The sequence below is a fragment of the Comamonas sediminis genome, from assembly GCF_041107495.1.
Taxonomy (GTDB): Bacteria; Pseudomonadota; Gammaproteobacteria; order Burkholderiales; family Burkholderiaceae_C; genus Comamonas; species Comamonas sediminis.
In genome coordinates, this window is the sequence record NZ_JBGBDC010000010.1 from 113,088 (window position 1) to 169,480 (window position 56,393).

The 56,393-nt window shown below is 64.9% G+C and carries 48 protein-coding genes (2 of these 48 cut by a window edge); 22 read left to right on the forward strand and 26 right to left on the reverse strand.

Going from position 1 to position 56,393, the window contains the following annotated elements; translation table 11 throughout:
* Together AB7A72_RS20890 and AB7A72_RS20895 are read left to right on the forward strand one after the other, a co-directional pair.
* Positions 1-1,309, forward strand: the end of a protein-coding gene (locus AB7A72_RS20890) for a putative bifunctional diguanylate cyclase/phosphodiesterase (protein ID WP_312835419.1). It extends 1,589 nt beyond the left edge of the window; the window shows 1,309 of its 2,898 coding nt (coding positions 1,590-2,898); its start codon lies off the left edge, out of view; its stop codon occupies positions 1,307-1,309.
* Between the two features lie 88 nt (positions 1,310-1,397).
* Entirely contained in the window at positions 1,398-2,606 is a 1,209-nt protein-coding gene (locus tag AB7A72_RS20895) for an FAD-dependent monooxygenase (RefSeq protein ID WP_369461046.1), read from the forward strand.
* 11 nt (positions 2,607-2,617) lie between these two features.
* On the opposite strand, the gene AB7A72_RS20900 is transcribed toward AB7A72_RS20895, so the two are convergent.
* On the reverse strand, positions 2,618-3,889 hold the full coding sequence (locus AB7A72_RS20900; protein WP_312413440.1) for an MFS transporter: 1,272 nt from the start codon (positions 3,887-3,889) through the stop codon (positions 2,618-2,620).
* A gap of 188 nt (positions 3,890-4,077) precedes the next feature.
* Positions 4,078-4,938 (reverse strand): tryptophan 2,3-dioxygenase, encoded by an 861-nt coding sequence (gene kynA, locus AB7A72_RS20905; RefSeq protein WP_239809056.1) that lies wholly within the window; start codon positions 4,936-4,938, stop codon positions 4,078-4,080.
* Between the two features lie 107 nt (positions 4,939-5,045).
* Here kynA and ada point away from each other — a divergent pair, with 107 nt between their 5' ends.
* From ada to AB7A72_RS20920, 3 genes are all read left to right on the forward strand, one after another.
* The gene (gene ada / locus AB7A72_RS20910) at positions 5,046-6,215 is read left to right on the forward strand and encodes a bifunctional DNA-binding transcriptional regulator/O6-methylguanine-DNA methyltransferase Ada (protein ID WP_369461047.1); all 1,170 of its coding nucleotides are present in this window, start codon (positions 5,046-5,048) and stop codon (positions 6,213-6,215) included.
* Positions 6,208-7,029, forward strand: coding sequence for a 2OG-Fe(II) oxygenase (locus AB7A72_RS20915; protein ID WP_369461048.1), 822 nt, complete (start codon positions 6,208-6,210; stop codon positions 7,027-7,029). The genes ada and AB7A72_RS20915 overlap by 8 nt, the downstream gene beginning before the upstream one ends.
* Positions 7,030-7,123: 94 nt before the next feature.
* Positions 7,124-8,053: a DNA-3-methyladenine glycosylase 2 gene (locus AB7A72_RS20920; protein WP_239809053.1), complete on the forward strand. Its 930-nt coding sequence runs from the start codon at positions 7,124-7,126 to the stop codon at positions 8,051-8,053.
* Here the strand turns inward: AB7A72_RS20920 and AB7A72_RS20925 are convergent.
* Positions 8,047-9,585 carry an MFS transporter gene (locus tag AB7A72_RS20925; protein ID WP_369461049.1) on the reverse strand — a complete coding sequence of 513 codons (1,539 nt, stop codon included), beginning with the start codon at positions 9,583-9,585 and terminating at the stop codon, positions 8,047-8,049. The two genes, AB7A72_RS20920 and AB7A72_RS20925, sit on opposite strands and share 7 nt — an antisense overlap.
* 106 nt (positions 9,586-9,691) lie before the next feature.
* On the opposite strand from AB7A72_RS20925, the gene AB7A72_RS20930 reads away from it, so the two are divergent.
* Positions 9,692-10,597 (forward strand): LysR substrate-binding domain-containing protein, encoded by a 906-nt coding sequence (locus AB7A72_RS20930; protein ID WP_369461050.1) that lies wholly within the window; start codon positions 9,692-9,694, stop codon positions 10,595-10,597.
* A 21-nt stretch (positions 10,598-10,618) separates the two neighbouring features.
* On the opposite strand, the gene AB7A72_RS20935 is transcribed toward AB7A72_RS20930, so the two are convergent.
* Positions 10,619-11,200: a helix-turn-helix domain-containing protein gene (locus AB7A72_RS20935; protein ID WP_369461051.1), complete on the reverse strand. Its 582-nt coding sequence runs from the start codon at positions 11,198-11,200 to the stop codon at positions 10,619-10,621.
* A 78-nt stretch (positions 11,201-11,278) separates the two neighbouring features.
* Here AB7A72_RS20935 and AB7A72_RS20940 point away from each other — a divergent pair, with 78 nt between their 5' ends.
* Positions 11,279-12,700 carry an L-lactate permease gene (locus tag AB7A72_RS20940; RefSeq protein ID WP_369461052.1) on the forward strand — a complete coding sequence of 474 codons (1,422 nt, stop codon included), beginning with the start codon at positions 11,279-11,281 and terminating at the stop codon, positions 12,698-12,700.
* Here AB7A72_RS20940 and AB7A72_RS20945 read toward each other — a convergent pair.
* The 5 genes from AB7A72_RS20945 to rtcR all read right to left on the reverse strand — a co-directional run bounded on the left by AB7A72_RS20945 (position 12,675) and on the right by rtcR (position 19,865).
* Positions 12,675-13,376, reverse strand: a complete 702-nt coding sequence (locus tag AB7A72_RS20945) for a 3'-5' exonuclease (RefSeq protein WP_369461053.1) — start codon at positions 13,374-13,376, stop codon at positions 12,675-12,677. The genes AB7A72_RS20940 and AB7A72_RS20945 overlap by 26 nt on opposite strands.
* Before the next feature lie 30 nt (positions 13,377-13,406).
* Complete coding sequence (gene kynU, locus AB7A72_RS20950; RefSeq protein WP_312461457.1) at positions 13,407-14,723, reverse strand: kynureninase; 1,317 nt, start codon at positions 14,721-14,723, stop codon at positions 13,407-13,409.
* Positions 14,724-14,796: 73 nt separating this feature from the next.
* The gene (gene kynB / locus AB7A72_RS20955) at positions 14,797-15,474 is read right to left on the reverse strand and encodes an arylformamidase (protein ID WP_369461054.1); all 678 of its coding nucleotides are present in this window, start codon (positions 15,472-15,474) and stop codon (positions 14,797-14,799) included.
* A gap of 14 nt (positions 15,475-15,488) precedes the next feature.
* On the reverse strand, positions 15,489-16,856 hold the full coding sequence (locus AB7A72_RS20960; RefSeq protein ID WP_312413467.1) for an amino acid permease: 1,368 nt from the start codon (positions 16,854-16,856) through the stop codon (positions 15,489-15,491).
* A 1,392-nt stretch (positions 16,857-18,248) separates the two neighbouring features.
* Positions 18,249-19,865, reverse strand: coding sequence for an RNA repair transcriptional activator RtcR (gene rtcR, locus AB7A72_RS20965; RefSeq protein WP_369461055.1), 1,617 nt, complete (start codon positions 19,863-19,865; stop codon positions 18,249-18,251).
* 297 nt (positions 19,866-20,162) lie between these two features.
* Here rtcR and AB7A72_RS20970 point away from each other — a divergent pair, with 297 nt between their 5' ends.
* Positions 20,163-21,380 (forward strand): RtcB family protein, encoded by a 1,218-nt coding sequence (locus AB7A72_RS20970; protein ID WP_369461056.1) that lies wholly within the window; start codon positions 20,163-20,165, stop codon positions 21,378-21,380.
* Between the two features lie 91 nt (positions 21,381-21,471).
* On the forward strand, positions 21,472-22,542 hold the full coding sequence (rtcA, locus tag AB7A72_RS20975; RefSeq protein ID WP_369461057.1) for an RNA 3'-terminal phosphate cyclase: 1,071 nt from the start codon (positions 21,472-21,474) through the stop codon (positions 22,540-22,542).
* Positions 22,543-22,571: 29 nt separating this feature from the next.
* On the opposite strand, the gene AB7A72_RS20980 is transcribed toward rtcA, so the two are convergent.
* From AB7A72_RS20980 to proV, 5 genes are all read right to left on the reverse strand, one after another.
* Positions 22,572-22,892 (reverse strand): YkgJ family cysteine cluster protein, encoded by a 321-nt coding sequence (locus AB7A72_RS20980; RefSeq protein ID WP_239809040.1) that lies wholly within the window; start codon positions 22,890-22,892, stop codon positions 22,572-22,574.
* A gap of 111 nt (positions 22,893-23,003) precedes the next feature.
* On the reverse strand, positions 23,004-24,017 hold the full coding sequence (proX, locus tag AB7A72_RS20985; protein WP_239809039.1) for a glycine betaine/L-proline ABC transporter substrate-binding protein ProX: 1,014 nt from the start codon (positions 24,015-24,017) through the stop codon (positions 23,004-23,006).
* A gap of 233 nt (positions 24,018-24,250) precedes the next feature.
* The gene (gene proX, locus AB7A72_RS20990) at positions 24,251-25,258 is read right to left on the reverse strand and encodes a glycine betaine/L-proline ABC transporter substrate-binding protein ProX (RefSeq protein WP_312530811.1); all 1,008 of its coding nucleotides are present in this window, start codon (positions 25,256-25,258) and stop codon (positions 24,251-24,253) included.
* A gap of 161 nt (positions 25,259-25,419) precedes the next feature.
* Positions 25,420-26,694 (reverse strand): glycine betaine/L-proline ABC transporter permease ProW, encoded by a 1,275-nt coding sequence (gene proW, locus AB7A72_RS20995; protein ID WP_312835442.1) that lies wholly within the window; start codon positions 26,692-26,694, stop codon positions 25,420-25,422.
* Positions 26,691-27,995: a glycine betaine/L-proline ABC transporter ATP-binding protein ProV gene (proV, locus tag AB7A72_RS21000; RefSeq protein ID WP_239809037.1), complete on the reverse strand. Its 1,305-nt coding sequence runs from the start codon at positions 27,993-27,995 to the stop codon at positions 26,691-26,693. The genes proW and proV overlap by 4 nt, the downstream gene beginning before the upstream one ends.
* 417 nt (positions 27,996-28,412) lie before the next feature.
* Between proV and AB7A72_RS21005 the strand changes: the two genes are divergently transcribed.
* Positions 28,413-28,694: a hypothetical protein gene (locus AB7A72_RS21005; protein ID WP_239809036.1), complete on the forward strand. Its 282-nt coding sequence runs from the start codon at positions 28,413-28,415 to the stop codon at positions 28,692-28,694.
* 147 nt (positions 28,695-28,841) lie between these two features.
* Here the strand turns inward: AB7A72_RS21005 and AB7A72_RS21010 are convergent, their stop codons facing one another.
* Both AB7A72_RS21010 and AB7A72_RS21015 read right to left on the reverse strand, forming a co-directional pair.
* The gene (locus AB7A72_RS21010) at positions 28,842-29,444 is read right to left on the reverse strand and encodes a TIGR00645 family protein (RefSeq protein WP_133857855.1); all 603 of its coding nucleotides are present in this window, start codon (positions 29,442-29,444) and stop codon (positions 28,842-28,844) included.
* A 108-nt stretch (positions 29,445-29,552) separates the two neighbouring features.
* Entirely contained in the window at positions 29,553-29,753 is a 201-nt protein-coding gene (locus AB7A72_RS21015; protein WP_369461058.1) for a hypothetical protein, read from the reverse strand.
* A 30-nt stretch (positions 29,754-29,783) separates the two neighbouring features.
* Here AB7A72_RS21015 and acs point away from each other — a divergent pair, with 30 nt between their 5' ends.
* The gene (gene acs / locus AB7A72_RS21020) at positions 29,784-31,784 is read left to right on the forward strand and encodes an acetate--CoA ligase (RefSeq protein WP_369461059.1); all 2,001 of its coding nucleotides are present in this window, start codon (positions 29,784-29,786) and stop codon (positions 31,782-31,784) included.
* Between the two features lie 160 nt (positions 31,785-31,944).
* The gene (locus AB7A72_RS21025; RefSeq protein WP_239809033.1) at positions 31,945-32,409 is read left to right on the forward strand and encodes a LapA family protein; all 465 of its coding nucleotides are present in this window, start codon (positions 31,945-31,947) and stop codon (positions 32,407-32,409) included.
* A gap of 89 nt (positions 32,410-32,498) precedes the next feature.
* Here the strand turns inward: AB7A72_RS21025 and AB7A72_RS21030 are convergent, their stop codons facing one another.
* Complete coding sequence (locus AB7A72_RS21030; protein WP_021027702.1) at positions 32,499-32,804, reverse strand: c-type cytochrome; 306 nt, start codon at positions 32,802-32,804, stop codon at positions 32,499-32,501.
* A gap of 144 nt (positions 32,805-32,948) precedes the next feature.
* Between AB7A72_RS21030 and AB7A72_RS21035 the strand changes: the two genes are divergently transcribed.
* Together AB7A72_RS21035 and ilvD are read left to right on the forward strand one after the other, a co-directional pair.
* Positions 32,949-33,191 (forward strand): TIGR04438 family Trp-rich protein, encoded by a 243-nt coding sequence (locus tag AB7A72_RS21035; protein WP_239809032.1) that lies wholly within the window; start codon positions 32,949-32,951, stop codon positions 33,189-33,191.
* Between the two features lie 269 nt (positions 33,192-33,460).
* Positions 33,461-35,326, forward strand: coding sequence for a dihydroxy-acid dehydratase (gene ilvD / locus AB7A72_RS21040; protein ID WP_312461843.1), 1,866 nt, complete (start codon positions 33,461-33,463; stop codon positions 35,324-35,326).
* 100 nt (positions 35,327-35,426) lie between these two features.
* Here ilvD and AB7A72_RS21045 read toward each other — a convergent pair whose 3' ends face one another.
* Positions 35,427-36,434 (reverse strand): zinc-dependent alcohol dehydrogenase family protein, encoded by a 1,008-nt coding sequence (locus AB7A72_RS21045; protein WP_369461060.1) that lies wholly within the window; start codon positions 36,432-36,434, stop codon positions 35,427-35,429.
* A gap of 188 nt (positions 36,435-36,622) precedes the next feature.
* Between AB7A72_RS21045 and AB7A72_RS21050 the strand changes: the two genes are divergently transcribed.
* The 4 genes from AB7A72_RS21050 (at position 36,623) to AB7A72_RS21065 (ending at position 42,230) form a co-directional block, all read left to right on the forward strand.
* Positions 36,623-36,991 carry a winged helix-turn-helix transcriptional regulator gene (locus tag AB7A72_RS21050; RefSeq protein ID WP_239809029.1) on the forward strand — a complete coding sequence of 123 codons (369 nt, stop codon included), beginning with the start codon at positions 36,623-36,625 and terminating at the stop codon, positions 36,989-36,991.
* A 58-nt stretch (positions 36,992-37,049) separates the two neighbouring features.
* The gene (locus AB7A72_RS21055) at positions 37,050-38,063 is read left to right on the forward strand and encodes a Bug family tripartite tricarboxylate transporter substrate binding protein (protein ID WP_369461061.1); all 1,014 of its coding nucleotides are present in this window, start codon (positions 37,050-37,052) and stop codon (positions 38,061-38,063) included.
* 662 nt (positions 38,064-38,725) lie between these two features.
* Positions 38,726-41,473 carry a magnesium-translocating P-type ATPase gene (gene mgtA, locus AB7A72_RS21060; RefSeq protein ID WP_369461062.1) on the forward strand — a complete coding sequence of 916 codons (2,748 nt, stop codon included), beginning with the start codon at positions 38,726-38,728 and terminating at the stop codon, positions 41,471-41,473.
* Positions 41,474-41,510: 37 nt separating this feature from the next.
* Positions 41,511-42,230, forward strand: a complete 720-nt coding sequence (locus tag AB7A72_RS21065) for an MgtC/SapB family protein (RefSeq protein WP_239809026.1) — start codon at positions 41,511-41,513, stop codon at positions 42,228-42,230.
* A 9-nt stretch (positions 42,231-42,239) separates the two neighbouring features.
* On the opposite strand, the gene AB7A72_RS21070 is transcribed toward AB7A72_RS21065, so the two are convergent.
* The 6 genes from AB7A72_RS21070 to AB7A72_RS21095 form a co-directional block, all read right to left on the reverse strand.
* Positions 42,240-42,935, reverse strand: coding sequence for a response regulator (locus AB7A72_RS21070; RefSeq protein WP_369461063.1), 696 nt, complete (start codon positions 42,933-42,935; stop codon positions 42,240-42,242).
* The gene (locus AB7A72_RS21075; RefSeq protein ID WP_313332296.1) at positions 42,932-44,470 is read right to left on the reverse strand and encodes an ATP-binding protein; all 1,539 of its coding nucleotides are present in this window, start codon (positions 44,468-44,470) and stop codon (positions 42,932-42,934) included. The genes AB7A72_RS21070 and AB7A72_RS21075 overlap by 4 nt, the downstream gene beginning before the upstream one ends.
* Positions 44,471-44,604: 134 nt before the next feature.
* Positions 44,605-44,862 carry a hypothetical protein gene (locus tag AB7A72_RS21080; protein ID WP_239809023.1) on the reverse strand — a complete coding sequence of 86 codons (258 nt, stop codon included), beginning with the start codon at positions 44,860-44,862 and terminating at the stop codon, positions 44,605-44,607.
* Between the two features lie 258 nt (positions 44,863-45,120).
* Complete coding sequence (locus AB7A72_RS21085) at positions 45,121-45,678, reverse strand: class I SAM-dependent methyltransferase (protein WP_369461064.1); 558 nt, start codon at positions 45,676-45,678, stop codon at positions 45,121-45,123.
* A gap of 58 nt (positions 45,679-45,736) precedes the next feature.
* Positions 45,737-45,910, reverse strand: a complete 174-nt coding sequence (locus AB7A72_RS21090) for a hypothetical protein (RefSeq protein ID WP_369461105.1) — start codon at positions 45,908-45,910, stop codon at positions 45,737-45,739.
* 13 nt (positions 45,911-45,923) lie between these two features.
* Positions 45,924-47,147, reverse strand: coding sequence for an MFS transporter (locus AB7A72_RS21095; RefSeq protein ID WP_312530776.1), 1,224 nt, complete (start codon positions 47,145-47,147; stop codon positions 45,924-45,926).
* 187 nt (positions 47,148-47,334) lie between these two features.
* On the opposite strand from AB7A72_RS21095, the gene AB7A72_RS21100 reads away from it, so the two are divergent.
* Together AB7A72_RS21100 and parC are read left to right on the forward strand one after the other, a co-directional pair.
* Positions 47,335-49,311: a DNA topoisomerase IV subunit B gene (locus tag AB7A72_RS21100; protein ID WP_369461065.1), complete on the forward strand. Its 1,977-nt coding sequence runs from the start codon at positions 47,335-47,337 to the stop codon at positions 49,309-49,311.
* A gap of 183 nt (positions 49,312-49,494) precedes the next feature.
* The gene (parC, locus tag AB7A72_RS21105; protein ID WP_369461066.1) at positions 49,495-51,855 is read left to right on the forward strand and encodes a DNA topoisomerase IV subunit A; all 2,361 of its coding nucleotides are present in this window, start codon (positions 49,495-49,497) and stop codon (positions 51,853-51,855) included.
* Positions 51,856-51,948: 93 nt separating this feature from the next.
* Here the strand turns inward: parC and AB7A72_RS21110 are convergent, their stop codons facing one another.
* A complete protein-coding gene (locus AB7A72_RS21110) occupies positions 51,949-52,863 on the reverse strand; it encodes a LysR family transcriptional regulator (protein ID WP_369461067.1) in 915 nt (304 codons plus the stop codon).
* A 107-nt stretch (positions 52,864-52,970) separates the two neighbouring features.
* On the opposite strand from AB7A72_RS21110, the gene AB7A72_RS21115 reads away from it, so the two are divergent.
* Together AB7A72_RS21115 and AB7A72_RS21120 are read left to right on the forward strand one after the other, a co-directional pair.
* Positions 52,971-54,431, forward strand: a complete 1,461-nt coding sequence (locus AB7A72_RS21115) for an amidase (protein WP_369461068.1) — start codon at positions 52,971-52,973, stop codon at positions 54,429-54,431.
* A 136-nt stretch (positions 54,432-54,567) separates the two neighbouring features.
* Complete coding sequence (locus tag AB7A72_RS21120; RefSeq protein ID WP_369461069.1) at positions 54,568-55,548, forward strand: Bug family tripartite tricarboxylate transporter substrate binding protein; 981 nt, start codon at positions 54,568-54,570, stop codon at positions 55,546-55,548.
* Positions 55,549-55,585: 37 nt separating this feature from the next.
* Here AB7A72_RS21120 and AB7A72_RS21125 read toward each other — a convergent pair whose 3' ends face one another.
* Positions 55,586-56,393, reverse strand: partial view of an MBL fold metallo-hydrolase gene (locus AB7A72_RS21125; protein WP_369461070.1) — the 3' portion only. It continues 341 nt past the right edge of the window; 808 of the gene's 1,149 nt are visible here — the last part of the coding sequence; its start codon lies beyond the right edge, outside the window; its stop codon occupies positions 55,586-55,588.

Below are 56,393 nucleotides of genomic sequence, written 5' to 3' on the forward strand. Positions count from 1 at the left end.
CTTCGACGTGCTCACGGGTCTGCCCAACCGCCGTATGCTGATGGACCGGCTGGAATGGTCCATCATTGCCTGCCAGCAGCGCGGCACCTATGCAGCGCTGCTGTTCATCGATCTGGACAATTTCAAGGACCTCAACGATTCGCTGGGCCACCAAAAGGGTGACCGGCTGCTGTGCGAGGTGGGCAAGCGCCTGATTGCCAGCGTGCGCAGCGGCGATGTGGTCGCGCGCTTTGGTGGCGACGAGTTCGTGGTGCTGGTCGAGAACCTGGGCGCCGAGCGCGCGCAGGCCGAGGCCCATGTGCGCGCTGTGGTCGAACATGTGATCACCCGCTTCAAACAGCCGTTTGCGCTGGATGGCCAGTCCCACCACAGCACGCCCAGCATTGGCGTGACCGTGTTTGGCGACCATGAATCGCTGACGGTGCAGGAATTGCTCAAGCGCGCCGACCTCGCCATGTACGAGGCCAAGTCGGCCGGCCGCAACACCCAGCGTTTCTTTGACCCGCAGATGCAGGCCATTGTCAATGCGCGTGCCAATCTGGAAAATGACCTGCGCCAGGCCATCCATGACGGCGAACTGCAGGTGTACTACCAACCAGTGATGAACGGCAGCGGCAGCCTGGTGGGCGCCGAAGCCCTCGTGCGCTGGCGCCACCCGGCGCGTGGTCTGGTCATGCCGATCGAGTTCATCGACCTGGCCGAGCAGACCGGCCTGATCGTCGAGCTCGGCAACTTCGTGATGCGCACCGCCTGCCAGCAGCTGGCGCTGTGGGCCGCGAGTGCCTCCACGCAGGGGCTGACGATGTCGGTCAATGTGAGTCCCCGGCAGTTCCACAACCAGGGTTTTGTCGACGAGGTGCTGGGCATCGTGGCGCAGACGGGGGCCAACGCCCGGCGGCTGAAGCTGGAGCTGACCGAGAACCTGCTGCTCGGCGACGTCAATGAAACGGTGAACCGCATGCGCCAGCTCAAGGAGCACGGCGTGGGCTTCTCGCTCGATGACTTTGGCGTGGGTTACTCATCTTTGGCCTACCTCAAGCGCCTGCCGCTGGACCAGCTGAAGATCGACCGCAGCTTTGTCAGCGATGTGCTGAGCGACGTCAGCGATGCGGTGATCGTGCGTACCATTCTGGCGCTGGCCCAGAGCCTGGAGCTCGAAGTGGTGGCCGAAGGCGTCGAGAACTCCGAGCAGGTGGATTTCCTCGTCAGCAATGGCTGCAAGCGCTTCCAGGGCTTTCACTTTGGCCGCCCGGTGCCGATTGGTGAGTTCGAGCGCCTGCACAGCTTCCCCAGCTGCCGTCCGGCTTGAGCCACACCACCGCCGGGTGCTGCAGCCACGCAGTGGGCTGTTGCGCTAGCGCACAAGCTGGCCCCTGCAATCTGGGCACAATGGCGGTATGCATGAACAGATTTTGATCGCCGGCGGCGGCATTGGCGGCATGGCCGCTGCGCTGGCCGCTGTCCGCGCGGGCACCGAGGTGCGGATGTTTGAGCGCGCTGCGCAGTTCAGCGAAGTGGGTGCCGGCGTGCAGCTGGGTCCCAATGTGGTGCGGCGCCTGCAGGCCTGGGGCCTGCAACGGCCCCTGCAAGCGGTGGCGGCGTTTCCGCAGGCCTTGGTCTCGCGCAATGCGATCAGTGGGCAGGAGCTGGCCCGGCTGGATCTGGGCGCGCAGGCAGTGGCGCGCTATGGCGCAGCCTATGCCACCGTTCACCGGGCTGATCTGCACCAGCTGCTGCTCGATGCGGTGCAGCCCCATGCAGATCTGCACCTCAACCTGGACCATGCAGTGGACTACCATGAGGACAATGGCCGGGTCGTCACCATCACCACCAAGCAGGGCAAGCAGATCGAAGGCGATGCGCTGGTGGGTGCCGACGGCATCTGGAGCCGCACGCGGCTGCGCCTGCTCCATGATGCGCCACCGCGCGTGACCGGCCACCTGGCCTACCGGGCACTGGTGCGCCAGGCAGACCTGCCGGCGGCCTTGCGCACCGAGGTAGTCACCGCCTGGATGGGGCCGCGCTTCCATGCGGTGCAGTACCCCGTGCGCGGTGGCGAGCTGCAGAACCTGGTCTTCATTGTCGAAGGCCCGGCACCCGATGACCTGGAGCACTGGGACCATGCCGCCAATGGCGCCGATCTGCAGCGCGGTCTGGCCGGTGCCCACCGCCAGCTGCTCAATCTGGTGGAGGCCGTGCATGCCGCAGGCGCTGCCTGGCGGCTATGGCCGCTGGCTGACCGGGCACCGGTCACCGGCCCCCATGAGATGGCGCAGGGCCTGGTCGCATTGCTGGGCGACGCCGCCCACCCGATGCGGCCCTACCTGGCCCAGGGTGCCGGCATGGCGATTGAAGATGCCGCCGAGCTGCAGCGCGCGTTGACCATGCACGACCTGGAGATGCCGCTGCGCCTGCGCCGCTATGCGCTCAACCGCTGGCAGCGCAATGCCCGGGTGCAGGCGCGTGCGATCCGCAATGGCGAGATTTTCCACGCGCGGGGCCTTGTCGCATTGGGGCGCGATACAGCACTGCGCGCGCTGGGTGCCAAGCTGATGGATGTGCCCTGGCTGTACCGGGGCGATGGGTCCTCGGCCTCGGTGCTGTAGCCATTGGCTGGTTAAGGGCTGGCGGGGCTCTTTGGGGCCAGCAGCGGCGACTGGGGCAGAAAACGGAAGGCCAGGCAGCCGATCAGCAGCATGCCCGCGACAAACAGCATCACATACTGGTAGATCTCGCCGCCATGCCGCTGCGCATAAGACGCGACGATGCCCGAGAGCCACTGCATCAGCGCGACGCCCAGGAACATCGCCATCGTGTAGACCGACAGCGCGCGGCCGGTGGTTTCCCGGGGATAGGAGGAGCGCACATCGGCATACTGCAGCACCGAGTAGCCCGAGGCCAGCCCCATGAACATGATCAGCGCGACGGTGGCTGCGGGATGGTGGACAAAGGCCAGCGCGCAGAAAGTACTGGCCATCACTGCGGCACCGGCGATGATGCGGCGCCGGCGGCGGGCCGGGCCCGGATCGAGCCGGCCAAAGACCGACGGCGTGAACAGCGAGATCATCGAGACGACCAGGGCCACATTGCCGGTCGCCACCAGCGAGAAACCATAGCGGTCGATCAGCATCGGGCTGAGCCAGAGGCCCCGCACCGTCAGAAATGAGGCGTAGCCGACCATGCCCATGATGGCGATGGCCCAGGTGTGCGGCACCAGCAGCAGGCCGCCAAACCCCTTGACGGCCGTGAGCCAGCTGGGCTTGGGCAGGTCATCGCTGGGCAGGTGCGGCTCATGCACGCGCACAAAGATGGCGATCCAGGACAGCGCGCAGAGCACCGCCAGCAGGCCAAAGCCCCAGCGCCAGCCATAGTGCTGCACCAGCCAGGCCAGCGGCGTGCCGGTAAAGAGCAGGCCCAGACCGCCGACGCCCATGCCGACGCCGGACATGAAGGCAAAGCGGTCGCTGGGGAAATGGCGCGCGATGAACATGGTGCAGGCCAGAAAGGCTGGCGAACAGCCGATGCCGATCAGCAACTGGCCCAGCATCAGGCCGTGGTAACTGGGGGCCAGCGCCGAGATCAGCGAGCCGGCAATCGCCAGCGGAAAGGCCGTCAGCACGGTCTTGCGCAGGCCATACAGGTCCATGCCCACGCCCATGAACAGCTGCGTCACCCCGAAGGACAAACCAAACAGCCCGGCAAACGCGCCCAGCGACTCGGCAGACAGCCCGAAATCGGTGCGCAGCCCGTCGGCAATGATGGAGGTGACGGTGCGGAAGGCCTGGCTCAGCGAGAAGGCCGACAGCAAGGTCAGCAGCATGGCCCAGAGCAACGTGGACGAGGACGCCGCAGGGCGCCCGGTGGGGGAGGGTGTAGGTGGGACCGGCATGGCTGAGAGTGCGGGCAACAAGCCGGGGCCAGAGGGGGCCGGCCCATGGTGTATGCGCGATCGGCCTGCAGGGGCGGGCGCGGCTTGTTACATGCGCTTGCCACTATAGAGGACTCTGGCCCCCTCTGCACGGCGCGCTGTCACTTGGAGCAACCCCTTGGCAGGTTGCTGTGGCTTAGAACAGGTGCTTAGAGGTTGGTGCGCAGGGTCCAGATCTCGGGGAAGAGCACCACATCGAGCATTTTCTTGAGGTAGCTGACGCCACCGGTGCCGCCGGTGCCGCGCTTGAAGCCGATCACGCGCTCGACCGTGGTCAGGTGGCGGAAGCGCCAGAGGCGGAAGGCATCCTCGATGTCGGCCAGCTTCTCGCCGAGCTGGTACAGGTCCCAGTACTGGTGCGGATCGCGGTAGACGGTGATCCAGGCCTGTTTGACGCCTTCGCTCTCCACATAGGGCTGGGTCCAGTCGCGCTGCAGCGCCTCGGCCGGCACGGCAATGCCTTCGCGCGCCAGCAGCTGCAACGCAATGTCATACAGCGACGGCGATTCGTAAGCCGCCTGCACCTGGGCCAGCAGGTCGGCCCGGTGCGCATGGGGCTTGAGCATGGCGGCATTCTTGTTGCCCAGCGAGAACTCGATGCAGCGGTACTGCGCGCTCTGAAAGCCGCTGGAGTTGGCCAGGTAGGGCCGCATCGCCGAGTACTCGGGCGGCGTCATCGTCGACAGCACGGTCCAGGCATTGACCAGCTGCTCCATGATGCGCGAGACGCGCGCGAGCATCTTGAAGGCCTCGGGCTTGGTGTTGGCCTCGGGGTTGGCAATCGCCTGCATGGCCGCGCGCAGCTCATGCAGCATCAGCTTCATCCACAGCTCGCTGGTCTGGTGCTGCACGATGAACAGCATCTCGTCGTGCGCGGGCGACAGCGGGTGCTGGGCGTTCAGGATCTCGTCCAGGTGCAGGTAGTCGCCATAGCTCATGTCTTTGCTGAAGTCGAGCTGGGCGCGCTCTTCATGCACAATGGATTCGGGCTTGCTGTTGGTGTCTCGCATGGTATGTGGGGCAGTGGAAGCGGCTTCAATTGCAGCGCAAGAATGGCACTGCGCCACGGGGCCGCAAGGCCTAAAGTGGCTGCATCGATTGTACTGAGGTGATCCGCATGAAACAGTCTGCCCCATCCACACCACGCTCCACGTCGGCTGCCAGCACGTCCAACGCCGCTGCGCTGGCCGCCACCCGCGCACAGCAAACCCTGGCCGATCCGCGCTGGGCCGATGTGCAAGGCCGCCACGCCGCTGCCGACGGCCGCTTTGTCTATGCGGTGCGCAGCACCGGCATTTTTTGCCGGCCGTCCTGCAGCTCGCGCCTGGCCAAGCCCGAGAACGTCCGCTTTTTCGACACCGCAGCGCAGGCCCAGGCCGCTGGCTACCGCGCTTGCAAGCGCTGCCAGCCCGATAACCCCGCCAAGCCCAGCCATGCCGCGCTGGTGGCCCAGCTGTGCGGCTGGATCGCCACCGCCGAAGAAGAGCCCAGCCTGGCTGAACTGGCCGAGCGCGCCGGCATGAGCCCCTTCCATCTGCAGCGTGTCTTCAAGGCGGCGGTCGGCGTATCGCCCAAGGCCTATGCCAAGGCCCAGCGCCGCCAGCGCCTGCAAAACGCGCTGGGCGATGCGCAGGAGGCGCCCCGCGTCATCGATGCGATCTTTGATGCCGGCTTTGCCAGCACCGCGCAACTGTACCGCGACAGCCAGGCGGTGCTGGGCATGACCCCGCGCCAATACCGCACCGGCGGCGTGGCGCAGCAGATTCGTTTTGGCGTCGCCGAATGCAGCCTGGGCCCGATTCTGGTGGCTGCCACTGCGCAGGGCATTTGCGCCATCTTGCTGGGCGACGATGCCGATGCGCTGGTGCAGGACCTGCAGCAGCGTTTTCCCAAGGCCCAGCTGGCTGGTGGCGATGCCGACTTTGAGCGCTGGATGGCGCAGGTCATCGGCTTTGTCGACGAGCCCACGCGCGGCCTGGCACTGCCGCTGGATGTGCGCGGCACTGCCTTCCAGCAGCAGGTCTGGCAGGCGCTGCGGCTGATTCCGGTGGGCAGCACCGTCAGCTACAGCGAGCTGGCGCGCAAGCTGGGCATGCCCCAGGCCAGCCGCGCCGTTGCTGGCGCCTGCGCGGCCAATGCGCTGGCCGTTGCCATCCCCTGCCACCGGGTGGTGCGCAACGATGGCGGCATCTCCGGCTACCGCTGGGGCGTGGAGCGCAAGCGCGCGCTGCTGCAGCACGAGGCCGAGCTGGCGCCCCAGGCCCCCCGGGTGGCCCGCCATGGTTAAGCGCCTGGCCAGCGCCGCGCAGGCCGCGTTGCCGCTGGATGATGCAGCCCCTGCGCCGCTGTTGCAGGCCGGCTCGGCACCAGCCGGTGCCGGTGGCGCAGATGTGCAGGCCGAGGCAGCCCTGCAGCGCTATGACTGGACTGCGGTGGGCCGCCAGCTGGACCGCCAAGGCTGGGGCCTGCTGCCCGGTTTGCTGGATGCGGCGCAGTGCCAGCAGATGGCCGCGATGTACGACGAGGCGGCGCATTTTCGCAGCCGCATCCAGATGCAGCGCCATGCCTTTGGCAGAGGTGAGTACCAGTACTTTGCCTACCCGCTGCCAGCGCTGCTGCAGGCCTTGCGCACGGCGCTCTACGCGCGGCTGCAGCCCGTGGCGGAGCACTGGCGCCAGCAGCTCGCATCGGCCACGACGCCCTGGCCAGCGCAGCATGCGGCCTTGCTCGCCCAGTGCCATGCAGCAGGCCAATGTCGGCCCACACCGCTGCTGCTGCGTTATGGCGCCGAGGATTACAACTGCCTGCACCAGGACCTGTATGGCGCGCTGGTGTTTCCGCTGCAGGTGATCGTGCTGCTGTCGCAGCCGGGCGAGGATTTTGACGGTGGCGAGCTGGTGCTGACCGAGCAACGCCCGCGCATGCAGTCGCGCGCGCAGGTGCTGCCGCTGCAGCTTGGCGATGCGGCCATCATCGCGGTGCGCGAGCGGCCGGTGCAGGGCACGCGCGGCAGCTACCGGGTGCAGCACCGGCACGGGGTGTCCACAGTGCTGCGCGGGCAGCGCCACACGCTGGGCATCGTGTTCCACGACGCGGAATAGCCGTAGCGCATGGAAACAGCTGTGACTGCATCGCCCGCCCTCCATCCCCTATAGTGGGGAACCGCGCCCGCCGCCGCCTTCCGCACGCCCTCCCATGCCCCTGGTCCTGAGCACCCAAGTCGCCCTGCCTGCCAACTACCGCCCGCAGGACATGCTGGCCCTGCATGCCCGGGATGCCCTGCAGGCTTCCGAGAAGGTCGAGGGGCTGCGGGTCAGCAAGGGCTTGACCTGGCAAGGCCGGCCTGCGCTGCTGGAGCTGGAGCTGGTGGAGGGCGCCACCCAGGCCGTAGCCAGTTTGGCGGTCGATGGGCCGGCCGACACCGGCGCTACCGGAGACGGCCCAGCCGCACTGGATGCGATGGTGGCGCGCATGCTGGGTCTGGGCGAGGGGGCGGACCAGCTGGCGCTGCAGCATGGCAAGCACCCGGTGCTGGGCCCGTTGCTGCTGAGCCAGATGGGTCTGCGTGTGCCCGCCAGCAGCAGCCCGTTCGAGGCCCTGGTATGGGCGATCACCGGCCAGCAGATCAGCGTGGCGGCAGCCATTGCACTGCGCCGGCGGCTGATTGCGGCCACGGCGCTGCAGCACAGCAGCGGCATGCTCTGCCACCCTGATGCCGCTGCGTTGGCGGCATTGACGCCCGAGCAACTGCGCGCCGCAGGCTTTTCGGTCAGCAAGATCGCCACGCTGGAGCGCGTTTGCGCTGCCGTGCTGGACGGCAGCCTGCCGCTCGATGCCTGGGCCACGCAGCCCTTGCAGGCGCAAGACGCCCAGGCGATTGAGGATGCGCTGCTGGCCATCAAGGGCATTGGCCCCTGGACGGTGCACTACGCACTGCTGCGCGGCTTTGGCTGGCTGGACGGCAGCCTGCATGGCGATGTGGCGGTGCGCAATGCGCTGGCCCGCTTGCTCGATGTGCCCAGCGTCTCGCAGCGCGAGGCCGAGCAGTGGTTGGGCGCGTTTGCGCCCTGGCGGGCGCTGGTGGCGGCCCACCTCTGGGCCAGCCTCTCCGCCAAAAGCTATTGAGGGCTAGCCGCAGGGGCCTGCAGCGCATCGCCACTGGCCGGGCGCAGCAGGCCCAGCACCACAAGCGCAGAGACGGTCGCAATCGCCGCCAGTACATACAGCAGCTGTGCAAAGGCCTGGCCATAGGCTTTTTGCAAATCAAGGGCAGCTGCCGCATCGGGCTGGGCAGGCAGCAAGGCCAGCGCCTGGCGCAGTTCGCCCATCGCCAGTTGCTGGGCCGCAGTCTGCAGGCTGGCCACCTCCAGGGATGCCGGCAGGTGCGGGGTGATAAAGCCGGCCAGCAGCGCGGTCACCATTGCCAGCGCAATGCCTTCACCGGCCACCCGCACGGTGCTGAAAATACCGGTGGCCATGCCCGCGCGTTCCTTGGGCACCATGCTGACCGACAGCCCATCCATCAGGCCCCAGGGCAGGCCCGCGCCGCTGCCGATCAGCAACAGCGGCAGCACACGCGCCATGCCACCGGCCTCCACGGGGATCTGCGCCAGCCACAGCAGGCCGGCGGCCGCGAGCAGCAGGCCCGCTGCCGAAATGGGACCGGGGCCGGACCAGCGCGTCAGCCAGGCTGCGGCCAGTGGTACCACCAGCATCGGCGCGGACAGCGCCAGCATCCACCAGCCGGCCGCCACCTCGCTGTAGCCGCCAATGCCGATCAGCTGCAGCGGCAGCAGCACCAGCAGCACCACGTAGCAGTAGCAGGTGGCGATCGGCAGCACCTGCACACCGACGAAGCGCGGGTAGCGGAACAGGCTCAGGTCCAGCATCGGGCGGGCCACCCGCCGCTCCACGGCGACGAAGAGCAGCAGCGCGGCAGCGGATGCCAGCAGCAATGCGATGACAAGCGGGCTGTGCCAGCCCCGTGCAGCCGCCTCCACCATCGTCAAGGTCAGCAAGGCCAGCGCGCAGGTGAACAGCAGCGCACCGGGCCAGTCCAGGCCCTGGGCCTGCGGATCGCGCGACTCGCGCATCGCGGCGATGCCCACCAGCAAGGCCAGCAGCCCCAGGCCGGTGCAGAGTGCAAAACCGGCCTGCCAGCCGGCGCGCTCCATCAACCAGCCGGTCAGCAGCGGGCCAAAGGCCAGGCCGGTGCCAAAGGTGGTGCCCAGCAGGCTGAAGGCCTGGGCGCGCTGCGCCGCTGCAAACTCCTGCGCCAGCGCGGCTGTACCACCGGCCAGGGTAGCGGCAGCGGCCACGCCTTGCAGCGCGCGCAGCAGGTCAATCTGCCACACGCTGCGCGCCAGCACCAGCCCCAGGCCCGCGAGGCAAAAGGTCGACAGACCCAGCAAAAACAGCCGCTTGCGCCCCCACTGGTCAGCCAGCGCGCCGGCGGCCATCAGGCAGCTGCCAAAGCCCAGCATGAAGGCATTGGTGATCCAGCCCAGGCTAGTGGCGCTGCCGCCCAGTGCGCGGCCAATCGCAGGCGTGGCCACGGCCCCGCCAGAAAAACTCAGCGGCAGCACCAGCGCTGCCAGACAAACGGATGCCAGAACCATCCAGGGCCCGCGCCAGGCGGCGGGTAAAACTTGACGCATAGCCAACTCCTGCAAAAACACGCTGTGGAGCTTAATGAGGAATGGATGGCTAATAAACGGGCCAGTCGTTGTTTGATTAACAACCAAATTTCCGTAATATGCGCGGATGGACAACCTGAACCACATCGCCGCCTTTGTGCAGGCGGCCGAGCGCCGCAGTTTTGTGGCCGCTGCCCGCGCCCTGGGCATCTCGGCATCGGCCGTCGGCAAAAGCGTGGCCAAGCTGGAGGCACAACTGGGCACGCAGCTGCTGGTGCGCACCACGCGGCGGGTGTCGCTGTCGCATGAGGGTGAGCTGATGTACACGCACTGGCGCCGCATTCTGGATGACCTGCAGGATGCGCAGGCGCTGCTGTCGAGCACGCAGAGCAGTCCCCGGGGCCTGTTGCGCATTGGCCTGCCCACCATTGGCTACCGCTTCTTGCTGCCGGTGATTCCGGCCTTCCGCGCGCGCTACCCGGATATTGAGCTGGACCTGGACTTCAACGACCGGCTGGTCGATGTGGTGGAGGCGCGCCTGGATGCGGTGATCCGCAGCGGCGTGCTGGCCGATTCCAGCCTCAGCGCCCGGCGCCTGGGCCTGTTCCGCTTTGTGCTCTGCGCATCCCCGGCCTATCTGGCGCAGCGCGGCCGGCCCCTGCGGCCCGAAGACCTGGCAGCGCATGACTGCCTGCGTTTTCGCTTTCCCACCTCGGGCAAGCTGCAGCCCTGGCAGATGGGGGGCGATAGCGCCGACGCCGCGCAGGATGCCGCCGCCCACCCGCCAGCGCTGACCTGCAACAACATGGAGGCCTTGCGCGGCGCGGCGATCGGGGGCCTGGGCATTGCCTATATGCCCGATTTTCTGGCCCGCGACGCGCTGGCCGATGGCAGCTTGCAGACGGTGCTGGACGACTGTCTGACCTATGCCGGCCAGTTCAGCATCCTCTGGCCCTCGGGCCGGTTGATGTCACCGCGCCTGCGTGTGTTTGTGGACTTTGTGGCCGAGCGGCTGTTCCAGCCATCTTCGTGATGACGGCACTGCAAGGGGCCATCAGCCCCCATGCATGGGCGCGGCCACCAGCAGGATGAAATGCGCCACGCCACGGCCCTCGTTGGCAAAGTGGTGCTCGGTGTCCATCGCCAGCTGGGCGCTGTCGCCGGCTTGCAGCAGCACGGAATCGGCCCCGGTGAAGACGCGCAGACTGCCGCTTTCGACATAGAACACCTCGCGCGTGCCCGGCCGGTGCGGCGCGAAGTGGCTAGAGGCCTGGCCCGGCGGCACGGTGTAGTGCAGCAACTCCAGCCCCGGCAGCGGGCGGGCCAAGGCCAGGCGCACGATGCCGGTGTCCTCATGGACAAAGCGCGCATGCGCGCCGGCCCGCGTGATCTGTGCGGGCGCAGGGCTTTGCACCAGGTCGCTCAGCTCGCAGCCCAGGCCGCGGGCAATCGCCATGGCATTGCGCAGACTCACGCTGAGCAGGCCCCGTTCCACCCTGGACAGCGCCCCGGACGTGACGCCGCTGGCCTGGGCCAATTGGTCCAGGGTGATGGCCAGCTGCGCGCGGCGGGCGCGCACGGCCAGGCCGAACTGCAGGTCGGAATCGGTGCTGGGTGGGGAATTTTCAGTCGACATGGATTGACTATATTTCGTTTAGGAAATATTATTTGCCTATATGCAATTTCAACAAGCGCTCTCCCAATGTACCTGTTCTTGAGTGCGTCCCCGGTCCTGGCCGTCATCGCGGGGCTGTTGCTGGGGCTGCGTTCGCTGTATGCGGCGCTGACCGGTGTGGTGCTGGCACTGGCCGGCTGCCTGCTGGCTTTTCCGCTCAGCGCAGCTGCGGCGCAGCAGGCGCTGGCCAGCTGGATGCCGGTCCTCGTGGAGGTGCTGCTGATCGTGGGCGGCGGCCTGCTGCTGTCCGAAGTGCTGCGCGCTGCCGGAGCGCAAAAGGCGCTGGCGCAGTGGGTGATGGGCCGCACCGGCGAAGGCGTGGGCGCTGTGCTGCTGGTGGTGCACGGGGTCACGCCCTTTGCCGAATCACTGACCGGCTTTGGCATTGGCATCACCATCGGCATTCCGCTGCTGGCGCACAGCGGTTTGCCGGCGCGCAAGATGGCGCTGATTGGCTTGCTGGGCCTCTGCGCCGTGCCCTGGGGCTCCATGGGCCCGGGCACCTTGATTGCGGCCACGATGGCCGGGATCGGCTTTGATGCGCTGGGTGTGGCGTCGGCAGCGGTGAGTGTGATTCCGATGGTGGTGGCCGGTGTGGCCGCAGCGGGGCTGGCCAGTGCGCCGGGCCGGCGTGCAGCGGCCATGCTGCAGGGTGCGTTGTCGGGCCTGGTGCTGGCGCTGGCCATTGGGCTGAGCAATGCGGTGGCCGGCACCTCGGCCGCTGGCGCGCTGGGCGCCTTGCTGATGACGGTGCTCTGGCTGTGGCTGGGCCGGCGGGGCACAGGCGTTGTTGCGAGTGAGGCCGCTGCGCCGCTGGGCCCCTTGGGCTGGCGCGCGCTGGCCGCCTATGGCTTGCTGCTGCTGGGTGTGCTGGTGGCGGGCGCTGTGCTGCGCGCCTTGCAGGGCGCGGGTGCCTGGCATTTGCTGGCATCACCTGCGCTGTGGCTGTTTGTGGCGGCGGCCTGGTTTGTGCGCGGCCTGCCCGCAGCCAGCAGCCTGCAGCAGGTCTGGCAGTCCTGGCGCCAGGTGGCGCCGGTCACGGGGCTGTTCATCGTGCTGGGCGTGGTGATGGCGGTCTCGGGCATGGCTGCGCAGCTGGCCCATGCGTTGGCACAGGGCGGCAGTGCCTATGTGTTTGCTGCGCCTTTTGTGGGGGCCCTCGGAGGTTTTGTGACCGGCTCCAACACCGGCGCCAATGCGATGTTTGCGGCCACCCAGGCCGAGATCGCGCAGGCCCTGGGCGTGGCAGTGCTGCCGTTTATGGCGGTCCACAATGTCAGCGCGGCTCTGCTGCTGATGGCCTCCCCCGGCAAGGTGGAGATGGCCTGCCAGCTGGTCACCGGTGCTGCGCAGGCCGAGCGCGCCTGGGTACAGTCCAGGGTGCTGCTGGTGACCGGGCTGGCCGTGCTGCTGATGGCGGCGCTGAATGTGCTGCTCAGCGTGTTGCTGGCGCAGCCGTAGGCATCAACGTGTTGGCCAGCTCAGGCAGCTGCGGCTGGGTCTGGCGCGCGGAGGTGCTGCTGAGCCAGCGGCCCAGGTGCTTGCGCTGGCAGACCTGCAATTCGCTCAGCAGCGCATGGCTGGGTTCGGGGATGTGCCAGCGGCTGCGCAGATCGGCCTGCATGCGCAGCAGCAGGTGGGCGGTCATCTCGGCATCGGCCAGTGCCCGGTGGGCCTTGTCGGCCGGCGGCAGTTGCAGGTGGCGCACGATCTTGCCCAGCGAGTGGCTGGGTGCCTCGGGGTAGAGGCGGCGCGACAGCAACACGGTGCAGGCAAACAGCTTGCCGGCAGGCGCTGCGGCCGGGCTGGCCGCACAGCCTGCGCGTTCCAGCTCATCCAGCCAGAACTTGCTGTCAAACGATGCGTTGTGTGCCACCAGCGGCGCCGTGCCGACAAATGCTGCCGCCTCGCGCATCACCTGCTCTGCAGGCGCCGCCGCCTGCAGCATCGCGGTGGTGATGCCGGTGAGCTGGGTGATGAAGCCGGGCATGCGCTGGCCGGCATTCATCAGGTTCTGGTAGCGGTCCACGATGCGGCCGTTCTCGACCATGACGATGCCCACCTCGGCCGCCCGCGCGCCATGCGCCGGGCTCATGCCGGTGGTTTCAAAGTCGAGAATGGCGATGCGTTCGGACATGGCGTAGCGGGTGCTGGACGGGCTGTGCAATCAGGTCACCGCATTGATGCGGTTGAACTCGGGCTTCTGCCATTCGCCCGATTCCAGTACCTGGCGCAGGTGCTCGACCGCGTTCCACACGTCCTCAAAACGGGTGTAGAGGGGGGTGAAGCCAAAACGCAGAATATCCTTGTGCGGGCCCTTGCCGCCATCGCCCTTGCGGAAGTCGCCAATCACGCCCCGGGCGATCAGCGCCTGCACGATGGCATAGGCGCCGCTGCCCTGGCCGTCTACGCCCGCGCCGTCGTCGCGGGTCAGGCAGACCTGGGAGCCGCGCGCAAAGATATCGCGCGGCGTGGCCAGGCCCAGGCCGTAGCCGGCGCAGCGGGTCTCGACCAGCTCGATGAACAGGTCGGTCAGCGCGATGGACTTGCGGCGCAGTGCCGCCATGCCGCCGTACTTTTCGGCTTCGCTGAAGATGTCCAGCCCGCACTGCAGGGCCGACAGCGCAATCATCGGCTGGGTGCCGCACATGTAGCGGCGGATGCCGGGCGCAGGCTGGTAGTCGCTGTTGAAGGCAAACTGCTCGGCATGGCCGAACCAGCCCGACAGCGGCTGCCAGAACTTGTCGGTATGGCGCGCATGCACCCAGACAAAGGCCGGGGCGCCAGGGCCGCCGTTGAGGTACTTGTAGCTGCAGCCCACCGCGTAGTCGGCGTTGGCGGCATTCAGGTCCACCGGCACGGCGCCGGCGGCATGGGCCAGGTCCCAGACGGTCAACACGCCCTGCGCATGCGCGTCGCGCGTGACCTGGGTCATGTCGTGCATGTGGCCGGTGCGGTAGTTCACGTGGCTGAGCAGCAGCACGGCCACATCGGTGGTCAGGCAGGCGGGCAGCTCTTCGGGCTCGATCAGCACCAGCTCCAGGTTGTGCTGCTTGCACAGCGATTCGGCGATGTACAGATCGGTAGGGAAATTGCTGCGCTCGCTGATGACCTTGGTGCGCGGTGCCGGGTCGGAGAACTCTTGCTGCGACAGGCGGATGGCTGCGCTCAGCACCTTGTAGAGATTGACCGAGGTGGTGTCGGTGAACACGACCTCGCCGGGCTTGGCGCCGATCCAGGGCGCAAACTGGTCGCCCAGGCGCTGGGGCAGGTCGATCCAGCCGGCATCGTTCCAGCTGCGGATGAGGCCCTGGCCCCATTCACGCTGCACCACATCGGCGACGCGCGCCGCCGTGGCCTTGGGCAGCGGGCCCAGCGAGTTGCCGTCCAGGTAGATCACGCCTTCGGGCAGGTCGAACAGGTGGCGCAGCGGTGCCAGCGGCTCATGCTGGTCAACGTCGCGGCAGGCTTCCAAGGTGGTCATGGCTAGGTCTCTTTGTCAATGGTGGCGGGCAGGCGCTGGTGGGCCAGGCGCCTGCCGCAAGGGAGGAGGGGGCTCAGGCCGTGGCCTGATTGTAGGTGCCGGGCAGCGCGCGCAGCACGGCACGCACCGGCGATGCATCGGCCTGCACAAGCTTGAGCGGCAGCGCGATCAGCTCGTAGTCGCCCTCGGGCACGGCGTCCAGCACCAGGTTCTCCAGCACGCGCATGTCGTGGCGGCGAATGGTCTGGTGGCTGGGCAGGGCCTTGCTGTCAGCCGGGTCGATGCTGGCGGTATCGATGCCGATCAGGCGCACGCCCAGCGCGGCCAGGCGCTCGACGGTCTCGGCCGCGTAGCCGGTCAGGCCGGCATCCCACTGGGTCTGCGGCATCTGCTGGTAGGTGCGCACCAGCACGCGCTCGGGCAGGTCGTCGCTCATCGCATGTTCGATGTGCTGCCATTCGATCAGCGGGGCGCAGCCGATGGCATGGACCACGCGGCAGCGGCCCAGGTAGGGCGCCAGATCGACCTGGCCGATGGTGGCGCCATCGGGCGCATAGTGCAGCGGCGCATCGGCATGGGCGCCGGCATGCGGTGTGCTGGTGATGCTGGCCACATTGACCGGGCAACCCGGCCCGATGCTGGCCACCCATTGCTGCTGGTAGGGCGTGTCGCCGGGGAACACCGGCATGCCCACATAGATGGGTGGCGAGATGTCCCAGAGGCTTGGCGCAGAGTGAGGCGTGTTTGGCATAGCTATGCAATGTATCAGCGCTTGCGGTACCAGATCAGGTAGACGGCGGTCATCACCAGCAGCATGGGCACGCCGATCAGGGTGGTCATGTGGAACACATCGGTGAAATAGGTGGTGATGATGACGGCCAGCATCAGCACGGCGCCCAGCAGGGTCAGCACCGGAAAGCCCCACATGCGGAACTGCAGGCGCTCGCCCGGATGCTCGCGCTGCCAGCGGCGGCGGAAGAAGAGGTGGGTGACAAAGACCATGAACCAGGCAAACATGGCGCCGAACATCGAGATCGACATCATCAGGGTGAGCGATTCCTCGGGCTTGAGCACGTTGAGCACCATGGCCACGGCCATCCCCAGGCAGGAGATGGCAATCGCACCCATCGGCACGCCCCGGCTGTTGACCTTGCCCAGCGCTGCTGGCGCATAGCCGCCACGCGAGAGGCTGAACATCATGCGCGAGGTGACATAGAGCTGCGCATTCATCGCCGACAGGCTGGCGACCAGCACCACAAAATTGAGCACACTGGCCGCGCCGGGAATGCCGACGATCTCCATCACCTTGACGAAGGGGCTCTTGTCGGTGCTGGCATGGCTCCAGGGCACGATGGCCAGCATCAAGGCCAGCGACAGCAGGTAGAACAGCACCAGGCGCAACACCGTGGTCTTGAACGCCGAGGTGACCGCCTGGCGCGGGTTCTGCGCCTCACCGGCGGCAATCGCGATCGACTCCAGGCTGAGGTAGCTGAAGATGGCCACGATCACCCCCACCCAGGTGCCCCACCAGCCGTTGGGGAAAAAGCCCCGGTCGGCGGTGTAGTTGGAAAAGCCCACGCCCTCGGGCCGCGAGCCGAACACCACATAGGCGCCAATCAGGATAAAGGCGACGATGGCCACGACCTTGACCATGGAGAACACATACTCCATCTGCCCAAAGGCCTTGACGCTGGTGGCATTGACGGCAGCCAGAATGACCGAGAACAGCGCCACCCAGACCCACTGCTCCACCTCGGGGAACCAGTACTTCATGTACTTGCCCACCGCGGTGACTTCCATCCCCACCGCCAGCACCACGGCTGCCCAGTAGGCGTAGCGCACCACAAAGCCGGCGAGCGGGCTGAGGTAGTGCTCGGCATAGGCGCCAAACGATCCGCTGGTGGGGTGCGCGACCGTCATCTCGGCCAGGCAGCCCATCAGCAGCAGGCCGATAAGTGCCCCGATGGCGTAGCTGATGAGCACGCTGGGCCCGGCAAAGCCGATGGCAAATGCGCTGCCCATGAAGAGGCCGGTGCCGATGGCGCCGCCAATGGCGATCATCGTCATTTGGGCTGCAGTAAGTTGCTGCAGCAGCCCGCGTTCGCGGCGGGCAATCGATTCAAAAGGGGACACGGGTTTTTTGCCTGTTATGCCTGGGGTGGCGCTGGGGTGGCTTTTGTTGCTGCCTCTGCGCGCTGGAAGGTGGGGATTTTAGGATTTGTGGGAAATCCATGTTGTTTGTTTTTCTTGTTTTGCTTTTATCTTCTTGTTTGCTTGCTTTCTTGTTTGCTTGTTTGTTTGCTTAGCTAGCAGCTGCTGGCCGGGTCTCGCCCCGGCGGGCGAGGTACTTTTCTTGCGCGGCCAAGAAAAGTACCCAAAAGAAGGCCGCCCCGCTGACTGCGTCCCTCCGCTGCGCTGCGGGCAACCTGTGGTGCTCGGGTATGGGCTGCACCGCGAAACTCACTACGCGCCAGGGGCGCTCCGTTCAAACAGACGCGGTGAGTCAGTTCACGATGCAGTTGCACTCTGCGGTGCAACTGCCCAGCCCATACCCTGTGCTCCTCGGCGCATTCAGAAGGGGTGGTGCGCAGGCCCGGGCCATCGCTGCGCTCGGCACCTGAAGTTCTTGCTTTTGCGTATGTCTGCGGCGCTGCTTGGTTTTGTTGGCCGGGTCTCGCCCCGGCGGGCGAGGTACTTTTCTTGCGCGGCCAAGAAAAGTACCCAAAAGAAGGCCGCCCCGCTGACTGCGTCCCTCCGCTGCGCTGCGGGCAACCTGTGGTGCTCGGGTATGGGCTGCACCGCGAAACTCACTACGCGCCAGGGGCGCTCCGTTCAAACAGACGCGGTGAGTCAGTTCACGATGCAGTTGCACTCTGCGGTGCAACTGCCCAGCCCATACCCTGTGCTCCTCGGCGCATTCAGAAGGGGTTGAGCAGATATGGGCCATCGCTGCGCTCGGCACCCAAAACTGGCCGAGCGTAGCGATGGCCTATTGGTATTTGGCTGTTGGGTTGTTTGCATTCCCCTTTTGCATGCGCCTGGGGCGTGGTGTTTGTGGGGTGGCGCTGGCACCGCAGAGTGCCAGCGCTTCGTGAACTAGCTTGCCGCGTCTGTTCGAACGGAGCGCCTTTGGCGCGTAGTGAGTTTCGCGGCACACCCCACAAACGCCACGACACAGGTTGCCCTTCGCAACGCGAAGGGTCGCAGGCAGCAGGGGCGACTTTCTTTTGGGTACTTTTCTTGGTCGCCAAGAAAAGTACCTCGCCCGCCGGGCGAAATCCGGCCAACAAAACCAAGCAGCGCCGCAGGCATGTGCACAAGCAAGAGCTGCACTTGGCCGGTGTAGTGCAGAGTGCAGATATCGCCCGCCATACGAAATCCGGCCAGCAAAAGACAAAAGCGCCGCAGGCATACGAATAAGCAAGAGCTGCACTCGGCCAGTTGTGGGGCCGAACGCAGAAATCGCCCACCCGGCGCAATCCGGCCGACAGCAGAAGCTAAAAACAGCATCAGACCTTATAAGGCTCAACGAGCAGAACAAACCACATCCCAACTCAACCCAAACTTCTGCAAATACTTGCGCAACCGATCCGCATCATTCAACACCGTCCGCTGCGCCCGCGAAGCCTGAAACAACTGCCTCCCCGCCTCCGACAAACTGCTAGACGCACGACACACCCGCACCACCGACGCCAACTGCATCCGGTCAAACAAATCCATCGCCTCAATAGCCTCACCAGGCAACAAGGCCTCCAGCGCCACGTCGGCAGAAGCATCGGCAGACGAAGCCACCGCCTCCGGCCGCTGCCACAACCACTGCAAACGCCCAATCTCCGCCTCCACCTGATCCTCGGTAATGCGACCACTGGTCGACAAGGTCGCCAGCCGCGTCACACTGGCATGCAGATCGCGGAAATTGCCGCTCCACAGGGCTTGTGGGCTCTGGGCGAACTGCAGGTAGCGCTTGCGCGCCTCGGCGTTGAAGCGCTCGGTGCGGTGGGTTTGCTGGGCGTGCTGCACCAGCAGGTGGTCGATGTTGGGCTCGATGTCTTCGCTGCGCTGGGCCAGGCCGGGGAGGTTGTAGGTCCAGAGGTTGATGCGGGCGAACAGGTCTTCGCGAAAGCGGCCGGCTGCTACCTCCAGGCGCAGGTCGCGGTTGGTGCCGGCTATCAGCTGGAAGTCGCTGCTCACCTCCTTGTCCGAGCCCATCGGGTAGAAGCGCTTTTCCTCGATCGCCATCAGCAGCATGGCCTGTTCGTCGGCCCCCAGTTCGCCGATTTCGTCGAGGAAGAGCAGGCCCTGGTCTGCGGTGCGCAGCAGGCCGGCGCGCTCGGTGGCGGCGCCGGTGAACGCCCCTTTCTTGTGGCCGAACAAGGTGCTGGCGGCGCTGTCGCCGCGCAAGGTGGCGCAGTTCACCTCGACAAAGGCGCCGCTAATCTGGTGGCGGGCCTTTTTCAGCTCGTACATGCGGCGCGCCAGAAAGGACTTGCCCGCGCCCGTCGGGCCCACCAGCAGCATAGGGGCCTGCGAGCGGCCTGCCACCTGCTCGATCTCGGCAATCAGCTGGTTGAAGCGGGGGTTGCGGGTGGGGATATGGCTTTTGAGAAAGGCCACCGCATCCTGCTGGGCCTGGGCATGGCGCGTGGCCAGCGCGTCGTAGCGCGACAGGTCCAGATCGATCAGCGCATAGTTGCCCGCCGCGCCATCGATCTGCCGCTTGGGCGGTGAGGCCTGCAGGATCACGCCGGGTATCGCGCGCGATTCCGCCAGCAGGAACAGGCAGATCTGCGCCACATGGGTGCCCGTGGTGATGTTGAGCCAGTACTGGGCCTGGTCGCTGTCGAAGGGGTAGCTGCTGGTCCAGTCGTAGAGCGCGCCGTAGACCTCTTCAAAGTCCCAGGGGTCGCGGATCGGCAGCTCCACCAGGTTCACTTCGGTCTCGGGGCTGACGGCGGCAATGTCCTTTTGCACCAGCCGGGCCAGGTCCACATGCGAGCGCGTGTAGAGCAGCTCCATGCGGGCCACCACCATGTCTTCATGCTGGGTGATGGCGACCGAGGGCCGCCATTTGCTCCAGCGGCCTGCGCCGCGCCCGCTGTCGAGCTGGGTGCCGAGAAAGCCGATGACGGTGATGGGTTTCATAGGATCGGTTGGAATGAACTAGCTTTAATTCTAATATCTCTAGCTATGTAGCTATTTTTCTAAAAATAGTTTTTGTAGGTTGAGAGCGCATATCTTAAAAAATTCCATTTAATTCAATGGCTTGATGAAAAATTTTAGCAATGGAACAGAGTTGGCACGCTTCTGGCAAATAAGATGGCAAGCGCCACGTGGCGTGAGTCGGGGAAAGCAGGGCGAGGATCCTGCTTTCCCACCGGACGGGGCCAGGACGCAACTGCGCAAGCCCACACATACACAGAAGAAAGAACAGGGAACAACATGACCTACGAACAACGACAAGTACCCAATGGCGTGCCGATCAAGATGTGGACCAATGGCGTGCCGGTCGAGGCCGAAGCGCAGAACCAGCTGGCCAATATCTCGCGCCTGCCGGTGGTGTTCAAGCATGTGGCGGTGATGCCTGATGTGCACTTGGGGATTGGTGCCACCATCGGCTCGGTGGTGCCTACGCTTAAGGCCATCATTCCGGCCGCGGTGGGGGTGGACCTGGGTTGCGGAATGATGGCCTGCAAGACCACGTTGACGGCCAGCGATCTGCCCGACAACCTGGCGCCGATCCGCGCTGCGATCGAGCGGGCTGTGCCGGTGGGCATGACGCCCAAGCGCTATGGCCGCGACAAGGGGAGCTGGGAGACGCCGCCTGAGGAAACCGATGCCGCCTGGACAGGGCTGGTGAAGGAGTTCGAGGAGATCTGCGAAGCGCACCCACGCATCAAGAACACCAACAACTACAAGCACCTGGGAACCCTGGGAACCGGTAACCACTTCATCGAAGTCTGCCTGGACGAAAACCAGGCGGTGTGGATCATGCTGCACTCGGGCTCGCGCGGGGTGGGGAACGCCATTGGCACCCACTTCATCGAGCTGGCCAAGAAGGATGCCGAGCTGCACCAACGCAACCTGCCCGATAAGGACCTGGCCTATTTTGAAGAAGGCGCTGCCTACTTCGGGGACTATGTCAAAGCGGTGGGTTGGGCGCAGAAGTTTGCACGTGCCAACCGCGAGGTGATGATGGTCCGAGTGATCCAAGCGCTGAAAAAGGTGATCACCAAACCGTTCGAGACGCACCTGGAGGCGGTGAACTGCCACCACAACTATGTGCAACGCGAAACGCACTTTGGCCAGGAGGTGTTTGTGACCCGCAAGGGCGCGGTGAGCGCACGCCAGGGCGAGCTGGGGATCATCCCGGGAAGCATGGGGGCCAAGAGCTTTATCGTGCGCGGTAAGGGCAACCCCGAGAGCTTCAACAGCTGCAGCCACGGTGCCGGTCGCACGATGAGCCGCACCAAGGCCAAGAAGCTGTTCACCGTCGAGGACCAAATGCGCGCCACCGAAGGGGTGGAATGCCGAAAGGACGCCGAGGTGATTGATGAGATCCCCATGGCTTACAAAGACATCGACGCGGTGATGGCGGCGCAGAGCGACCTGGTGGAGGTGGTGTACACGCTCAAGCAGGTGGTGTGTGTGAAGGGGTAGAGTGCGACCCGGGAGCCGCAGCATTGGTTGGATGCTGGGCTTCCCGGGCCTTGAGCCGCCCTATAAGAACAAGGGAGAGGGACTTATTCCAATGCAATTTTCAACCCATTTAATAGAAAAGGGCCTGGTCGAGATCGACGGCTCGCAAGGCGAGGGCGGCGGCCAGATTCTGCGCACGGCGCTGGCGCTGTCGGTCATCACGCAAAGGCCGCTGGCGATGCACAGCATCCGGGCCAAGCGCTCCAAGCCAGGGCTGATGCGCCAGCATCTGGCCTGTGTGCAGGCGGCGCAGACCATCAGCGATGCCCAGCTGTCGCCCATCGGCGCAGGGGTGACGGCGCTGCAGTTTGCGCCGGCGGCGCTCAAGGCCGGGGACTACCGCTTCCCGATCTCGGGCGCGGGCAGTGCGATGCTGGTGTTGCAGACGGTGCTGCCAGCGTTGCTGATGGCCGATGCTGCCAGCACGGTGCAGTTGTCGGGTGGCACGCACAACCCGCTGGCGCCCAACTTCCACTTCATCGATCGCGCCTATGCGCCCTTGGTGGCACGCATGGGTGCGGGGCTGGACCTGCGGCTGCGCCGCTATGGCTTTTACCCGGCGGGCGGTGGCGAGGCGCTCGCCTGCATCAGCCCGGCAGCGCAGGGACTGCAGCCTTTTGATCTGCTGGCACGCGGCATGCTGCAGCATGTGTCGGTGGAAGCGGTCTGCGCGGCCGTGCCGCGTGGCGTGGCCATGCGCGAGTTCGACGAGCTGGCGCGGCTGACGGGCTGGGACCGGCGTGCGATGGAACTGCTGCCGGTGAGCCAGGAGGAGGGCCCGGGCAATCTGCTGCAGGCCACGTTGCGCTATGACCATGTCACCGAGCTGTTCTGGGGCCTGGGCGCGCACGGGGTGTCGTCCGAAGCGGTGGCGCGCAAGCTCTGCCAGGACCTGCGCGATTACCAGAAGAAGCCCGATGCCGCTGTCTGCGCCTACCTGGCCGACCAGCTGTTGCTGCTGCAGGCGCTGGCCGTATGGCAAAGCGGCCAGCCGGCATCCTTCAGCTGCAGCGAGGCGACCGAGCACCTGCACAGCAATATGGCGGTGATTGCGCAGTTCTTGCCGCTGCGCATGTCGATCGAAACGGCCAGTGCGCCGGTGGTGCGCGTCGCGCCGCTGTAGCGCCGTGCATGGGGGCGTTGGCGGGTGGGCTAGTACAGCCCGCCTTCCAGCGCCTGCATGCCATGGCGTACGCGCGCCTTGTTGCAGGCCTCGCTGCCTGCTGCAAACTCCCGGCAGGGGGAGGGGCGCCATTCATAAATGCCGCAGGCGGCTTGCTGGCCAATGGTGCCGGTCAAGGCCGCACAGCGCGGGCGCGCATAGTCGGTGCCGCGCATGCGGCAGGTGCTCTCGTTCACCTCTTCAGCCAGCCCCGATGGCACGCGGCCGCCGTTGCTGTCGCATTCATGGACTGAAAAATCAACGCGAAAGCTGGCGCAGCAGGCGCCGCAACTGAGGCAGGGGTGGGTCATCGGGCGTGGGCGCTGGGCGTTGTTTGGCCGGTATTGTAGTTTTGCGCCGCCGAGCGCCACAAAAAAAGCCCGCTGGTCAGCGGGCTCGGGGGGGTGCGGCAGGCGCCAGGCTTACTTGGCGGCCAGCGCTTCCTTGATCCAGCCGTCAAACTTGGCCTGGTGGTTCTTGATCCAGGCGTCGGCATGGCGCTGGATGTCGGCAGTCTTGTTTTCGCCGTTGCGCATCAGCAGGTTCTGCGCGGTGATGTCCTCAATGGGCACCTGCATCAGCGCAAACAGCTTGGCGGCGGCCGGGTTGGCATCCGTCCATTTCTTGTTCGCGAGGATGTACTGGTTGTTCACCTTGAAGCCATAGTTCTTGCCATTGGGCAGGCGGGTGTCTTCATCGCCCTTGGCATTGGGAACATTGGGCACCTGCAGCCAGACAACATCCTGGCCGGGCTTGAGCACGCCATTGACCCAGTAGGGGGTCCAGACATAGTAGAGCACCGGCTTGCCGGATTGGTAGCGCGCGATGGTGTCGGCAATCAGCGCCGCATAGTTGCCCTGGCGGTGGGTCACGCTGCCTTCCAGACCCAGGCCCTTGAGGTGCTTGTTGATCGCCAGCTCGCAGCCCCAGCCAGGGTTGCAACCGGTCAGATCGGCCTTGCCGTCGCCATCGGTGTCAAACAGCTTGGCGATCTTGGGATCCTTGAGCTGCATGATGTCGGTGATCTTGTACTTCTCGGCCGTTTTCTTGTCGATCAGGTAGCCCTGGGCGGCATTGGTCGAGAACATGCCTTCGCGGTAGAAGACCTTGGCGCCGCCATTGCGCTCATAAAACTCCTGGTGCAGCGGAATCCAGTGGTTGGCCATGAAGGTGGCATCGCCCTGGCCGACGACAACGTGCTCGGTGCCGTTCTCCAGTCCCTTGGGGTCCTTCACGGTGTAGCCGAGCTTTTCCAGCGCGCGCGACACGATCAGGGTCTGGAACAGCTCTTCATCGACGGTGCCCAGCAGGGGCAGCACATCCTTGCCCTTGCCGGGCAGGTCTTGCGCCTGGGCGGCGGGGCCCCAGGCCATCAACGCGATGGCGGCGGCGCAGGCCAGGTGGATCGGGCGATTGAGGCGGTTTTTATCAGTCATGGTCTTCTCCTTGGATTGAAACGCGATGCGCAAGGCGCGCACCGAGAGGGAACATGGGCAGCCCTGGGGCAAGACGGCGCCAGGCCCGGCCGGTGGTGGCGGGTGGTCCAGATGCAGCTTGCGGGGGGCTTGGAGGCTGGGCAGCGCTGGCGCTGCACCGGTGGGCATGGCGACATGCCCCGAGGGGAGGCACCGGCCCGGCCAGAAGCTGCCGGGCGATCGGTGCTGCAGACTTACTGGGCCTTGGCGGCGTCCAGCGCCGTCTTGATCCAGCCGTCAAATTCGGCCTGGTGGGCCTTGATCCAGCCATCGGCATGGCGCTCGATGTCGGCAGGCTTGTTCTGGCCTTCCTTCATCGCCAGGTTCTGGGCGTTGATGTCGGAGACCGGCAGTTTCATGATCGCAAACAGCTTGGCAGCCGCAGGATTGGCTTCGGCAAATTGCTTGTTGGCGACGATCTTCTGGGTGTTCAGCGGGAAGCCGTAGTTCTTGCCGTTGGGCAGCGCGGTCTTCAGATCGGCCTGGTTGCCCGGCAGTGCGGTAAACGGCACCTGCAGCCAGACGACATCACGCCCGGGGCGCAGCTCGGCGCTGACCCAGTAGGGTGTCCAGGTGTAGTACAGGATGGGCTTGCCGGACTTGTAGCGGGCGATGGTGTCGGCCATCAGTGCGGCATAGGTGCCTTGCACATGGGTGACGGTATCGCGCAGCTGGTAGGCGGTCAGCTGGTGCTCGATCGCGCCTTCGCAGCCCCAGCCGGGGGTACAGCCAGTCAGGTCGGCCTTGCCGTCGCCGTCGGTGTCAAACAGCTTGGCGATCTTCGGGTCCTTGAGCTGCTCGATATTGGTGATCTTGTGCTCGTCGGCCGTTTTCTTGTCGATCAGATAGCCTTGCACGGCACTGGTCGAATACTCGCCTTCGCGGTAGAGCTTGCCGGCGCCGCCGGCGTTCTTGTAGAAGTCGGCCTGCAGCGGATCCCAATGGTCGGCCATGTAGGTGGCGTCGCCGTTGCCGATGGCAACGTGGGCGGTGGCGTATTCCACCTCGCGGATGGGCAGCACCTCATAGCCGAGCTTTTCCATGGCCTTGTTGACCAGCAGCGTCTGGAAGGTTTCTTCGGCGATCGAGCTTTGCAGTGGCTGGACCTTGATGCCCTTGCCGGGCAGATCCTGGGCCATCGCATGGCCGGCGGCAGCCAGGCCAGCGGCCAGCAGGCTGGTGGCCAGCAGGCTTTTGACCATGCGGGTCGGGGCTGCGAAGGCCTGCCAGGAATGGGTGGTGAATGTCATGGATGCTCCTTGTTATGGGTTCGGCGCTGGCGCAGTGCGCGCCGCCGATCAATGCGCAAATGCGGCCAGCGGGCGGGCAGGGCAGCCAGCGGTGGCGGCTGCCCTGGCTGGGCTTAGGCGGCAGGCACGGCGTCCTGGCCGGGCTGCGTCTGCGCCTGCTTTTGGGCCGCTGGCTGAGGCAGGGGCTTGGGTGCAGGGCTGGCTTCTGGCTTGTGCAGGGCGCGGGCGATGATGCCGGCCGGGCCGGTTTGCCACCAGTGGCGCACGCCACGGCGGGGTTGGCCCATCGCCTGGGTGATGCGGTCCAGCAGAATGGCCAGCAGCACAATGCCCAGGCCGCCGACGGTGGCCAGGCCCATGTCCAGGCGGCCGATACCGCGCAGCACCATCTGGCCCAGACCGCCCACGGCGATCATCGAGGCAATCACCACCATCGACAGCGACAGCATCAGCGACTGGTTGATGCCGGCCATGATCGAGGGCATCGACAGCGGCAGCTGCACCTTCCACAGCAGTTGCAGCGGCGAGGCGCCATAGGCACGGCTGGCTTCAATAAGGTCAGGGCGCACCTGTCGGATACCCAGGTTGGTCAGGCGCACCAGCGGTGGCAGCGCAAACACAATGGTCACCACCACGCCAGGCACATTGCCAATGCCGAACAGCATCACCACCGGCACCAGGTAGACGAAGGCCGGGGTGGTCTGCATGGCATCGAGCACCGGTCGGAAGAACTTCTGCGCCCGGTCGCTGCTGGCCAGCAAAATGCCCAGCGGCAGGCCGATGATGATGCAGAACGCCAGCGAGGTCAGCACCAGCGACAGGGTGACCATGGCCTCGTGCCAGATACCCAGCATGCCGATGACCAGCAGCGACACCACGGCCCCAATGGCCAGGGCGCCACCGGCAAATTGCCAAGCGATCAGTGCCAGAATGGCCACCATCGCGAGCATGGGGATGGCGGTCAGAAAATGCTCCACGCCCGTGAGCGTGCCGTCAATCGGCGCGCGCACGGTCTGGAAGAAGGGGCGGAAATTGGCCACGACCCAGGTCAGGCCGGTGTTGATCCAGTCCTGAACCGGCAGGCTGCCGTCCCAGAGCTGGCTCAGATGAAAACCGCTGTCGTGTGCGACTTGCGCATGCTGCGCGGCAGCCTGGGCGGCATCGGCGGTTTGGCCCACGGCGTCAGGGCCGCCCAGCCAGTCGGTATTGCCCGAGACATTGCCAACCGCCTGCCAGGGGTCATCGCTCACGGCAGCGGGTGCGGGGGTGCTGGCGGCGTCGCTGCCCGTCCAGGCGGTGGCCGCGCTCGAGCTGGCCGATGCGGTATCGGCCCAAGGGTCGGCGGCAGCAGTGTTCTGGGCGATGGTCATCGTGTTGTCGGTACTCATGCGGCACTCCTGTTGTCGTTGTTGTCGGTATTGGCGGCTTCAGCGGCAGCGGCCTCGGTGGCCGCCTGCATGGCGATCACGGCGGGGTCCGTGGGCGGCACAGGGGGCGTGTCGCGGTCCAGGAAGCGCAGCAGGGTGTTCTTGCTGATCGCGCCGACAAAGCGGCCATCGGCACGCAGCACCGGCAGCGGGCAGGGCGCCTGCGCAACCTGGCCAAACAGATCAGCCACCAGCGCGTCTTCGGCAATCGGCTCGACCTTGTCCAGGTAGGCATGCTGCAGACCCAATGGGCCCACATGGCCCTTCAAGGCATTGCGCAAGGACTCGGTCGAGACCGTGCCCAGGTACTGCTTGCGGGGCGAGACCACATAGGCAAAATCCCGGTCCTCGTCCTGCAGCAGTTGCATCGCGGCACGGGCGCCGCGCTGGTCGCTTTCCTTGACGATGGTGATACCTCGGCGGGCGATATCGGCGGCCTTGAACACCGCTGCCGCATCCACGCCCTGGATAAAGGCGCGCACATACTCGTTGGCCGGGTTGCGCAGAATGTCGTCGGGGGTGCCGACCTGCTGGACCATGCCGTCCTTCATGATGGCGATGCGGTCACCAATGCGCATGGCCTCGTCCAGATCGTGCGAGATGAAGACGATGGTGCGGCGCTTGATTTCCTGCAGGCGCATCAGCTCGGACTGCATTTCGGTGCGGATGATGGGGTCGAGTGCCGAGAAGGCCTCGTCCATCAGCAGGATCGAAGGATCGGATGCCAGCGCACGGGCCAGGCCCACACGCTGCTGCATGCCGCCAGACAGCTCATCGGGGTAGCTTGCACCCCAACCGGCCAGGCCCACCTGCTCCAGCGCCTGCTCAGCCGCAGCAAGGCGTTCTTCACGCTTGACGCCGGCCAGCTCCAGGCCAAACGCAGTGTTCTCGACCACGGTCAGGTGGGGCATCAGCGCAAAGGACTGGAACACCATCGAGATGTCCTTGCGGCGCAGCGCGCGCAGCTTGCTGTCCGACAACTGGTTGATGTCCTGGCCATCGACGACGATGGCGCCGCTGGTGGGCTCGATCAGGCGATTGAGCATGCGCACCAGGGTGGATTTGCCCGAGCCCGACAGGCCCATGACGACAAAGATCTCACCGGCTTCAATGGTGAAGTTGGCGTCAAACACACCGATGGAGTTGCCGGTCTTCTCCATGACTTCTTGCTTGGTGGCGCCTTTGCGCACCAGCTCCAGTGCGGCTTTGGGGGAATCTCCGAACACCTTGAAGACGTTCTCGATACGGATTTGTTTGGCCATGCGTGGCTCCTCCCTAAGTTGTAGTGGCTACAACGCTGAAAACGCCCACAAAGGGGCGTCGTCCAGCACGGGACCGTCAATCTCTCAACCCTGATGCCGATAGCTGCGCCTGGCAGTCAAAGCGACCGCCATGGCAAGCCCTCGTGGGCAGGACACACAATGTGACCAACAATTTCTGCCTGTACCGGGCATGCATGCCAGGAGCGAAGGGCTCCAGGGTCGAGCCAGGTACAGGGTCTCTCGTGCGCATTGAAACCCGATCGTTTCAATCACGCGAGCGCGGCGGACACTGTAAAAAGGCCACCACGCCGGGGCATCAGGGCCGGGAATATTCCGGCCTGTTGACGGACTTTGGCGTGGCGCCAAAGACCCGACGGAGACGATCCGCACCTGTCAGAAAGGCACGGATTACCTGCGTTGCAGGTTGTAAAACATTCCTTAAGTATACGTATTGGAAATATAGAAGTCAAAAAAAGCGGGTTTCATCCGGGCGAATTGGGCATTGCCAAGCGCCTATTTGCAGCATCTGATTTCTGCGATGCTCCTTTTTTAATAGCAGCAAAAAACCAAATATGGTCGGATCAAGCGGTCGGGGTTTCGACGATGCAAAACACATTTAGTTTCAATTTTATGCAAGATCTGTCTGTGAAAGACCCTGATTCTGGCAATTGCGTACCGATCACGTTGCTTGTGCTGTGAATGCTGTCTTTTAAGGGTAAATAACTACCGATATCCGAAACCATGCGGCTGCTGTGTAGGAATATTTCGCCAATCCGGATCTCCCAGGCGCCCATGAAAAAGCCCCGCAGGGGCGGGGCTGGAGGGATGCGTGCAGCGGCTGCTGGATCAGTGGCTATCCTTGTGACCAGGGCCAGCGGGGTGCAGGATGCGGTCAGTCCAGGCAATGGCCAGGGCGGACAGCAGGAACACCACGTGGATGATGGTCTGCCACATCAGCACCTTCTCGCTGTAATTGGGCGCATTGATAAAGGTTTTGAGCAGGTGAATGGAGCTGATGCCGATGATGGACAGGCCCAGCTTGACCTTGAGCACCGAGGCATTCACATGGCCCAGCCACTCGGGCTGGTCCGGATGGCGGTTGAGGTGCATGCGGCTGACAAAGGTCTCGTAGCCGCCGACGATCACCATGATCAGCAGGTTGGAGATCATCACCACATCGATGAGGCCGAGCACCACCAGCATGATGATGGTCTCGTTGAGGGCGGTGATCTGGACATCGGGCGAATAGCCCACCGAGGTGACGAGGATGCGCAGCGCGGTATCGCTGCCAAAGGCAGCTTCAACCAGGTGCAGCAACTCGACCAGGAAATGCCAGACATACACCAGCTGGGCAACGATCAGCCCCAGGTAAAGCGGCAGCTGCAGCCAGCGGCTGGCAAAAATCAGCGCCGGCAAGGGGCGCAAAGGAGCATTTTGAGGCAGAGACATGATGGAGGAGGAAGTGGAGATGGCGCTGCTGGACTGCGGTGCGTTGGAATGCGTTGTTGGATCTTCCATCGGTGAAACGGATACCAGCCTGTCTACCTGCGTGCTGGCTCACCGATGGCGCAGATGCAGCCAAAAGAGCGACGCGGATTGTAGCGAGCCGCCTGGGTCTTGCGCAGCGCGATTGGCAAAATTCGTCAATTCGATAGGCTGATTGATTTTGACTATGAATTGCTCTGCGACGACGCCGGGCGCGCAGGCTGCTGTCAGACGCATGTAAGTGCGCCGGTCCACAGTAGCAACGATTTTCATACCTACAATGTTTGCAAAGGAGACCCACCCATGACAGCCCCAGCCCAAGGAACGATTGAATCCGTTCTGGTCGAGAACCGTGTTTTCCCCCCACCTGCCAGCCTGTCTGCCACGGCCCGCGTCGGCAGCATGGAGGCCTACCAGGCGCTGTGCGCCGAGGCCGAGGCCGACTTCGAAGGCTTCTGGGCCCAACGCGCCCGCGCGCATGTGCAGTGGACCAAGCCTTTCACCGAAGTGCTGGACCAGAGCACGCCGCCATTCTTCAAGTGGTTCCAGGATGGCGAGCTGAACGTCAGCGCCAACTGCCTGGACAAGCACATCGGCACGCCGGTGGAGAACAAGACGGCCATCATCTTTGAAGCCGACGATGGCCAGGTGACCAAGATCACCTACCGCGAACTGCTGGACAAGGTCAGCACCTTTGCCAATGCGCTCAAGGCCCAGGGCGTTCAAAAGGGCGACCGGGTCCTGATCTACATGCCGATGACCGTCGAGGGCATTGTGGCGATGCAGGCCTGCGCACGCATTGGTGCCACCCATTCGGTGGTGTTCGGCGGTTTCTCGGCCAAGGCGGTCAATGAGCGCGTCATCGATGCCGGTGCAGTGCTGATCATTACGGCCAACTACCAGATGCGCGGCGGCAAGGAGCTGCCGCTCAAGGCGATTGTCGACGATGCGCTGGCCATGGGTGGCTGCGATACCGTCAGGAAAGTGCTGGTGTTTGAGCGCACCGCCACGGCCTGGAACAAGGTCGAAGGCCGGGATGTGAGCTTTGGCGAGGCGCTGGCCGGCCAGAGCAAGGAATGCGCGCCGGTGCCGGTGCATGCCGAGCACCCGCTGTTCATTCTGTACACCAGCGGCTCCACCGGAAAACCCAAGGGCGTGCAGCATGCCAGCGGCGGCTACATCCTCTGGGCCAAGATGACGATGGAATGGACCTTCGACCTGCAGCCCAGCGACGTGTTCTGGTGCACGGCCGATATCGGCTGGATCACCGGCCACACCTATATTGCCTACGGCCCGCTGGCCGCTGGCGCGACCCAGGTGGTGTTCGAAGGCGTGCCCACCTTTCCCAATGCTGGCCGCTTCTGGCAGATGATCGAGCGCCATGGCGTCTCCATCTTCTATACCGCGCCTACAGCCATCCGCTCGCTGATCAAGGCGGCTGACTCGGACGACAAGGTGCACCCGCGTAACTGGAACCTGGGCAGCCTGCGCATTCTGGGCTCGGTCGGCGAGCCGATCAACCCCGAAGCCTGGATGTGGTACTACCGGAACATCGGCGGCGAGCGCTGCCCGATTGTCGATACCTTCTGGCAAACGGAGAATGGCGGCCATGTGATCACGCCGCTGCCTGGCGCCACGCCGCTGGTGCCTGGCTCCTGCACCCTGCCGCTGCCGGGCATCATGGCCCAGATCGTGGATGAGACCGGCAAGGAACTGCCCAACGGCACCGGCGGTATTCTCGTGATCAGCAAGCCCTGGCCGTCGATGATCCGCACGATCTGGAACGACCCCGAGCGCTTCAAGAAGGCCTATTTCCCCGAAGAAATGGGCGGCAGCATCTACCTGGCCGGTGACGGCGCGGTGCGCGATGCCAAGACGGGCTACTTCCGCATCACTGGCCGCATTGACGATGTGCTCAATGTCTCGGGCCACCGCATGGGCACGATGGAGATCGAATCGGCACTGGTCGCCAAGACCGACCTGGTGGCTGAGGCGGCCGTGGTGGGCCGGCCCGACGACATGACCGGCGAGGCGATCTGCGCCTTTGTCGTGCTCAAGCGCTCGCGCCCCACTGGCGACGAAGCCAAGCAGATTGCCAAGGAGCTGCGCGACTGGGTGGCCAAGGAGATCGGCCCGATCGCCAAACCCAAGGACATCCGTTTTGGCGACAACCTGCCCAAGACCCGTTCGGGCAAGATCATGCGCCGCCTGCTGCGCTCGATCGCCAAGGGCGAGGTGATCACGCAGGACACCTCCACCTTGGAGAACCCGGCGATCCTCGATCAGCTGTCCGATACGCACTGAACGCCCAATGTCAACAATGTGGCGCGCCAGTACTCCCCGGCGCGCCAACGCGTTGTTAACGCTGAAGAACGGGTGGAAATTTGCCAGCATTGGCTGACAAGCCGGGACGTCTGGATCATGCTATGGTCTATGCGTTCTATCTATGCCATCAAATTCCACTATGCGCAGCATTCTTCTTCTCATCATCGCCGTGCTCATCGGCGGTCTGGCAGCCCTCAACTGGGAGGTGCTGTCCACCCCGTCGGAAGTCAACCTGGGCCTGACCACCATCCATGCACCGCTGGGTGTGTTGATGTTGGCGCTCACCGTCCTGCTTTGCGTGATCTTCATCGCCTATGTGCTGTCCCTGCAGGGCTCCGTCATGCTGGAGGCACGCCGCCACAACAAGGAGATGACGGCCCAGCGGGAGCTGGCCGACAAGGCCGAGGCCTCCCGCTTTACCGAACTGCGCCAGGTGCTGGAGAGCCAGCATGTGGCCGGGCAGTCCGCACTGATGGCGCGGTTGGCAGAGCTGGAATCGCACCTGGTGGCCCGCGCCCAGGAGTCGGACAACAGCAACGCCGCCTACCTGGGCCAGATCGAGGACCGCATGCGCCAGGTCGAGCCGCCGCGCAACAGCTTCTAAACCGCTGCCGCACGCCACAAAAAAACCACCTTGCAAGGTGGTTTTTTTTGCTTGGGCCGGAAGCGCCCAACCTGCATGCGATGGGTTGTTTACTTGAGCGTCAGTACCCAGTCGGCCAATTTCTTGGCGTCGGCTTCACTGACCTGGGTGTTGGCGGGCATGGGCACAGGGCCCCAGACGCCTGCACTGCCCTTGATGATCTTCTGGGCCAGCATGTTGGATGCACCGGGCTGGCCTGCAAACTTGGCGCCAATGTCTTTGAATGCGGGGCCCACTACTTTCTTGTCGACCGAATGGCAAGCCATGCAGTTCTTGGATTGGGCCAATGCCTGATCAGCCCACGCAGGTGCGCTGGCCGACAAGGCCAGTGCCGTGGCAATCAGAATACGGTTCATCGTGTCTTCTCCTTAGCGCATGAGGTACATTAATTCTAATGGCTCGCTGCTTAGGACTGCGCCAACGCCAGGATGTTCCGCAAGTCAGAACACTTTACGAGCCCGATACCCAAGCGGCCCAGCGAGCAACAAGAGGGAGAAACCATGTATTTTCTGATCCTGGGGATCATTCTGCTGTTGTTGAAGTACCTGGAAATCGGCCCGGTCGCGGCCTGGTCCTGGGTCACCGTGCTGGCGCCGTTTGGCCTGGCAGCGCTGTGGTGGGCCTGGGCCGACTGGTCAGGCTACACCAAGCGCAAGGCGATGGAAAAGGAAGGGCTGAAAAAGGAGCGCCGACTGCAAAAATCCAGGGACGCGCTGGGCCAGACCGCCCGCCGGCGCCGCTGACGCAGCCGCTGCAGCGCAGAAACCGCCGGCAGGCGGTTTTTTTCCGCCTTTCTGCTGTCCCTACCGCGGTCCCTACCGCTGTCCCTACCGCTGTCGCTGGCTGGAACCCGAGTGTCTCCGTCATTTGCCCAGCTGCGCCATAATCAGCGCTCACATCGGCGTGCACTCAAGAGGTTCTCGCCAACTTGCCCGCTGGCCCTGGCGTATATCCAGGCCCGCACTATGCAAGACAGGCCGCATTCTTATTGTTTACTGATTCGTACACCACGATGCCCGCATACCGTTCCAAAACCTCAACCGCCGGTCGCAACATGGCTGGTGCCCGCTCCTTGTGGCGCGCCACCGGCATGAAAGACGACGATTTCTCCAAGCCCATCATTGCGGTGGTGAACTCCTTTACCCAGTTCGTTCCAGGCCATGTGCACCTGAAGGACCTGGGCCAGCTCGTCGCCCGCGAGATCGAGGCTGCAGGCGGTGTCGCCAAGGAGTTCAACACCATTGCGGTCGACGACGGCATTGCGATGGGCCACGATGGCATGCTGTATTCGCTGCCCAGCCGGGAAGTGATTGCCGATTCGGTGGAATACATGGTCAACGCGCACTGCGCCGATGCCATGGTCTGCATCTCCAACTGCGACAAGATCACCCCCGGCATGCTGATGGCCGCGATGCGCCTCAACATCCCCGTGGTGTTTGTCTCGGGCGGCCCGATGGAAGCGGGCAAGGTGCGCCTGGCCGTGCCTGCCGCTGACGGCAGCAAGACGATCCAGATCAAGAAGCTCGACCTGGTCGATGCGATGGTGATGGCCGCGGATAGCAATGTCAGCGATGCCGATGTGGCTGAAGTCGAGCGCTCGGCCTGCCCGACCTGTGGCTCCTGCTCGGGCATGTTCACCGCCAACTCGATGAACTGCCTGGCCGAGGCGCTGGGCCTGGCCCTGCCAGGCAATGGCACCGTGGTGGCCACCCATTCGGACCGCGAGCAGCTGTTCAAGCGCGCAGGCCGCCTGATCGTGGAGCTGGCCAAGCGCTACTACGAGCAGGACGAAGCCACGCTGCTGCCACGCGCCGTCGGCCTCAAGGCCTTCGAGAACGCGATGACCCTGGACATCGCGATGGGCGGATCGACCAACACCATCCTGCACTTGCTGGCGATCGCGCAAGAGGCGGAGATCGATTTCACGATGACCGACATCGACCGCATGTCGCGCACCGTGCCCCAGCTGTGCAAGGTGGCCCCCAATACCAACAAGTACCACATCGAAGATGTGCACCGCGCCGGCGGCATCATGGCCATCCTCGGTGAGCTGGACCGTGCCGGCAAGCTGCACACCGATGTGCCCACCGTGCATGCCAAGACCATGAAGGACGCGCTGGACCAGTGGGACATCGTGCGCACGCAGGACGAGGCGGTGCGCACCTTCTACATGGCAGGCCCCGCCGGCATTCCTACCCAGGTGGCCTTCAGCCAAAGCACGCGCTGGCCCAGCCTGGACCTGGACCGCGCCGAAGGCTGCATCCGCTCGTACGACCATGCCTTCTCCAAAGAAGGGGGGCTGGCGGTGCTGCGCGGCAACATCGCCCTGGACGGCTGCGTGGTCAAGACCGCCGGTGTCGATGACTCGATCCTGGTGTTCGAAGGCTCGGCCCATGTGGTGGAGTCGCAGGACGAGGCCGTGGAAAACATCCTGAGCGACAAGGTCAAGGCCGGTGATGTCGTGATCGTGCGTTACGAAGGCCCCAAAGGCGGCCCCGGCATGCAGGAAATGCTCTATCCGACCAGCTACATCAAGTCCAAGGGCCTGGGCAAGTCCTGCGCATTGCTGACCGATGGCCGCTTCTCGGGCGGAACCTCGGGCCTGTCCATCGGCCACTGCTCGCCAGAGGCGGCCGCTGGCGGCGCGATTGGCCTGGTGCAGAACGGCGACCGCATCCTGATCGACATCCCCAACCGCACCATCAATGCGCTGGTCAGCGATGAAGAATTTGCCAAGCGCCGCGAAGCACAGAATGCGCTGGGCTGGAAGCCTGCCAAGCCCCGTCCGCGCAAGGTGTCCACCGCGCTGAAGGCCTATGCCAAGCTGGTGACTTCGGCCGACAAAGGTGCGGTGCGCGATATCTCGCTGCTGGACTGACCGTCTCTCGCCCAATGCACAACCGCCCCAGGCGCAAGCCCGGGGCGGTTTTTTCATCGCGGTAGCGCAGACGGCAGAGCGCTTGCGCTGCCGTGGCCACTTACCAGCTTAGGCAGATCTTGCCAAAGTGCTGCGCGCTGATCTGGTGCGCAAAGGCATCGGCGATTTTCTCCAGCGGGTAGCTGCTGTCGATCACCGGGCGCAGTGGCAGCTGGTCGAGCGCGCGCACCAGGTCTTGCTGCTGCTCGCGGCTGCCAACGATCAGGCCTTTGAGCGTTTGCTGCTTGCGCATCAGCTCCACCGTCGGTACATCGCCGGCAAAGCCGGTTAGCACACCGATCAGGGCGATATGGCCCCCGGGCGCACAGGCGCGGATGGACTGCGGCAAGGTGCCGGGGCCTCCGACTTCCACGACGATGTCGGCACCATGGCCGCCGGTGGCTTGCAGCACCGCATCGCCCCATTCGGGCTGGTCGCGGTAGTTGATCACCGTGTCGGCACCCAGGGCGCGCAGGCGCTCGGCCTTGGCAGCGCTGGAGGTCGTCGCAATCACCTTGGCGCCCATCGCATGGGCCAGCTGCAACGCAAAGATGGAGACGCCGCCGGTGCCCAGCACCAGCACGGTTTGCCCCGCTTCGATGCGGCCATCGACGACCAGGGCGCGCCAGGCGGTCAGGCCCGCCGTGGTCAAGGTGGCGGCTTCTTCATGCGTATAGCCCTTGGGCGCATGAGTAAAGGCCGTGGCGGCCATCGTGACCTGCTCGCGCGCAAAACCATCGATGCCGTCGCCGGGCACGGTGGTGAAGGTGGAGGGCACTTGCTTGCCCGATAGCCACAGCGGGAAAAAGCAGGAAACCACGGCGTCACCCACGGCGAACTCGGTCACGCCTTCCCCCACCGCCGTCACCACACCGGCGCCATCGGCCATCGGGATGCGGCCATCGGCCGTGGCCGAGCGCCCCGCGGCAATGGCCAGGTCGTGGTAGTTGAGCGAGCTGGCATGCAGGCGCACCTGGATCTCTCCGGCGCCTGGTGCTGCGGGCGCTGGCAAGTCCACCAGTTGCAGGCGGTCCAGGCCACCGGGAGCGGCAAGTTGAATGGCTTTCATGGCGTATGTCTTTCCTTGGTTGGCATCACAGAGGCTGCAGGCTGCAGCCACCCGGCCATCATGCAAGCGCTGGGTGTGGAACGCTAGAACCGACATATTTGTGGTCTAGTATTAAAAATGTAAGCAATGCATGGATATTGGCTTGGCACTAGGATGGGGCGTTTGTCGTTTTCCAGGGAGCAAGGGGTATGAAGCGTTTGAACAGCAAAAGCGGCTGCGCAGTGGAGGTCACCTTGTCCGTCATGGGCGGCACCTGGAAGCCCATTGTGCTTTTCCATCTGCTCCATGGCACCAAGCGTTTCAGTGCGTTGGCGCGCGCCATTCCGAACGTCACCCAGCGCATGCTGACCTTGCAGCTGCGCGAGCTCGAAGAGGCCGGCATTGTTGCGCGCACGGTCTATGCCGAGGTCCCCCCGCGCGTGGACTATGCATTGACCGACCTGGGCCGCAGCCTGCAGCCGGTACTGACGGCCATGCGCGACTGGGGCATGGACTATGCCCAGAGCCAGGGTCTGCAGCAAGAGGGCCAGGACGTACAGGCCAGCTGCGCTGCCTAGTGCCAGCTTCCCGCTCGGGAGGATAATTCCCGTCTCTGGTTTTCAGTGCCCGCCTGCCATGATCTCCCGCTTTCCCATCCTGCGCCCGCTGGCGCTGCTGCCCGCATTGGTCTGCCTGGGCCTGGCATGGGCCGGACATGCGCACGCGCAAGCACAAGAGCGGCGCGCCTACCCCAGCCAGCCCATCAAGCTGGTGGTGCCCTTTGCACCGGGGGGGTCGACCGATATCGTGGCCCGCCTGGTCGCCGATGCCATGCGCGAGCCGCTGGGCCAGCCGGTGGTGGTGGAGAACAAGGCAGGTGCCGCAGGTCTCATCGGTGCCGAGGCGGTGGCCCGTGCGCGGCCCGATGGCTACACCATCGGTGTGGGAACGATCAGCACCTTGGCCGTCAATGCGGTGATGCTGAAATCGCTGCGCCGCGACCCGCACGAAGCGCTGGCACCGGTCATCGCGTTGGCGCAGATTCCATCGGTATTCTCCACCCACCCCAGCCTGGGGGCAGCCGATCTGCAGAGCCTGGTCGCCATCTTGCGCGCCCAGCCCGACCACTACACGATCGGATCGGCCGGCGTGGGCTCCATCGGCCACCTGATTGCCGAGGCGATGAACGAAGCGCTGGGCGTGCGCCTGCGCCATATTCCGTACAAAGGCCAAGGCCCGGTGGTCAACAGTGCGCTGTCGGGCGAGACCCAGGTGCTGAGTGACCAGTACCCGTCGTCCAGCAGCCTGGTGCAGTCGGGGCGCCTGGTGCCCTTTGCGGTGGCCGCGCCCCAGCGGCTGCCAGCGCTGCCGCAGGTGCCTACGTTGGCAGAGGCGGGCTACCCGGCGCTCAACCGCCTGGCCATCACCTGGTTTGGGCTGGTGGCGCCGGCCGGCACGCCGCCAGCGGTCATCGACACCCTCCACCACGCAGCCCGCCAAGCGCTGCAGCAACCTGCGGTGCAGGCGCGTCTGGAGCAGCTCGGTGTTGTGCCGATGGGCGGCAGCCCGCAGCAGTTTGCAGCGCTGATCAGCGATACCCGCGCCCAGATCGAGCAGCTGGTGCAGCAGCGCCGGCTGGTGCTGGACTGAGCTTTCTGAAAAGTGCCGGTAAAGAGCGCATTGTGCCTTCCAAACCACTGGTGGTTTTGAGGGCCTTGATCTACAATCCGGCCAGCTTTTTTATCAGGAGTAACCCTGTGGACTTACCGAGTTGTTGGCCAGCGGCCAACCGACCACAGGCAAGGTAATCGCAAACGCCCGAGCTTTGCGCGCTGCCTTGCCGAACCAGGCGGGCAGCTGTGAGGTGCCGTAGTTTCTGTCAGACAGACCTGCGCCCCTACTGCATCCCATTTTGATCTTCCAGTCTTGCCCAGTGGCGAGCGCCTTTGCTGCGCGCCATCACACCGGGTGTGGGAGCCTTTCATGCCACTGCGTATGTCTTCGCTGGCCTCTTTGCGCGCACCGCGACGCAGGGCTGTGCCATGGGCCATCACGCCATGCTGCGGCTTGGGCGCGCCCCGCTGCATGCAGCGCCAGCTCGCGACCATGCTGCGCCGCCGCGCCCCCATGGGCAAAGGTGCCGTGCAGTCCTGCTCGGCTTCGGCGGCATTGGACCCTTTCAGTCGCTGACCTCTCTTGTGTTTGAGGTGCATCTTTGCGGCCGCCTGGCAGCGGCGCGCATGGGCACGCCTGTATGGATTGAAGATGCCATGCGGCGCGGCTGGGCCGTGCCCATGGCGGGGAGATGGGTCATGTTGAACCTGCTGAAAAATGGATTCGTTAACTTTCTGCGCTCGCGCCACTGGGGCGTGCATTTCCGCCGCTTGCCGATGTTTGAGCAATGGGCCAGCACGCCGGTGGATGCCAGCATTTCCACGGCCATGGGCGAGCGGCTGCGCGACGCCGCACATGCGCCGGAACAAGCATTGCTGCAAAGCCTGAACACCAGCCGCCAGGGCCTGGACGACGCACAGGTGCAGCAAGCGCGTGCACAGGCCGGATGGAACACCATCTCGCAGGACCGGCCCATGTCTCGTGCCGAGCACCTGTGGCTGTGCTTTCGCACGCCTTTCAACCTGCTGCTGACGGTGCTGGCCGCCGTGTCGTGGCTGACGGGCGACACCAAGGCCACGGTGGTGATTGGCAGCATGGTGGCGCTGGCGACCGGCCTGCGCTTTTGGCAGGAAGGCCGCGCCAACCAGGCTGCGGCTGGCCTGCAGGCCCTGGTATCGAACACCGCAGCAGTGCTGCGCCGCAGCGCTCAGGATGAGCAGGGGCAAGCGCTGGATGCGCTGCCATCGCGCCTGTCTGCGCTGCAGGCCGTGCGCGAGCTGCCGGTGCGCGAGCTGGTGCCAGGCGACATCATCCAACTGGCGGCCGGCGATATGGTGCCGGCCGACTGCCGCCTGCTGGCCGCCAAGGACTTGTTTTTGGCGCAATCGGCGATGACCGGTGAATCCATGCCGGTGGAGAAATTTGCCCAGGAGCCCGATGGCGCCCAATCCAACCCGGTGGAATTGCGCAACCTGGTGTTCATGGGCACCAACGTGGTCTCGGGTGCGGGTCTGGCGGTGGTGCTGAGCACCGGCAACCAGAGCTACCTCGGCGCGCTGGCCGGCAAGGTCTCGGCCATGGAGCGTGGCCCCACCGCGTTCCAGATGGGGGTCAACAAGGTCAGCTGGGTGCTGATCCGGTTCATGCTGGTGATGGTGCCGCTGGTGCTGCTGATCAATGGCCTGACCAAGGGCGACTGGACCGAGGCGCTGCTGTTCGCGCTGTCGGTGGCCGTGGGCCTGACCCCCGAGATGCTGCCGATGATCGTGACCGCCACGCTCGCCAAGGGCGCGGTGTTTCTGTCGCGCAAGCAAGTGATCGTCAAGCACCTGGATGCCATCCAGAACTTTGGCGCGATGGATGTGCTGTGCACCGACAAGACGGGCACCCTGACCGAGGACCGGATCTCGGTCGAGCGCCACCTCGATGCCTGGGGCGACGTCTCGCAGCATGTGCTGGACATGGCCTACCTGAACAGCTACTACCAGACGGGTCTCAAGAGCCTGCTCGATGTGGCCGTGCTGGCCCATGGCGAGCGCGCGCCGCTGGTCGACAGCCACACCAAGGTCGATGAAGTGCCATTTGACTTTGTGCGCCGGCGCATGTCGGTGGTGGTGCGTGACAGTGGCGGGGCCGGCAAGATCATCACCAAGGGCGCGGTCGAGGAAATCCTGCAGGTGAGCGGCTCGGTGCAGGCCGCCGGTGGCGTGCTGGTGCTCGACGCGGGCTTGCGCCAGCGCATCGTGGCGACGGCCGAGGCGCTCAACGCCCAGGGGCTGCGCGTGGTGGCGGTGGCGACTCGGGATACCGAGCCTGGCCAGAGCAACTTCGGGGTGGCCGATGAGGCCGGCATGGTGCTCTGCGGCTTTCTGGCCTTTGTCGACCCGCCCAAGGAAAGTGCCGCACCCGCGCTGCAGGCGCTTGCTCGCCATGGCGTAAAGACCAAGGTGCTGACCGGCGACAATGCCGCCGTCACCGCCAAAGTCTGCCAGCAGGTGGGCATCACCGAGCAGCACATCGTGCTGGGTGGCGATATCGAGCAGATGGACGACCAGCGCCTGGCCCAGGTGGTCGAGGAAGGCAACATCTTTGCCAAGCTGAGCCCTGCGCACAAGGAGCGCATCGTGCGCATGCTCAAGGCCAATGGCCATGTGGTGGGCTTCATGGGCGACGGCATCAACGATGCGGCCGCGCTGCGCACCGCCGATATCGGCATCTCGGTGGACACGGCCGTCGATGTGGCCAAGGAAGCGGCCGACATCATCTTGCTGGACAAGAGCCTGATGGTGCTGGACCAGGGCGTGCAGGAAGGGCGCCGCACCTTTGCCAACATGCTCAAGTACATCAAGATGACGGCGAGCTCGAACTTCGGCAATGTGTTCTCGGTGTTGATTGCCAGTGCCTTTATCCCCTTTCTGCCCATGTTGCCGATGCAGCTGCTGGTGCAGAACCTGGTGTATGACTTCTCGCAGTCGGCGATTCCGTTTGACCATGTGGACCCCGAGCTGCTGACCCAGCCCCAGCGCTGGAACCCTGCCGATGTGGGCCGTTTCATGCTGTTCTTCGGCCCCATCAGCTCGGTCTTCGACATCACCACCTTTGTCGTGATGTGGAAGGTGTTTGGCGCCAACACGCCAGAGCGCCAGGCGCTGTTCCAGTCCGGCTGGTTTGTTGTGGGCCTGCTCACCCAGTCGCTGATCGTGCACATGATCCGCACGATGCGCATTCCGTTCATCCAGAGCCGGGCCGCCTGGCCGGTGGCCCTGATGACCCTGGTGGTGGTGGCCATCGGCATTTACCTGCCCATGGGCGCGTTGGCACCTTATTTCAAGCTGGTGCCGCTGCCCGGCACGTACTTTGTATTCCTTGTGGCGGTCTTGCTGGCCTATATGGGTCTTACGCAGGTCATGAAAAAGTGGTACATCCGTCGCTACGGCTGGCAATAAGCGCCATGAAGAATAACCGTTTGCCAAGGAGGGCGGCATGCTCGAAGCGCTGAACTACACACAACTGAACTCACTGATCAACACGGCCATCAGCCTGGTGACCGCCTTTGTTCTGGGCGCCGTCATCGGCCTGGAGCGCCAATACCGCCAGCGCACCGCCGGCTTGCGCACCAATGTGCTGGTGGCCGTGGGCGCGGCCATCTTTGTCGACAGTGCCAACACCATTGCCGGCCCTGACGGGGCCGTGCGCGTGATGGCCTATGTGGTCTCGGGGATCGGCTTTCTGGGCGCTGGCGTCATCATGCGCGAGGAAGGCAATGTGCGTGGCCTGAACACCGCCGCCACCCTGTGGGGCTCTGCCGCCGTGGGCGCCGCAGCGGGGGCTGACCTGATCGTGCAGGCGGCCCTGGGCACCGTGCTGGTGCTGGCGGCCAATACCTTGCTGCGCCCGCTCGTCAATGCCATTAACCGCAAGCCGCTGGATGTGGCTTCCACCGAAATGACCAATGCCGTGTTTGTCGTGGCCGAGCGCCTGCACCAGCGGCTGGCGCTGGCGATGCTGCAGGATGTGCTGGAGCGTGGCGGCTACCCGCCCGGCGATATCGACATCCAGCCGTTTGGCGATGCCGAGGTGGTTATTGAAGCGACCTTGGCTGCCCAGTCGGTGGAGGGAGAGGAGCTCGATGCGATGGTGCAGCAGCTGGCGGCCAAGCCCGGGGTGCGCCAGGCGTTCTGGAGCCCCAGCACGCGGGACTGAACTGCAGCGCTAGCCTTCAAATGCGAAGCCGACGCCATAGATCGAGCGAATGCAATCGGCGTCGTCTCCCATCACCGTGCGCAGTTTCTTGCGCAGGTTCTTGATATGGCTGTCGATCGCGCGGTCGCTCACTTCCAGCGCATCGGCATAGGCCAGGTCCAGCAACTGGCTGCGGGGGTAGATCTTGCCGGGGTGGCGCTGCAGGATGTGCAGCAACGCAAACTCACGCCGCGTCAGCCCCAGATCCTGGCCGCGCCAGCTGGCCTGGCTGGTGGTCTCGTCCAGCTGCCAGTCGCTGGCGGCCTGGCTGGCTACCGCACCGGGAGCAGGTGGTGCATGGCGGCGCAGGATCACCTTGACGCGGGCAATCAGCTCGCGCGGCGAAAAGGGTTTGCAGATATAGTCGTCGGCGCCCATCTCGAGGCCGACCAGCCGGTCCACTTCCTCGACCTTGGCGGTCAGGCAGATGACGGGGCAGATCTGGCGCGCGCGGCATTCGCGCAGAATGCTCAGGCCGTCGGTGCCGGGCAGCATCAGATCGAGAATGGCCAGCTGCGGCGCGCGGGCCCGCAGCGCCGCCATGGCCTGGCTGCCATCGGCAAAATGCTCGACCTCGTAGCCGGCGTGGTGCAGGTAGTCAATGACAACCGAGGCGATATCGGCCTCGTCTTCGGCATACAGAATGCGGGGTTTGGCGGTGTTCATGCAACAGGGTCTATCAAGGGCAGGATCAAGGTAAGGCGCAGACCGCCCAAGGACGAGATGGAGGCCTGCAATTGTCCTCCATGGGCTTGCACAATGCTTTTGCAGATCGCAAGCCCCAGGCCCGAGCCGCCGCTGGCGCGGCTGCGCGAGGTCTCCACGCGGTAGAAACGTTCAAAAATACGGGGCAGTTCGGCTGGCGGCACCGAGGGGCTGCTGTCATCGAGGTGCAGCTCCAGCCAGCGCTGGCCCGAATCAGGTGCTGGCCCATGCAGGCTGGCGCTGATGCTGACACGGCCCGGCGCATCGGTGTAGCGCAGGCTGTTTTCCAGGATATTGCTCAGCACCTGGTGCAACTGCTGCGCATTGCCCTGCACCCAGGCAGGCGGCAGGGCGGTGAGCAGCTCCTGGGCCGTGGGCAGGCTGATGCCCGCTTGGCTGAAACGAATCTGCACGGCTTCCACCGCCTCGATGGTCAGGGCCCGCATGTCCAGCGGGCGCGCAGCCGCGGGCAGGTGGGCGGTCAGCTGCAGCGCAGGGGCGGCCTCGGGTGCGTGCACCACCAGTGCGGTCGGGATGGTGGCGCGCATGTCGCTGACCAGCTGGGTCAGGCGCAGGATCTGGCGGTGCAGGCGCGCGGCCGTCTGCGCATCAAAGCTGCGGATGCCATCCTGCACGGCTTCAATCTCGGCCCGCACGGCTGCCAGCGGGGTGCGCAACTCATGGGCCACCTGCGTGAGCCATTCATGCTGCTGTGCCTGGGCTTGCGAGAGCTGCTCGGCCATGTGGTTGTAGCGGTCGGCCAGCTGCACCAGCTCATCATGGCCGGCGACGGCAATGCGGTAGTCCAGCTGTCCGCTGGCAAAGGCCTTCGCCCCTTCGCTCAGCGCCTCGATGGGCCGAATCCAGCGGCGGCTCAGCCACCAGGACAGGGCACCGGCCAACAGCAGCCCCAGCAGACCGGTAATGGCCAGAAACACCAGATGCTCCTTCAAAAAGGCATTGTCGATCTGGTTTTTCAGGTCTTCGGGCTGGTTCAAGGTCAGGGTGCCAATCAGCATGTGCTGGCCATCGAAAAGCGGGTTTTTGGCGCTGCCGGGTGTGGGCGGCACACCGGCAATCAGCTTGCCCTGGTTGTCGAGCAGACCCAGGCGCTGGGACAGCGGGTGGCGCTCGATGGGGCGCAATTGCTGGGTCAGTGCAGGCCCGAGTGTGGCCCGGCGCGGTGCCACTGTCTCGGCAGGAGGCGAGACGGGCACGGCCGCCTGGCTGCCAAAGCGGGTCAGTGCATTCCAGCGCTCCGGGGTCAGCGAAGCCCAATGCGGGTCCTTCGCATATTCGCGCCGCAGCTGGCTTTCGAGATACTCCAGCCGCCCCAGCTCGATCTGTGCCACGTAGCCGCCCAGCCCGCGCTGCAGACTCCAGTACGAAAAGCCAAAAAACCCCAGCAGCAGCCCCAGCAGCAGCAGCACCATGGCCAGCAGCACCCGTGTCTGCAAGCGGGTGAAACGCAACTGTTGGAAGCGGGAAGTGGTCACAGAAAGCAGCTGGGGCGTTGGATGGAGGAGCGCAAACGGCAAAAACGGGCAGGCGCAATGCCTGCCCGGCTATTCTCTTACACAGTGCGTGGGTGTGTAAAAGTGTTGCTTGATCGGGGCATTACCAGCGGACTTCAGGGTCCGATGGATGCGCCACGCTTGGCGACCAGTTGCTTGCCCACCTGGCGGCAGGTGGCCTTGGCGGTGGTGCCATTATCCAGTGTCAGTTGGACGGCGTCGCCGGCCTTCTTGCCCTGGCAAGCCTCAATGGCTTGCTTGGACGGGGCGGGTTGGGCGGGGCTGGCGGCCTGGGCCTGTGCGGCGGCGATCCAGAGGGCTGCAGTCACGGCGGTGCTGCACAGCAGACGATGGCGAAGTGGTTGAGAACTCATGGCATTCCTTGTATAAAAAGAGGCTCTGCGGCCAGGCCGCGATCTGGTGTGGAACAGAAAGAAGCGGTGAAACAGAGAAACTGGAGTGTGTTTACGCCTCTCCGCAGAGCCTATGGTTGAACTATAGAAGCCAAATGTGGAGGAAGTTGGGCCGGCTTTGTGCAAGGTGTGACAAAGCGAAAACCGCATGCCTATTGGGTTTCGGCGGTATTGGGCCGCGCGCGCAAGGCCGCAAAGTTATGCAAAGCGGAGGCCGCTTCAGGGCAGCGGCGTGGCTGGCAGGGAGCTTGCGCCACGCGGGCGGCGCGCCGCAATGCGCTGTACCACCCGCTCCGGGCTGCGCAGCAGCCCTGACTCATAGGCGATGACCGACCAGCCCGCGCAGACCTGTAGCAGCTCGCCCGGTTGCAGCAAAAAATCGGGCCGGGAGGGCTTGCCGTAGGCTTCGTTGCCCTGCGCAAAGGTCTCGTACAACAACAGCCCGCCAGGGGCCACGCTGGCCAGAATGCGCGGCCACAGCGGGCGCCACAGATAGTTCGTCACGACCACTGCATCGAAGAGCCGGCCTTCCAGCGGCCAGGCACCGTTTTCGATATCGGCCTGCAGCCATTCGCCTGCCGTGTCCGACTGCAGCGATTGCAGGGCCGCACCGTCGCGGTCCACGCCCGTCACCTGCAAACCCTGGGCCTGCAGATAGCGCGCATGGCGGCCCTGGCCGCAGGCCAGATCCAGCACCTGGCGGCCAGCCGGGATCAGCGCAGAAAAGCGGGTGATCCAGGGCGAGGGGGCGGGGGTGTGGGTGTGGGTGTGGGTCATCGGCTGGATCGTGTTTGCGATCGCTGCATCGCGGCGCGGGGAGAACGTAGACACGTTCTCAGAAGCAGGCCCAGACATGGTCGGCCATGCGCACCATGAATTCCGGTTGCGTATAGAGCATGAACACCAGCGCCAGCAGCACCGCCACCAGCAGCCAGATGGCAGCGCGCTGCCAGCCGCGCAGCGGCACGGCGTCCGCGTTGGAGGGTGTTGGTGGTGCAGGCTGTTGCATGAGAGTTCGGTGGTCAGGCCGCCAGTGGCTGGCGCCGCACGGGCTCTTCCTTGACGGGCAGATTGACCAGGCCGGCGAACACGCCCAGCCCAATGGCCACGTACCAGACGACATCATAGCTGCCGGTGTGGTCATACAGGTAGCCGCCCAGCCAGATGCCCAGGAAGCTGCCGATCTGGTGGCTGAAGAACACAAAGCCGCTGAGCATGGACAAATGCTGCACGCCAAAGATCTGCGCAATGGCGCCATTGGTCAGCGGCACGGTGGACAGCCACAAAAAGCCCATCGCGGCGGCAAACACATAGACCGACCAGGGCGACAGCGGGACCAGCAGAAACACCACGATCGCGATCGCGCGGATGAAATAGATGCCCGAGAGCAGGTAGCGCTTGGCCATGCGCTGGCCCAGCGAGCCTGCCAGGTAGGTGCCAAAGATGTTGAACAGGCCGATGAGCGCGAGCGAATAGCTGGCCACATGCGGCGGCAGCCCGAAGTCCTTCAGGTAGCTGGGCATGTGCACGCCAATGAACATCACCTGGAAGCCGCAAACGAAGTAACCCGCCGTCAGCAGCAAGAAGCTGGGATTGCGGAAGGCTTCGCCCACGGCCTGGGCGATGGTTTGCTGCTGGCCTGCGGCCGCGTGGCGCTTGAGTGCGTGGAAATTGGGCTCGCGCAGCGCGATGGCCAGCGGCACGATGGTCAGCACCAATACCGCACAGACCAGCAGCGCGTTCTGCCAGCCCAGGTGGGCGATCAGCTGGCCCTCGACCGGCACCATGAAGAACTGGCCAAAGGAGCCGGCCGCTGCAGCCACCCCCATGGCCCAGGAGCGTTTCTCAGCAGGCAGTTGGCGCCCGATGACGCCATAGATCACCGCATAGGTGGTGCCTGTCTGCGCCATGCCGATCAGAAGCCCGGCCGTGAGCGCGAACACCAGCGTATTGGGCGCCCAGGCCATGCCGGCCAGGCCCAGCGCATAGAGCAGCGCGCCGCAGACCAGCACCTTGCTGGCGCCAAAACGGTCGGCCAGCATGCCGGTGAAGATGCCAATCAGGCCCCAGCTGAGGTTTTGCACCGCCAGCGCCAGCGCAAAGGATTCGCGCGTCCAGCCCATCTCCTGCGTGATCGGCTGCAGCCACAGGCCAAATCCGTGGCGGATGCCCATCGATAAGGTCACTACGGCGCCGCCACACAGCAGCACGCGGGCTATGGACAATGGTTGTGCGTTGTTTTGCATAGTCTAAGGATGTCTCTTTATCCAAGAATTGTTACTCCAACGCCAAAAACCGGCTGTCGCCCGCATATTGCCCGGTGGCCGGCCAAGCCCATTGCAGGCTTTTGCGACCAAACGTCGTGAATCGTCAACAAGTCCACCTGTTTTTCTATACAGCTATTTACAATGGCAGCCGCTAGAATGGAAAGTTATGGCAAGCAAAAACACGTCTACCAGTGAATACGCAGAAGGCTCGATCCGGGTCCTCAAGGGGCTCGAACCGGTCAAGCAGCGCCCGGGTATGTATACCCGTACTGACAACCCGCTGCACATCATCCAGGAGGTGATCGACAACGCCGCTGACGAGGCACTCGCCGGCTTTGGCAAGAAGATCCGCGTCTATCTGCACACCGATGCGTCGATCAGTGTGGAGGACGACGGCCGGGGCATTCCGTTTGGCATGCATCCCGAAGAACATGCGCCGGTGGTGGAGCTGGTGTTCACCCGCCTGCACGCGGGCGGCAAGTTCGACAAGGGCCAGGGCGGCGCCTACAGCTTCTCCGGCGGTCTGCATGGCGTGGGGGTGTCGGTGACCAATGCGTTGGCCACCCGCATGGAAGTGACCGTGCACCGCGACGGCTCCGTCGCCACGATGGCGTTTGCCGGTGGCGATGTGGTCGAGCCGCTGAAGGTGCGGCCGATGGTCAGCGGTGACCGCAAGCAGGGCACGACGGTGCGTGTGTGGCCCGATGCCAAGTATTTCGAATCCAGCCATTTGCCAATGGGCGAGCTGGTGCACCTGCTGCGCAGCAAGGCGGTGCTGATGCCCGGCGTCAGCGTGCAGCTGACGCAGGACAAGAGCCGCGAGACGCAGACCTGGCAGTACAAGGGCGGCCTCAAGGACTACCTGCTGCAGACCCTGCCGGTGGACCCGATCATTCCGGTGTTCGAAGGCGAGGGTTTTGCCGGCCGCAGCGACGACCATTTTGCCGAGGGCGAAGGGGCGTCCTGGTGCGTGGCCTTCACCGACGAAGGCCAGCCGGTGCGCGAGAGCTATGTCAACCTGATCCCCACCACCGCCGGCGGCACGCATGAAAGCGGCCTGCGCGACGGCCTGTTCCAGGCGGTCAAGAGCTTTATCGAACTGCACTCGCTGCTGCCCAAGGGCGTCAAGCTGATGCCCGAGGACGTGTTTGCCCGTGCCAGCTATGTGCTGTCGGCCAAGGTGCTCGATCCCCAGTTCCAGGGCCAGATCAAGGAGCGCCTGAATTCGCGCGATGCAGTGCGCCTGGTCTCGGGCATGGTGCGGCCTGCGCTGGAGCTGTGGCTGAACCAGAACGTCGAATATGGCAAGAAGCTCGCCGAGATCGCGATCAAGGCGGCACAGACGCGCCAGCGCGCCGGCCAGAAGGTGGAAAAGCGCAAGGGCAGCGGCGTGGCCGTGTTGCCCGGCAAGCTGACCGATTGCGAAAGCCGCGACCTGGCCTACAACGAGGTGTTTCTGGTCGAGGGTGATTCGGCCGGCGGCAGCGCCAAGATGGGCCGCGACAAGGAAACCCAGGCCATCCTGCCGCTGCGCGGCAAGGTGCTCAACACCTGGGAGGTGGACCGCGACCGCCTGTTTGCCAATACCGAAATCCATGATATCTCGGTGGCCATCGGCGTCGATCCCCATGGCCCCGATGACGAGGTGGACCTGAGCGGTCTGCGCTACGGCAAGATCTGCATCCTCAGCGATGCGGACGTGGACGGCTCGCACATCCAGGTGCTGCTGCTGACCCTGTTCTTCAAGCACTTCCCGCAGCTGATCGAGAAAGGCCATGTCTGCGTGGCGCGGCCGCCGCTGTTCCGCGTCGATATTCCTGCCCGGGGCAAAAAGCCCGCGGCCAAGGTCTATGCGCTGGACGAGGCGGAGATGCATGCCATCTTCGACAAGGCCGCCAAGGATGGCGTACCCCGGGAGAAATGCCAGGTCAGCCGCTTCAAGGGCCTGGGCGAGATGAATGCCGAGCAGCTCTGGGAAACCACGTTGAATCCGGACACCCGCCGCCTGCTGCCGGTGCGCCTGAGCCGCACCGACCTGCTGGCCACCCGTGAGGTCATGACCCAGCTGATGGGCAAGGGCGAGGCTGCGGCCCGCCGCGACCTGATGGAACTCCATGGCCACGAAGTAGAAATCGATATCTGATTGCATGTCTCCAGCATCGATGGCTTTGCCGCTTTTGCCTTGCCTGGCCGCAGCCCTGTCTGCGTCTGGGCTTCGCATCCTGCCTGACGGAGCCATCGAATGTCCCGCTGCCCATGCCGCTGAATGACAACACCAACCACAGCCGCGTGCAGCCGTGCCACAAGCAAAGAAAGCTGAACAACCATGAGTGAACAAACCGGTCTGGATTTGCTATCCAACCCCGAGCCCGACGACGGCGACAGCCTGGACCTGGGCAATTACGCGCAGCGCGCCTATCTGGAATATGCGCTGTCGGTGGTCAAGGGCCGTGCGCTGCCCGATGTCTGCGATGGCCTTAAGCCGGTGCAGCGCCGCATCCTGTTTGCGATGGACCGCATGGGCCTGGGCTACAGCGGCCCCAACCGCGCCACGGCGGCCAAGCCCGTCAAAAGCGCCCGCGTCGTCGGCGATGTGCTGGGCCGCTTCCACCCGCATGGCGACCAGTCCGCCTATGACGCGCTGGTGCGCATGGCCCAGGACTTTGCCCAGCGCTACCCGCTGATCGATGGCCAAGGCAACTTTGGCAGCCGCGATGGTGATGGCGCTGCGGCGATGCGCTACACCGAGGCGCGCCTGTCCAAGATCACCAGCCTGCTGCTCGACGAGATCGACATGGGCACGGTGGATTTTGTGCCCAACTACGACGGCTCCACCGAGGAGCCCAGCCAGTTGCCGGCGCGCCTGCCGTTCTCGCTGCTCAACGGCGCCAGCGGCATTGCGGTGGGCCTGGCCACCGAAATCCCCAGCCACAACCTGCGCGAAGTGGCCGATGCCTGTGTAGCACTGATCAAGAAGCCGGCGATGACGGACTTCGACCTGCAGCAGATCATTCCCGGCCCGGACTACCCGGGTGGCGGCCAGATCATCAGCAGCGACAAGGACATTGCCGATGCCTACCGCACGGGTCGCGGCTCGATCAAGGTGCGCGCGCGCTGGACCATCGAAGAGCTCGCGCGCGGCCAGTGGCAGCTGGTCGTCAACGAGCTGCCGCCCGGCGTGTCCTCGCAAAAGGTGCTCGAGGAGATCGAGGACCTGACCAACCCCAAGATCAAGACCGGCAAGAAAACCCTGACGCAGGAGCAAAGCCAGCTCAAGGCCACCGTGCTGTCCCTGCTCGATGGCGTGCGCGACGAGTCGAGCAAGGACGCAGCGGTACGTTTGGTGTTCGAGCCCAAGACCGGCAAGATTGCGCAGTCCGAGTTGATCACCTGCCTGCTGGCGCATACCAGCCTGGAGAGCTCCTCGTCGGTCAACCTGACGATGATCGGCATCGACGGCAAGCCCACGCAGAAGTCGCTGCGCCTGATGCTGGAAGAGTGGATCCAGTTCCGCCAGAAGACGATCACGCGCCGCTCCGAGCACCGCCTGGCCAAGGTGATGGACCGCATCCATATCCTGGAAGGCCGGCAGACCATTCTGCTCAATATCGACGAGGTGATCGCGATCATCCGCGCCAGCGACGAGCCCAAGGCCGCGCTGATGGCGCGCTTTGACCTGAGCGAGCGCCAGGCCGACGACATCCTGGAAATCCGCCTGCGCCAGCTCGCCCGCCTCGAAGCGATCAAGATCGAGCAGGAGCTGAGCGAGCTGCGCACAGAGCAGGGCAAACTCGAAGACATTCTGGCCAACCCTGCGTCGCTCAAGCGCCTGATGGTCAAGGAGATCGAAGCCGATGCCAAGCAGTTTGCCGATGCCCGCCGCACCCTGATCCAGGAAGAGAAGAAGGCCGTCGCCGAAGTCAAGGTGGTCGATGAGCCGGTCACCGTGGTGGTCTCGGAAAAAGGCTGGGTGCGGGCCCGCACCGGCCACGGCCACGCGGCCGACAGCTTCAGCTTCAAGTCGGGCGACAGCCTGTATGGCACCTTTGAATGCCGCACGGTCGACCAGTTGCTGGTCTTTGGCAGCAACGGCCGGGTCTACTCGGTGGCGGTGGCCAACCTGCCGGGCGGCCGGGGTGATGGCCAGCCGGTCACCACCTTGATGGAGCTCGAAGCGGGCACCCAGATCCAGTACTACTTTGCCGGGCCGCTGTCCGCCCGCCTGCTGCTGGCCAGCAGCGCAGGTTATGGCTTCACCGCGCTGGTGGATAACATGGTTTCGCGCCAGAAGGGTGGCAAGGCCTTTGTCAGCCTGGACGATGGCGATACGCTGTGCGCCCCCTCGCATATCTCGGGCAGCAGCGGCAGCCTGCCATTGGCCGATGCCAGCCATGTGGCCTGCGCCTCGGTCGGCGGCCGCATCCTGACCTTCGAGGTCGCCGAGCTCAACCACATGGCCAAGGGTGGCAAGGGGCTTAAGCTCATCGACCTGGAGGACAAGGACCGCCTCGCCGGTGTCGCCGTCTACACGCGCAGCATCCGCATCGAAGGGATCGGGCGCGGCGGCAAGGCCCGTGAGGAAACCCTGGAGATCCGCAGCCTCAACAATGCCAAGGCCGGGCGCGCCAAAAAAGGCAAGCTCGCTGATCTGGGCTTCAAGCCCAACGCCGTGTTCCGCGTTGAATAAAGCGCACTGCCCACGACCATCCACCGCTCCCAGCCCAGCCCTGCCAGGCCATGCCCGGCAGGGTTTTTTTACGGCCTGCGCCGGGGTATCGGGTCAGCGCTGCGCTGGCAACAGCGCCCGCAAATGGTCGACAAAGGCGCGCACGCCCCGGGGCAAGTTGCGGCCCGTCAGCGTTTGCAGTTCGATCGAGCGCGCATGCATGCCGCGCTCGCGGATGGGCACGGTGTGCAGCAGGCCCTGGCGCACATACTCGCGCACGGTGACCTCGCCACCCAGGGTGAGCCCGCCGCCATGCAGCACAAAGCGCACCAGCGCATCGAACTGCCCGCTCTCCAGCACCGGCTCAAACACCAGGCCACGCTGACCGCTGGCAATGTCAAACAGCTGGCGCGCGGTATTGCCATCGTCCAGCAAGGCCAGCGGGTAGGGCTGCATCTGCGCCAGGCTCACGCTGGCAAAGCGGACCAGCGGATGGCCGGGCGGCATGATCAGGATGACCGGTGAGTTCTGGCGGTGCTGCACATCGATATCGGGCACGGCAGCACGGCTGTAGGTCAGACCGATGTCGGCCTCGCCGTTGCGGACGGCCTGCGTGACCTGGGCGGGCGAGGCGGACACCAGCTGGAACTGCATGCCCGGGTGCTGCTCCCGGAACGTGGCCATGGCCAACGGCAGAAACTCAAACGCAAAGCCGGCCGATGCGCAGACCCGCACCTGGCCTCGGCGCAGGCCTTGCAGCGCCTCGATATCGGCGACGACGCGCTCGGCCTCCAGCGCATGGCGCTTGGCATGGGTGGCCAGCAACTCACCGGCAGCGCTGGCGACCATGCCGCGCGGGCGGCGCTCGAACAGCGGCACCTGCAGCACTTCCTCCAGCGATGCGATCTGGCGGCTGACGGCGGACGCCGAGACATTCAGGCGCAGCGCGGCCTCGCTGACCGAGCCGCTGCGCACGACTTCCAGAAAATAGCGGATGGCGGTGTCCTGGAGGTGTTGCGAGGGAGTCATGGTCTGCTTTGCAAAAAACGCAACGATAACCGCAAAAAATTGTGATTGTCGAAATGGGCAGCATTGCCTATGCTGGATTTTTACGACATCCAAGAGACATACCTCCCATGCCATCCCAGCCTGTTCCTGCCGACCACAGCATCGTCGAGTTGAGCGCCGTGGCGCTGTCGGCGGCCATCCAGCGGCGCGCGCTGTCCTGCACCGAGGTGCTGCAGGCCTTCTGGGGCCAGATCGACCGGCTCAACCCGGCGGTGAACGCGCTGGTCGCGCCGATGCCGCGCGAGCCGCTGCTGGCCCAGGCCGCGCAGCTCGATGCCGAACTGGCCCAGGGCAAAAGCCGGGGGCCGCTGCACGGCTTTCCGCAGGCACCCAAGGATATTTCACCCGCCGCGGGCATGGTGACAACGAAGGGCTCGCCGATCTTCCAGGGCCAGGTCAGCAGCAGCGATGCGGTGATTTTCGAGCGCATGCGCGCAGGCGGTGCGCTCTTTGTGGCGCGCAGCAATTCGCCCGAGTTTGGCCTGGGCGGCCATACCTACAACCCGGTCTACGGCACCACGCGCAATGCCTTTGACCAGAGCCGCTCGGCTGGCGGCAGCAGCGGCGGCGCTGCGGTGGCCGTGGCGCTGCGCATGCTACCCGTGGCCGATGGCTCGGACATGATGGGCTCGCTGCGCACGCCAGCTGCCTTCAACAATGTGTACGGCCTGCGCACCTCGGTGGGCTGCGTGCCGCATGGCCCGGGCGATGAAGTGTTTTTCCAGCAGTTCAGCGTGGCCGGGCCGATGGCGCGCGATATTCCCGATCTGGCCTTGCTGCTGTCGGTGCAGGCAGGTTTTGATGCGCGCCTGCCCTTGACCCACCGCAGCGATGGCGCGCAGGACTGGGGCCAGGGACTGGAGCGCGACTTCCGGGGCCGCAAGATCGCCTGGCTGGGTGACCTGGGCGGCCACCTGCCCACCGAGCCGGGCCTGCTCGACACCTGCCGCGCGGCGCTGGGCGCTTTTGCCGACATCGGTTGCACAGTGGATGAGGTGCTGCCCGACTTTGACCTGGAGCAGCTCTGGCGCGCCTGGATCGATCTGCGCAGCTTCAGCGTGGCCGGTGCCAACGCGGCGCTGTACGACGACCCGCAAAAGCGCGCGCTGCTCAAGCCCGAGGCCTTGTGGGAAATGGAGCGGGGCCGCGCGCTGTCAGCCATGGACATCTATGCCGCCGCCAAGGTGCGCAGCAGCTGGTACGAGGTGCTGCGCCGCCTGTTCGAGCGCTATGACTTTGTCGTGCTGCCCGCTGCGCAGGTGTTCCCGTTCGAGGCCGAACTGGACTGGCCCCATGCCGTGGGCGGCCGCAGCATGGACACCTACCACCGCTGGATGCAGACGGTGGTGGGTGCCACGATGGCCGGCTTGCCGGCCCTGTCCGTCCCCGCCGGATTTGGCCCCAACGGGCTGCCCGCTGGCCTGCAGATCATCGGGCCCACGCAGGCTGACCGGGCGCTGCTGCAAATCGGCCATGCCTATGACCAGGCGAGCGGCCACGCGCGCCGGCGCAGCCCTTTGCTGGGCTAGGCGAACCGCGCGCTCCGCCCCTGCTGGTCCACCGCATTTCCCCTGCGCAGACCGGCGCAGAGCCATCGCTGCTGCAGCGCTGGTCTGCGAGGTTCCTGCACCCGTTCGTCGACAAAAAAAGGTAGATCCCATGTCCATGCCGATATCCCGTCACCGCTTTTTGACCTGCCTGGCCGCAGGCGCTGCCAGCCTGGCCTTGCGCCCTGCGTGGGCCCAGGGCTACCCTGACCGTGCGATCAAGCTGGTGGTGCCCTTTGCGCCCGGTGGCGCCACGGACATTCTGGGCCGGCTGCTGGCATCGCAGCTCAGCGAGAAGCTGGGCCAGTCGGTGTTTGTGGAGAATCGCCCGGGGGCAGGCACGGCCGTGGCCGGTGGCCAGGTGGCCAAATCGGCGCCCGATGGCTATACCTTGTTCTTGGGCGCTAGCTCCACGCTGGCGATGAATCCGGTGGTGCGCAAGGCGCTGCCCTATGACCCAATGCGCAGCTTCAGCATGCTGGGCCTGGTCGCAGACATGGGCCTGGTGCTGGTGGCGAACCCGGCCGTCAAGGCCACGTCGCTGCAGGATCTGGTGGCGCAATCGAAGGCGGCGCCGGACCGCTTTTCCTACGGCTCCTTTGGCCCGGCCTCATCGGTGCATTTTGGCGGCGAGATGCTCAAGAGCGCGACCGGCATCCGCATGCTGCATGTGCCCTTCAACGGCAGCACACCGAGCCTGACGGCGCTGATGGGTGGCCAGGTGCAACTGGCGGTGGACACCGTGGTGGCGACCACGCCGCTGATCAAGGCCGGCAAGATCAAGCCGATTGCCGCACTGGGCGCCCAGCGCCTGGCCTTGCTGCCCGACGTACCGACGGTTGCGGAAAGCGGCTTTCCCGGTTTTGACATGAGCACCTGGTTTGCCTTTTTGGCGCCTGCCGGTCTGCCCGAGCCGGTGCGTGCCAAGCTCGAGGCCGCCTTGGCCGATGTGATGGCCCAGTCCGCCACGCAGCAGAAGCTGGAGAGCATTGGCCTGACCCCTGCCTGGGGCAATGGCAGTGCGCTGAAGGCGCGCGTGGAGCGCGAGCTGCCGCTGATGCGCGATGTGGCGCAGCGCGCCCAGATCGAGGTGGAGTAAGTCCGGGGGCGGGCGGTGCTGAAGTCGAAGAAGGCGCTTAGCGCAGTGCTTCCCACCACCGCTTGTTGCTGCGCGGCTGGCCCACGGTCAGCACCTCGCCGATCTCGGGCGTGGCCAGTTGGATGCCTTGCTGCTGGGCCAGTGCTGCGAGCCGGTCCATGGGTTCACGCCAGCCGTGCATGGCCAGCGCAAAGGTGCTGTTGTGCACGCTGTACAGCACCTGGCCGCGTACATCGGTAAAGGCCTGGATGGTTTCTTCCGGCGTCATGTGGACGGAGGGCCAGTAGGCGTCATAGGCGCCGTTTTCCATCAGCGCGAGGTCCATGGGGCCGAACTTCTCGCCAATCGCCTTGAAGCCGGGGAAGTAGCCGGTATCGCCACTGTAGTAGATACGCTGGCCACCCGTTTGCAGCACCCAGGACGCCCAGAGCGTGCTGTTGCGGTCGCTCAACGTGCGGCCTGAGAAATGCTGGCTGGGCGTGGCGGTCACTTGCACGCCGGCGTGCTGCTGTTGCTGCCACCAGTCCAGCTCGACAATGCGATCAGGCTCAACCCCCATACCGCGCAGGCGTGCGCCCACGGCCAGCGGCACAAAGTAGCGCTCCACCTTGCCCAGCAGGAACTTGATCGTCGGCTCGTCCAGGTGGTCGTAGTGGTCGTGCGAAAGGATCAGGCCGGCAATGGGCGGCAGGTCTTGCAACGGCAGCGGTGTGGGGTGGAAACGCTTGGGGCCAATAAAGCTGAACGGCGATACCCGCTCGCCAAACACCGGGTCGATCAGCCAGTAGTTGCCCTGGAGCTTGAGCAGGTGCGACGAGTGGCCCAGCCGGATCACATGGTTGGCA

What these genes read in the sequence shown, in the direction of transcription:
- AB7A72_RS21090 (WP_369461105.1), bottom strand. Translation starts at nt 45,910, where the DNA reads ATGCAACAGCCTGCACCACCAACACCCTCCAACGCGGACGCCGTGCCG.
- kynB (WP_369461054.1), bottom strand. Translation starts at nt 15,474, where the DNA reads ATGCCAAACACGCCTCACTCTGCGCCAAGCCTCTGGGACATCTCGCCA.
- AB7A72_RS20925 (WP_369461049.1), bottom strand. Translation starts at nt 9,585, where the DNA reads ATGCGTCAAGTTTTACCCGCCGCCTGGCGCGGGCCCTGGATGGTTCTG.
- AB7A72_RS20970 (WP_369461056.1), top strand. Translation starts at nt 20,163, where the DNA reads ATGACCTACGAACAACGACAAGTACCCAATGGCGTGCCGATCAAGATG.
- proV (WP_239809037.1), bottom strand. Translation starts at nt 27,995, where the DNA reads ATGGCCAAACAAATCCGTATCGAGAACGTCTTCAAGGTGTTCGGAGAT.
- rtcA (WP_369461057.1), top strand. Translation starts at nt 21,472, where the DNA reads ATGCAATTTTCAACCCATTTAATAGAAAAGGGCCTGGTCGAGATCGAC.
- AB7A72_RS21065 (WP_239809026.1), top strand. Translation starts at nt 41,511, where the DNA reads ATGCTCGAAGCGCTGAACTACACACAACTGAACTCACTGATCAACACG.
- AB7A72_RS21100 (WP_369461065.1), top strand. Translation starts at nt 47,335, where the DNA reads ATGGCAAGCAAAAACACGTCTACCAGTGAATACGCAGAAGGCTCGATC.
- AB7A72_RS21070 (WP_369461063.1), bottom strand. Translation starts at nt 42,935, where the DNA reads ATGAACACCGCCAAACCCCGCATTCTGTATGCCGAAGACGAGGCCGAT.
- AB7A72_RS21015 (WP_369461058.1), bottom strand. Translation starts at nt 29,753, where the DNA reads ATGAAAATCGTTGCTACTGTGGACCGGCGCACTTACATGCGTCTGACA.
- AB7A72_RS20900 (WP_312413440.1), bottom strand. Translation starts at nt 3,889, where the DNA reads ATGCCGGTCCCACCTACACCCTCCCCCACCGGGCGCCCTGCGGCGTCC.
- ada (WP_369461047.1), top strand. Translation starts at nt 5,046, where the DNA reads ATGAAACAGTCTGCCCCATCCACACCACGCTCCACGTCGGCTGCCAGC.
- proX (WP_312530811.1), bottom strand. Translation starts at nt 25,258, where the DNA reads ATGGTCAAAAGCCTGCTGGCCACCAGCCTGCTGGCCGCTGGCCTGGCT.
- AB7A72_RS20895 (WP_369461046.1), top strand. Translation starts at nt 1,398, where the DNA reads ATGCATGAACAGATTTTGATCGCCGGCGGCGGCATTGGCGGCATGGCC.
- AB7A72_RS21115 (WP_369461068.1), top strand. Translation starts at nt 52,971, where the DNA reads ATGCCATCCCAGCCTGTTCCTGCCGACCACAGCATCGTCGAGTTGAGC.
- AB7A72_RS20915 (WP_369461048.1), top strand. Translation starts at nt 6,208, where the DNA reads ATGGTTAAGCGCCTGGCCAGCGCCGCGCAGGCCGCGTTGCCGCTGGAT.
- kynU (WP_312461457.1), bottom strand. Translation starts at nt 14,723, where the DNA reads ATGACCACCTTGGAAGCCTGCCGCGACGTTGACCAGCATGAGCCGCTG.
- AB7A72_RS20935 (WP_369461051.1), bottom strand. Translation starts at nt 11,200, where the DNA reads ATGTCGACTGAAAATTCCCCACCCAGCACCGATTCCGACCTGCAGTTC.
- AB7A72_RS21025 (WP_239809033.1), top strand. Translation starts at nt 31,945, where the DNA reads ATGCGCAGCATTCTTCTTCTCATCATCGCCGTGCTCATCGGCGGTCTG.
- AB7A72_RS21050 (WP_239809029.1), top strand. Translation starts at nt 36,623, where the DNA reads ATGAAGCGTTTGAACAGCAAAAGCGGCTGCGCAGTGGAGGTCACCTTG.
- AB7A72_RS21120 (WP_369461069.1), top strand. Translation starts at nt 54,568, where the DNA reads ATGCCGATATCCCGTCACCGCTTTTTGACCTGCCTGGCCGCAGGCGCT.
- parC (WP_369461066.1), top strand. Translation starts at nt 49,495, where the DNA reads ATGAGTGAACAAACCGGTCTGGATTTGCTATCCAACCCCGAGCCCGAC.
- rtcR (WP_369461055.1), bottom strand. Translation starts at nt 19,865, where the DNA reads ATGAAACCCATCACCGTCATCGGCTTTCTCGGCACCCAGCTCGACAGC.
- AB7A72_RS20930 (WP_369461050.1), top strand. Translation starts at nt 9,692, where the DNA reads ATGGACAACCTGAACCACATCGCCGCCTTTGTGCAGGCGGCCGAGCGC.
- kynA (WP_239809056.1), bottom strand. Translation starts at nt 4,938, where the DNA reads ATGCGAGACACCAACAGCAAGCCCGAATCCATTGTGCATGAAGAGCGC.
- AB7A72_RS21030 (WP_021027702.1), bottom strand. Translation starts at nt 32,804, where the DNA reads ATGAACCGTATTCTGATTGCCACGGCACTGGCCTTGTCGGCCAGCGCA.
- AB7A72_RS21045 (WP_369461060.1), bottom strand. Translation starts at nt 36,434, where the DNA reads ATGAAAGCCATTCAACTTGCCGCTCCCGGTGGCCTGGACCGCCTGCAA.
- mgtA (WP_369461062.1), top strand. Translation starts at nt 38,726, where the DNA reads ATGTTGAACCTGCTGAAAAATGGATTCGTTAACTTTCTGCGCTCGCGC.
- AB7A72_RS20980 (WP_239809040.1), bottom strand. Translation starts at nt 22,892, where the DNA reads ATGACCCACCCCTGCCTCAGTTGCGGCGCCTGCTGCGCCAGCTTTCGC.
- AB7A72_RS21095 (WP_312530776.1), bottom strand. Translation starts at nt 47,147, where the DNA reads ATGCAAAACAACGCACAACCATTGTCCATAGCCCGCGTGCTGCTGTGT.
- ilvD (WP_312461843.1), top strand. Translation starts at nt 33,461, where the DNA reads ATGCCCGCATACCGTTCCAAAACCTCAACCGCCGGTCGCAACATGGCT.
- AB7A72_RS21035 (WP_239809032.1), top strand. Translation starts at nt 32,949, where the DNA reads ATGTATTTTCTGATCCTGGGGATCATTCTGCTGTTGTTGAAGTACCTG.
- AB7A72_RS21085 (WP_369461064.1), bottom strand. Translation starts at nt 45,678, where the DNA reads ATGACCCACACCCACACCCACACCCCCGCCCCCTCGCCCTGGATCACC.
- AB7A72_RS21080 (WP_239809023.1), bottom strand. Translation starts at nt 44,862, where the DNA reads ATGAGTTCTCAACCACTTCGCCATCGTCTGCTGTGCAGCACCGCCGTG.
- AB7A72_RS21010 (WP_133857855.1), bottom strand. Translation starts at nt 29,444, where the DNA reads ATGTCTCTGCCTCAAAATGCTCCTTTGCGCCCCTTGCCGGCGCTGATT.
- AB7A72_RS20920 (WP_239809053.1), top strand. Translation starts at nt 7,124, where the DNA reads ATGCCCCTGGTCCTGAGCACCCAAGTCGCCCTGCCTGCCAACTACCGC.
- AB7A72_RS21055 (WP_369461061.1), top strand. Translation starts at nt 37,050, where the DNA reads ATGATCTCCCGCTTTCCCATCCTGCGCCCGCTGGCGCTGCTGCCCGCA.
- AB7A72_RS20945 (WP_369461053.1), bottom strand. Translation starts at nt 13,376, where the DNA reads ATGTCCGAACGCATCGCCATTCTCGACTTTGAAACCACCGGCATGAGC.
- proW (WP_312835442.1), bottom strand. Translation starts at nt 26,694, where the DNA reads ATGAGTACCGACAACACGATGACCATCGCCCAGAACACTGCTGCCGCC.
- proX (WP_239809039.1), bottom strand. Translation starts at nt 24,017, where the DNA reads ATGACTGATAAAAACCGCCTCAATCGCCCGATCCACCTGGCCTGCGCC.
- acs (WP_369461059.1), top strand. Translation starts at nt 29,784, where the DNA reads ATGACAGCCCCAGCCCAAGGAACGATTGAATCCGTTCTGGTCGAGAAC.
- AB7A72_RS21110 (WP_369461067.1), bottom strand. Translation starts at nt 52,863, where the DNA reads ATGACTCCCTCGCAACACCTCCAGGACACCGCCATCCGCTATTTTCTG.